Here is a 54,772-nt window from a genome sequence, read left to right as displayed (position 1 = left end):
GCTGTAATGGCCGGTTCGGGTCTGGCGCAGGGTTTTTTGCTTTAAGCCCGATGCTGCTGTGGGTCATGTTCCTGTTGTCAAAAACCCCGATGCCGATGCTTTCCGTCAGTTCCGCCAGGCCCGGAACACCTTCGGAGGTGTTCATGTGCGCGCTCCCCACTAACGCGACCCACTTTTCGGTGCCCGAGTTTGCCTGGATGGTTTCCGCAGCGTAGTAGTTGAATTCCTTGAGCCGCTTTTCAGAGTTGACGCCAGTCCGGGTGCGATCACGGGATTTGTCGTGTCTATGTCGCGTCAGATAATAGTGATCGAGGGGTAAAAGCTCTATTCCATTGTCTTCAAATTTTTTCTTGAGTTGCTCCAGTGTTGGATTCGTGCGGCGAGTGTTGCTGTTTCCGAGCATTCCGATTCCATCATCAACGGGGCCACCGATGTAGTCGATATACCCTTCGAAGTAGACTTTTTTTACACCCTGGTTTTTTAGCGTATCGACGTTGTCGAACAGCATTTTAAAGCTGGCCATCTGCGAGTGAGACTCTCCAAACACCACGCCGTTTGATGCTTTCAATGCCTTTGTGATCAGATCGGCTGCGGGGATCGGTACGGGAACATCGGGGATTGTAGGGCGCGGCGGAAGGCCTCCGTCTTTTATCGCATCGTAATAATCCTCCATTTCCACCCGAAACTTATCCAGCGTTGCCTGGCGTGTGTCGGATTTGAAATGGGATGATTCGAGCCTGCCTTTCAAACTTTCCACGTATTGGCCCTCGGGTAACGGCTTCCTGATTGGAGGTGGGCGGTTGACGGTGTTTATCGGGTTAAACCGGTGAGTGCTCTTGCTCGAAGAGGCATAGGCGTTGGGGGAGGGCTCCAGCGTATCAGCGCTACTGAGCGCTTGCAGGGGGCTGCCGTATGGCTGGTGCTTTTGTGCGTCGAAAGCGTACCACTTGCCCTTGATCTGCACCGCGCTGCCCTCGACCGTCTGCTCGCCCATCTGGAATGAGCCGGTAGCGGCTGCGTCATATCGAGTGCCGGCGGCGGCAAGCTCCCTGTTGCTCGCTGTACCCTTGAGCGTTTTCAAGCCCTGGGTGGCTGCGTTTGCGCCGTCGATGGCGAGTTTTCCCGCGCCGACTACCAGGTCGCCAAGTCCGCTCAGCGGATTGAGTTCCGAGAGTGCGGTAACCCCGAAAATCTTGCTCAGCTTGAGGGCTTTGCTGGCCGCGCTGCTGGCAGTGCTCAGGGTTTTTCCGACCTTCGCGGCGACGCCTGCACCTGCCGTGAGAAAGCCGAACACATCAAATGCCAGGTCAGAGAACCCATCTTTATAGTTGCCATTACTGAAGTTGACGATGGCCGACCTGAGCGGAACAAGGTCGAGAAAAAAGTTGCCGATGGTGCTGGCGACCGTCCTTCTATGCTCATCCGGCGTACTTCCGGCCGCTTGTTGCCTGAAGGTTTCCAGATCGAGCCCCTCGACGATTGAATCCGCAAGGTACTCCGCCCGGAAATTCCTGAACAGGTTGGGATTGGATCCCTCGAGCGGGTTCTCTTGCTTTATATAGTCGCGCTTGGCATCGAAGGTGGAGAACTCTTCTATTCGGGTTACTTCGTTGGCGATCTTCTGGTCCTGGCGAGTGATAATTGCGTTGCTGACTTTCCTGATGCTGCCTTTTTCGGTATCGAACTCATAGGTGGACGGCTTGTTCTGGTGTTTTGTGGTGACCAGTATTTTTTTGCTTGTATGGAAGAGGGTTTCTCCCGCGAATGGTGTCCAGCTGACTCTGTAGGATTTTTCTTTGTAGAAGTTCAGCTTTCCTAACCGCAAGTTTTCTTTGTCCTCCGGTGGAAGGTTGGCGAGGGCATTCAAGATGGAATATTTCTTGACGGTTTTATAGTCGCTTATGGTCTGGCTAATGGCTTTGTCAAAGGTGTCGGGGACTTTAAAGCCGGGGCCATGGGTAAAGGCGGCGAAGGCATCAAGATCGACGCCATGCGTTCCAGGTTTGAGCTCCCAGTCTGATGCCGTTATTTTCTCGCCTTGCATGGTCAGGTCCAGCATGGAATAAGGGCCGCGAGTGGGGATCGTCTTGTTGGCGGTTTTGTTGGGCTTGAGCAACACCTTCTCTTCAAAGGGGACGCCTTCGCCAAATTTTTCCTTGAGCAGGTCCAGCGCCATCTGCTTGCGGCTGGGCATCGGGGTGTCAAGCAAGCCGGAGGCGTGTTTCAGCTTGCCCAATTGATAGTTGAACGCGTCCATGGCGGTATCAATGTCTGGTTTTTCGTAAAGCGTGTCGTCTTTCGCCTCAAGCACCCCATTGACCACGGCCCAGTCCAACAATGCCGCAGTTTGGGCAGCTTCGGGCGCGGGCCCACTTGAGTCGGCGGCGATCATCACTTCGGCAAAACTCATGTTCGCTACGCTGCCAGGGGACCTGGCTTCGATGGCGGCCGCCGCGATGCACAGGTTGGCCCAGGCCAGGCTGCCGTAGACCACGCTGTCGGGAATATCCTTGATCAGCAACTGCGGCGCCGCCCGCATCAACAGCAGATGCGTACCCAGCGAGGCGTTGGCAGGTGAGGTTTTGCCGGTATCACTCAAGTGCTCGCGCAGGCCGGCGACGATCGCCGAGGTGGGTTTGCCCCAATATTGTTTATGTGACAGGTCGAATCCGGCCACTTTGTTGCGATGCGGTTGGGTGATGGATTCCTGATCCAGATCGAGGTTGATGGCCGCCAGTACGTGATCATTCACACTGCTATCAGTCGCAATGCTCTCCAGGTTGGTCTGCAAGGCCTCTCCCAGCGCCTGGCCTCGGGGGGAACGGATGAGGGCTTCCAGCGTTTTGGCCGGATCGCTCGAGGCGTCGCTGGAGAGCGGCAGGTTACCGTTCAGAAACTCCAGGAGCCCCCGCTGCTGGCTTGCTTGCTGAACATCCGGAGGGCCAGCGGCATGTTCTCTGGCGGCGGTGAGCAGTTCGTTCTGCTGAGGTGTGCTCAAGGGCAGGGGCCAGGACAAGGCGCCGCCCAGATTTCCCCATGGATGGGGGTGGGAACGTGTCAGCGATGTGCGCGCCAGGGTCAGCAGCTCATCATGGGTGGTTGGCTCGGGCAGGCCCATAGCCTTGAGAAAGTTTGCAAGACTCACGGCGTTAGCACTATTTGGGGGGTAAGAAGAGTTGGGCGCGAGGTCCATCAGCGTGCTTCCCAGCGCAGATCGCACCACCAGAAACGGCGCGTTCGGTCCTGCCAACGTGGCGACATGAGTGAGCTGCTGCGCCAGTGCCTGCCAGTTTTTTCGGTCAGCCAGCGCGGTCTCCAAGGCTTTCGGGCCATTGGGGGGCGGTGTGTCAGCCGCGGGGTCCGGAATGTCCGTTGCGCTTTGCAATATTTCATCGGGGTATGACGGTATATCGGGGAGTGGTATCGGAGGAGGGGGCGGTGGTGGGTATGCAGTGGAGGAAGGAACCGAGTTGCTGACTATCATCGTGAACACCTTTAGGCACGCTCATTCAGGAATGCGCCTTTCAGGAAAACCTCCCTGCTTCCTGGACGCTCTTGCTGAGTGTCGGAAGCAGGGGGAATGGCTCCGCCTGTAAAGTGTTCAAGATGTCAGAAAATGTACGGATGACCGATCAGCGATGGTAATACCCCGGTCCGCCTTCGCTGTAGCGATGGTCATGCCAACCGCCGCCGCCGTGGGGGAAAATAATGCAGCCGCTCATGCTCAACATGATCAGCAAGGGAATCAGCAGTGTGATTCGACGAAGCATTTCAAAATCCTCTAGGGTGCTCTCAGGTTCAATCAGGCGTTGGGCAAGCCAAAGTTTTTCATCGCCTGTAACATAAGACCCCGCCGACCCCAATCCATCCCCGCTAACAGGTATGTGCTTGGTGTGGTAGTCGATACAAAGTGGACACAATTTTTTAGCTTCAGGAACCCGTCATGACCCAAAAGCAACGTTTGAAATACTCGATTCTGATCTCCCTGCTGGTGCTGGGGACGATGTTTGGCCTGTCCTACTTGCAGAACAACGGGGTCATCAGCGAAAAGACGTTCCAGTACATCGCGATTGCGGTAGCGGTAACCGTGGTGGTGATCAACGGTGTGATGCGTCGCAAGGTCAAGCCTAACCTTTGAGTCAGGCCCGGCCTTCCAGGACTTTGGCAGCCTGCTCGTGCAGGCTGTAGCTCTTGTCGGCGTTCAGGGTGATCACGCCTTCGGTGCACAGGCGCTTGAGCACCTCACGCACGCTGAGAAACGACAACGGGATGCCCAGCTCCAGCAAATGGCTGTGCACGCCGCGCACGCCGAGGGTGCGCTGGTTGTCGGCGGCGGTCAGCAGGGCGTCGATGACCTTCAGCCGGATCAGGCTGGTGCGCAGGCCAAAGCATTTGAGCAAATGACGAATACGCTGGTTGCCATGTTCCGGCGCCTTGCCGAACGCCTGGTTGCCGGTGGCAAAACCTCCGTCATGCATGGGTGAGTGTCCTTCCGTGGGCAGTTGCGAGTTGTACATGCAGAAACTCCTTATCAGAGCCTGATCAGGAAAATGATGGCGCTCTTAGTTAATAAGACGTACGAGCTGCACAAATCATGAAGCGGGGGATGTAGAAATTTTGTCGGTAACATCCTGGAGACATACCGACCTGTCCGAATAAACGCCTGCGGCTGCTAAAATTATTCCCGGTATTTACGTCTTAACTGAGGTGTTGGCGAAGCTGTCCCTCGTCGCGGTGTTTAATTTGGCTGTGGAGTCTGCGTGATTATTTCCAACGGGTTGTTCAGGGTGTGTGTGGCAGGGGCGTTGCTGGGGCTGAGTCTTTCGGCCGCGGCGCGGGTGCAGGAGCAACAGGCCACCGCCGAGATCCGTCGCACCAGCTTTGGTGTCCCGCATATCCGGGCCAACGATGAGCGTGGGCTGGGTTTCGGCATCGGTTATGCCTATGCCCAGGACAACCTGTGCCTGCTGGCCAATGAAGTGGTGACGGTCAATGGCGAGCGTGCCAGGTACTTTGGTCCCGAACAGGCGACCCTGGAAGGGCGTAACAACCTTGCCAACGACGTGTTCTTCACCTGGCTGAACACCCCCCAGGCCGTTGCGGCATTCTGGAAAGCCCAGCCCCCGGCGATGCAGCAGCGCATTGAAGGGTATGTTGCCGGTTACAACCACTACCTCAAGGAGCGCACTGCCCAGGGTTTGCCGGCGCAGTGCCAGGCGGCCTGGGTACGGCCGATCACGGCCGAAGACCTGGTCAAGCTGACCCGCCGGCTGCTGGTGGAAGGTGGCGTCGGGCAATTTGCCGAGGCCCTGGTGGGGGCCACGCCGCCCAACACCGTCGCCCAGGTGGACAGCAAGGCGTTTGAGGTCGCGGCGGCCAACCAGCAACGTTTCGCCCTGGACCGTGGCAGCAACGCGGTGGCGGTGGGGCGTGACCGTTCGTTCAACGGCCGCGGCATGCTGCTGGCCAACCCGCATTTTCCGTGGGTGGGCGGCATGCGTTTCTACGAGATGCACCTGACCATCCCCGGCCAGCTGGATGTGATGGGCGCTGCGTTGCCGGGCCTGCCGGTGATCAATATCGGCTTCAACCAGCACGTTGCGTGGACGCACACCGTTGATACGTCCAAGCACTTTACCCTGTATCGCCTGACTCTGGACCCCAAGGACCCGACTCGCTATTTGCTGGACGGCAAGTCCGTGCCCATGGATAAAAACACGATCAAGGTAGCGGTAAAAACTGCCGACGGCGGTACCCGGGAACAGTCCCGCACGGTCTACAGCTCGCAGTTCGGCCCCATCGTGCAATGGCCGGGCAAACTCGACTGGGACGCCAAATATGCCTTCAGCCTGCGGGATGCCAACCTGGGCAACGACCGTGTGCTGCAACAGTGGTACGCGATGAACCGCGCGGCGAACCTCAAGGAACTGCAAACCTCGGTACACACCCTGCAAGGTATCCCGTGGGTCAACACGGTGGCAGCGGATGACCAGGGTCAAAGCCTGTACATGAACCTGTCGGTGGTGCCGAACGTCAGCGCGAAAAAGCTCGCACAGTGCAGTGACCCACGGGTCGGGCTGCAATTCATCATGCTCGACGGCTCTCGCAGCGCCTGCGCCTGGGACGTGGACCCGCGTGCCGCCCAGGCCGGGATCTTCCCCGCCGAGCAACTGCCGCAACTGGAGCGCACCGACTACGTGCAGCACTCCAATGACTCGGCCTGGCTGGTCAACCCCAAGGCACCCTTGACCGGGTTCTCGCCCGTTATCAGCCAGGACAAGATCGGCTTGGGCCCGCGTGCGCGCTTTGCCTTGCAACGCTTGCAGGAGCTCGACAAGCAACCGATCAAGGTCGCCGACCTGCAGAATATGGTCATGGACAACCAGGTGTATCTTGCCAGCCAGGTGATGCCGGACTTGCTGAAGTTCTGCGCGGGTGCCGATGCCAGCGTGAAATCGGTGTGCGACAGCCTGAAAAACTGGGACCAGCGCGCCAACCTCGACAGCGGCCTGGGCCTGGTGCACTTCATCAACCTGGCGGAGCAACTGGCGCAAGCGCCGGACGCGTGGAAGGTGGGTTTCGATCCGGCACAACCCCTGACCACACCACGTGGGCTGGCGGTCGATCGGGCAAACGTGGCCAAGGCGCTGCATGAAGCGATGCTCGCATCAGCTGCCGACGTGGCCAAGCGCGGGCTGACGGCGGACAGCCGCTGGGGTGATATTCAGGTCTCGGGCCAGACACCGATCCACGGCGGCCCGCAAGAGCTGGGCGTTTATAACGCCATGCAAAGCGTGCCTCGGGCCGATGGCAAGCGCGAGGTAGTCAGCGGCAGCAGCTACTTGCAGATCGTGACGTTCGACGAGAAGGGGCCCAATGCCGAAGGTGTGCTGGCATTCTCCTTGTCCAGCGACCCCGCGTCGAAATACTTCAAGGACCAGACCCAGGCGTTTTCCGAGAAAAAACTCAGCCCGCTGCCGTTTACCGAACAGCAGATCAAGGCGGACCCGCAGTACCAATTGCAGGTTATCCGTGACAAGGAAGAAGCCGGGCGGTAGGGTAGCCCACCAGGAATACCTGCCCCTTGAGAGAATATTTTTTGAAATCAAGGGGTTGCAAGCCCTGGCAAATGAGTACATAATTGCGCCCATCGAACGCACTGAAGCATTAAAAACTTCAATGTTTTCAATGAGATAGAGTAGAGGCAGGCTTCACATAGCCCACTCAAGTTTGTATGCGGTGAATGTCGGTTGTAAGGCATTGATCGTTTGAGGCCGAGTAGCAAAATGGTTATGCAGCGGATTGCAAATCCGCCTACGCCGGTTCGATTCCGACCTCGGCCTCCACTCTTAAAGCCCCGTAGATCAATGGTCTACGGGGTTTTTTATTGCCTGCGATTTGAGAACGTTTCCGCAACTTTTACAATCGTTTTCGCAACCCCCTGCACTTTGGGAGGCGTTGAGGGGGGGAGTCGCAACTGGTGGGGAGAGTTTGTGACGCGTTATTTCGTGGGCTTTACGATCTCACCCACGCGCCGATAGACCCGCTTGGTCATCTCTTCGGTGCTGTGGCCGAGCAGGCGGCTGGCATGTGTAAGCTCGATCTCGCTAGCGGCCTTTGGGCGGATGTCCTTGAACTGGAACTGGCGGATCAGCACGGCCAATGCAGGGTCACCGTCGGCGCCGGCTTTGACGGCTGCTTTTTCGCGGGCTTCATCCCAGCGGTTGCGCAGCATCTGCTGGCTCATTCGCAGGCCGGATGCGTTGGTGATCAACGTCGATGTTTTAATACCGTTCAGGGCCCTGCGTTCTAGGAGGTCGCTGATAAAAGCGCTCAGCCCAGATTGCACTCCGTCGTCTTCCAATCGCAGTCGAAGCTTCTTATCGGTTTTGCCTTGTGTCACCCCTAGGAATCCGCTGTTCAAATCTGTGGTGGCCACCTTGAGCACGTCGGCGGGGCGTTGGCCACTCAGGTAGGCCAGGTCCATGGCGTCCTTTAGTTCTTGGGCTGCCTCGGTATACACGGCGTTTCACACGGTATCGCCGGCATAACACTCGGCCCACGATCGGGCGCCGGGCGCCGGTCAGAACAACCACGGCTGTCGCTGGATTCATCAGAATATCGACGGGCGCGGAGGTCATGGGTGGTCTTGACAATAACTCTGCTGTGACCCCTCTGACGCTCAAGAATAGACTAGATGCCCTTTGGGTTTCGGCAACGACTGCTGTGGCTGGGGTACTGAAACTGTCTACTCAGGCTCAAGTGAACGCGGGCATCGACAACTCTACAGCCGTTACGCCGCAAACTCTGGGTGTTCGGTTGGCAACACTGATTGTAGGCGCAACAGAGGGGGTCGCAGGTATTATTAAAGTTGCGACCAATGATGTGATGGTTGGGTTAACTAACAATTCAGACGCAGTTACCGTGGCGAAGTTAAGGCTAGGGTTCTCTTTGTTGGGAGCGGCCAATGGTTATATCGTACTCCCGGTTTGGATGGGAGGGCTCATTTTTCAATGGGGTGAGACTGCTCACACTGGCTCTGACACCAAAATTACGAGTCTACCTATGGCCTTCCCTAATGGTGTAATGAAAGCTATAGGGGGGACCTTTGCTAATGCGTCTGTCGGACCGCAAGGCATTATCAAAACTGTAAGTTTGAATCAGATTACAACGTATTCGTCGGGCGGGTATAACGTGTCTTGGTTTGTAATTGGCTGGTAATTTAGGAGGGGTGCATGTCAAGACTATATAGCAAGTCCACCGGGAATCTTTATCTAGCGGGTGTGAATAAAGATATTCCAATGATGCAATAGAAATATCCGATGAGTTGGTTTTGTTAGTAATTGGGAATCCCGCACCAGGGGAAGTTCGTGCTCATGATGAAAATGGACTTCCTTTTCTCGTGGACGCTCCGCCGCCTACGGTAGAGCAGCTCGCGTCTATCGAGCGTGCTTGGCGCGATGCGCAGTTATTGGTTACTGACGGAATTATCAATCGGCACCGAGATGAGGTGGAGAGCGGCGAAGAAACCACGTTAACGATGGAGCAATACAGGGCGCTTCAGGGTTGCCGGCAGGGGTTGCGCAGTTGGCCAGAGACGCCAATTTTTCCTGACAGTACCGGTCGCCCCGTCGCGCCCACCTGGTTGATTGAGCAACTCAGCGAGTAAGAGGCTTTTCGTTATGCAAATTACAGAGCAGCAGCTACTGCTGATCCTCCCGAACGCCGGGCGCCAAGCCGGCGTTTATCAGCAGGCAGGCTTCCCGGCCACGATTAAGTGGCCTGTTGCACCAAGTTGATCTTTTCAGAATGTCAGGCGGCCGCCATTGAGCGTAACTGGCGAGATGGCGGGCTTCCATTGAGTGATGGTGCGGTGGACCGGCACCCCGACCAGGTGGAAGCGGGCTCTACCACATATCTGACGGCAAGGCGCTCCAGGCCGAGGCGCTGCGTGATTGGCCAGAGAGCGCACCGTTCCCGGACAACATAAAGCGTCCTAACGCCCCAGACTGGTTTATCCCGCCGTCCAGCAAGCCAGCCGGTGCCGATAAGTACCGGAGCGCTTGTTTTGGCGTATGCTTCCTTCGCATCAAGAAATACCGGGTGCGGCGATCTGGTCTAGAATAAACCTGTTGCTGCAGGTTCTTATAGCTAAAGTGCATAGCTTTCGTATTTTAGGTTCCTGTTTTTTGATTTTTGGGAGGGTGTAACTCGTACCAATATATTAATGGCGCCGGAGATAATCTGACAGCTAAGGATGCACGAATTCACAAGGAGAGTTTTTTGATCATCACGCTAAGATCTAGAACATTTGAGTTTGTGTTGTTTTTGTCTGGATATTTTTTCTATAGGTTTCAATATGGAAGTGAAAATGAATACATATCGTTTAATCTGGGTGTTTTGCAAATCGCAGTTTCTATTTATGCCATAGTTAGATATCCGGTTAGGAGAAGGTCGCTAATTTTTGTATTGTTTTCATCTTTTTTCTTCTTTTCTTGCAAATTGCATACTACGCTAATTTTGTAATACCCTGGTCCGGATTGCCAGGGGATGGGGCTGAATATCTTTATGCCGCTATAAGGCTTTGGGTTTATTTGTTTTTTGTTTGTATTTATGCGCTGACTATTGCCAGGGATGATCTTTATAAGTTTTGTGATGTATTTATTTTTCTCTCAAGGTTTTCTGTGGTAATTGCGGTCGCCTCTCTGTTTGTTTTTTATACAGCAGGTGTCTCACTTCTTCTAAATACATATTTTGCAGAGCACTTGATTAGACCGCAAGCATTCTTGTCCGAGCCGTCCTCATTTGCTCCGATTGCTGCGGTATTAATGATTGTTGGGTGGTTAAGAAAATCAAAGATTGATATTGCACTTTCTCTGATCGCTCTAAGCATTACATTCTCTCCTATTTCTATCCTGACAACTTTATTGGCGATTTTTTTGTACTCCTGTTTGTACGGGATAAAAAGTACGTCAGCTAAGATATTTATATTTGTTGTTGCTGTTGTTTCTATGTCGACGCTATTCATGATGGATTGCGCGAATCTTGTTGTAAGCCTTAATGGGTTCGAAAGAACTACTGGCAGGGTTTCGTGCGGAGTTCAAGTTATTTTCGATAGCGGTCTTCGTGATCAGTTACAAGATTTATTTACAAATCAAAGACTTACATCTACATTTATGTCGATGGACCTTGCAAGGCAGTATGGCGGTATACTTCTTGGGTTTGGGCTTAATTCATCATCTATTTTTATGCCGGCTTTGGTTGGGGAGGTTAGAGAGAACTCCTTGTGGATTTCGATGTTTTTGTTCTATGGAATAATCGGAGTTTTAGTATTTCTCTCGCTTGTCGTTCTTGGAATGCTTAGGGCAAGAATGGTTAATAGGGAGTTTGTTGTTTTCTATTTGTCAGTACTTGTTGCCTCTACAATAAATTCTGCCGGTGGCTTTTATCTGTATTCGTTATTGTATTTCTCAGTAATAGTTATACTTTTCGGAAGGAAGTCAAGAGAGGTAGATGGATTTCATACCCAGCAAGAAGCGCATCAAGATGATTTGACTTCTTCTACAGAATAAAAAGCGAGAGGGATTTATGGTAGGTGAAAATAAAGAAAATTATCTCTCCTGGAAGGGCTGGGATTGTGATTCCTTTGGTTCGCATAGCAAGTGGCACAGATCCTTTTTTAATTCTGAACTTAAGAGGACGGGCGTTTCAAATATTGAAAGCGTTCTAGAGATTGGGTTTGGAAATGGAGAGTTCATGTCATTCGCTGTTGATTCCGGACTTGAAACTGTAGGGGTCGAGTTAAATGATGAGCTTGTGGGCATGGCTTCATCTATGGGGTATGAGTCATATTCTAGTTTGTCCGATATTCCAAGCGGTAAAAGATTTGATGTTGTCGCAATCTTCGATGTATTAGAGCATATCGATTAGGTTGAAATTCCTGGTTTTTTAGCCGAGGTAAAAAACAAGCTAAATCCTGGCGGTGCAATATTGGCTAGGTTCCCAAATGGCGATAGTCCTCTTGGCCGAATTCATCAGCACGGAGATGTTACGCATAAGACAACTATCGGTAGCGGGAAAATTAGATATTTTGCAGATTCTGTTGGTCTTAGTGTTAGATACTGCGGTGCTCCATCAATGCCAATATTTGGATCTCCTGCTAAATACGCGATTTACAATTTATTCGCGAGACCCATAAGGTGGGTCTTTGATAGATTCTTTGGTTTTTTATATCTTCAAAGAGTAGACGTGACATTCTCTCCGAATTTAACAGTTGTTCTTGCCTTGGATTGATATACATAACATGGATTTGATCTCACTCAGCTGGATATTCAATAATTGATTGCCACCAAATACAAGCCCGCCAATGAGCGGGCTTTTTTTCGCCTTGAGAAAACCATGCCGATTACGGCGCAGCAATTGCTGCAGATCCTCTCGAGCTCCGGCCGCCAAGCCGGCGTTTTTGTTCCTGTGCTGAATTCGGCCATGGCCAAGTATGGAATCGTCACTCGACTGCGCATTGCTGCGTTCATCGCCCAGGTCGGGCATGAGTCGGGGCCGTTCCGCTGGCTGAAAGAGTTGTGGGGCCCCACAGCGCAGCAGGCAGGCTACGAACGGCGCACCGATTTGGGTAATACGGTGAATGGTGATGGCTTTAAGTACCGTGGCCGCGGCCTGATCCAGATCACCGGGCGGGCCAACTACAAGTCGTGTGGCGATGCCCTGGGCTTGGACCTGATCAATCAGCCCGAACTGCTCGAGCAGCCGCAATACGCCACGATGTCGGCGGCGTGGTTCTGGTCGACGCGGGGCTTAATACCCTGGCGGATCAGGGCGACTTCGTGAAGATCACTCGCCGCATCAATGGCGGAATCAATGGACTGGAAGATCGCCAGGCGCTGTATGACAAAGCGCTGGAGGTGCTGGCATGACGACCATGCAGAAGCTGGCAGGCTTGGCGTCGCTGATCCTGCTGGCCATGGCCGTTAGCGTCGGCGCTGCCTGGAAGGTGCAGGACTGGCGGTTTGACGGGAAGCTGGCAAAGCAGGCGGGGCAATTCCAGACGGACCTTGACGCGATCGGCAATGCCGCTAGCGCCGAGGCCCGCGCCGAGCAGGACAAGCGCCTGGCCATCGAGCAGCAACTGGCCGCCTCCAACCAACAACACACCAAGGAATTATCCGATGCTCAGCGCAATCAGGCTTTGCTGCGTGACCGCCAGCTACGGCGCCCCTGGCGCTTTAAGGAAAACCACCGAGCATGACTGCACGCACCTTGCGTATCTGGTTTCTGGTCCACAAATGGACCAGCCTGATCGCTACCGTTTTCCTGTTGTTGCTGTGCCTGACGGGGCTGCCACTGATCTTTCATGAAGAGATTGAGCACTACTTCGAGCCGCCGCCGCCCCTGCGCCCGCTGACCGCCGATACACCACCAATCGACTACGACACCGTCATTGCCAGTGCATTGGTGGCGCAGCCGGGGGAGGTCGTGCGTTTTGTCGGTTTCGATCCGGAAAGTCCGCTCGGTACGGTGTACACGGCAACGAGCATTATGCCGCCACCGATCGAGGGGCATTCGCAGTCGTTCGATACACGCACTGGCGAGTTATTTCCTGCGGTGCCGCCAGACGAAGGGTTCATGAACCTGATGTTGCGCCTGCATACCGATTTATTCATGGGGTTGCCCGGTTATCTGTTTCTCGGTTTCATGGGGCTGCTGTTGGTCGCGGCGCTGGTGTCCGGCGTGGTGGTGTACACACCGTTCATGCGCAAGCTGGACTTCGCCACCGTGCGCAACGGGCGCAGTTCACGCTTGAAGTGGCTGGACCTGCATAACGTGCTCGGCATCGTCACCCTCGCCTGGGTGTTGGTGGTGGGGCTGACGGGCGTGATCAATACGCTGGCATTGCCCATTTTCGACTTTTGGCAGAGTGACCAGTTGGCGCAGATGACCGCGCCCTACAAGGATGCGCCGCCGCTGGAGCGCCTCGGGTCGTTGCAAAAAGCGCTGGATACCGCGCGTAAGGCGGCGCCAGGCATGGAGCCCAGCTTCATCGCCTTTCCCGGTACTCAGTTCAGCAGCCAGCACCATTACGCAGTGTTCATGCGCGGCACCACGCCGCTCACTGCGCGATTGCTCAAGCCGGCCCTGGTGGATGCGAGTACCGGCGAGCTGACCGACATGCGTGAGATGCCGTTGTACGTGAAAACCTTGCTGGTTTCGCAGCCGCTGCATTTTGGTGATTACGGTGGTGTGCCGCTGAAGATCATCTGGACGCTGCTCGATCTCATCAGCATCGTCATCCTCGGCAGTGGGCTCTACCTGTGGCTGAGCCGTCGCAAGGTACCGTTGCAAAAACGCTTGGATGAATTGCATGCCAGCGGGCCGGAAATGGGGGGCCGATCATGAGGCGCGGACTGTGGATGATCTTTCGCTGGCCGCTGTTGCTCTTTGTTCTAAGCCTGTTCGGATTGCTCTCGGCGCTGATCGGTGACGGCGTCTATGACCTGCTTTCATGGCTCAGCCTGGGGGTGCCGTTGGGGCTGGTCGGGGTGGTTTGGCTGCGTTTGCGTTCAGCCAAACGATGATTGGCGCGATCCTCAGCGCCGTCATCAACAGCGTCAGCTTCCACTCGGTTGCAGGTCGATTTTCTCCCCGCGGCAACTCACCCACGGAGTTCGCCAGGGCATTGCATGCTCAGCGCCGCGACGAAGTCGTGAATGCCGCTGTACTGGGAAAGTCTTCCGCACATGGCCAAGCCCTCAACCTGAAACCTGAGCTTAGACGATGGTTTTCGGGTGAGACATCAGTTCGTTCAGCACACTGCGCAGCCTCTCGGCCTCGCGCGTGCTGAGTCGATCTGAAGTGGTGAGGTTGGCGATCTGCTTCCTCATCGCTGCAGCTTCGGCACCGCGCAGCCTGAGGTATCCGGCAAACTCTTCGTTCTTTGCCTGTGCTTCTGTCAGCATCGCGACCAGGCCGAAGATATCCGCCCGGGCCTTGCGCAGTTGCAGGTTCAGTTCCTGGATCTCGTTCTCGAGCAGCCGGGCATGTTGTTTGTGCATTTCGAGAGGCGTGGGGATGCCAAGCCACCCGCAGGTGTCTTCGTCGATATTCATAGGAGGTATTTCGAGTGCTGTATGTGTATACAGTATTCGAGATTGAGTGAAGTGGAATGCTTGAGGCGACGAACTGCAGGGTTACCCGACGATCAGTCGGGCGCGGGCCTCCCACTCTTTACTATTTACCGGCGGTGATACGCGCCATGAACTGACGCGTCAGGCTGGCGATCTGCTCGGTTTTTTCATCGAGCGCGAAATGCCCCGCGTCCAGAATATGAACCTCGGCCCCCGGCACATCATCCTTGTAGCGCATCGCCCCCGGCACAATGAACGACGGGTCGTATTTTCCCCACATGACCAACATCGGCGGTTGGTTGTCTTTCAACCATTGCTGCCATTTTGGGTAAGAGGCCACGTTGTTCTGGTAGTCCAGCAACAACGCCGACTGTATCGCCCGCTGGCCCGGACGGGATAAGGCGGCAAACTCGTCCTCCCAGGCATCAGGGTTGTAACGCTCGGGATGAGGGCTGGTGCCCAGATGGCGCTGCTTCGTGCCCTCGTACCCCGTGAACCCATCGACTTGTTCGGGATGTTCGGCGGGAGCCTTCCAGTACTTGGCGATGTTCGCCCACTTGGCACCCAGGCCTTCGTCATACGCATTGGCGTTCTGGATGATGATGCCGTGCAGTTTTTGCGGCGCGTTGAGGATCATCCGAAAGCCTACCGGGCCGCCGTAGTCCTGCATAAACAGGGTGTATTCATGGATTTGCAATTGCGTGAGCAGCTTGCTCATGGTGTCGGCCAGATGGTCAAACGTGTAGGTGTAGGTCGCGGGCGAGGGCGCGTCGCTTCTGCCGAACCCGGGGTAGTCGGGTGCGATCACGTGATACCGGTCAGCAAGCAGCGGGATCAGCGAATCCCACATGCGCGAGGACGAAGGGTAGCCATGGAGCAGCACCAGGGTCGGCGCGTCCCTGGGGCCGGCCTCGCGATAGAAAACCCTCACGCCGTCCACGCTGGACCAATGATAGCCAGTGGACTCGGTGGTATAGGGGACGGACGGCACCGGTTCGCTGGCGTGTGCCGGTGCGGTCATCGAAAGAGTGGTCATAAGTGCTCCCAGCGTGCAAAAGGTGGCGATGTTCATTGAGGCCCTGAGCTCTGATTTGCGCATTTCCCGGTGAAATGCAGCTGCGATCAGAGTGAACGCATCCGGGAACTCACACCATTGGCCCAATGACCATTTTTCATTAGAATCGGGCCAATCTCGATCAGGCCCGCCCTATGAAAAGAAGTGTGAAAGTTGCAGTCATCGCCTTTAACGGCATCAGCCCCTTTCACCTTTCTGTGCCGTGCCTCGTATTTGGTAAAGATCGCCGAGTGGGGGATTTGCCCTGGTTCGAATTGGTGGTGTGTGCGGGTGAAGAGGGGGCGCTGGTTACCAACGCCGGTTTCGCGATCCACTGTGACCATGGTTTGGACCAGGTTGCAGGAGCTGACATCGTCATCATTCCCAGCTGGCGGGACGTCACCGAAAGGCCGCCGAGCGCACTCCTCGAAACGCTTCAGGCAGCCCATGAACGAGGCGCGCTGGTGGTCGGCCTGTGCCTGGGGGCGTTCGTGCTTGCCCATGCGGGCCTGCTGTGCGACAAGCGGGCAACCACGCACTGGGCGTGGGCGGCGCATCTGGCGCGAGATTTCCCACGCATTGAAGTGGACCCCAAAGTGCTCTATGTCGAGGCGCAGCAAATCCTGACCTCTGCAGGCGTGGCCGCAGGGCTCGATTGCTGTATTCATATCGTCAGGCGGATCTACGGGCGGGGGGTTGCCAACGCGTTGGCGCGTCAACTGCTGGTTTCCCCCCATCGCGACGGAGGCCAGGCCCAGTTCATCAGCCAGCCTGTTCCTCAAGGCGCAAGCGACCAGCGTCTCGGCCAGTTGCTGGACTGGCTTCGGGCAAACCTGGAACAACCGTTGTCAATCGATCAGGTGGCGACGAGGCTGGCGATGAGTCGACGCAGTTTCACCCGGCACTTCAAGCAACTGACCGGCTCGACGTTTGGCAAGTGGCTCACGAATGAGCGAATCAAGGCCGTCCAACTGCAACTTGAAACCACCGACCATAGCGTCGAGTCGATCGCTGACGCTTGCGGGTTTGGTACAAGCCTGTCGTTACGTCAGCACTTTTTCTCGATCGTGGGCGTGAGCCCCACAACCTACCGGAAGGCTTATCATCGATAGGGAGGTACCTGTAATTTCCGGGTTCCGATACCCGTTCGCTGACGTGCAGCGACGGAGCGAAAACTGGCCAGTGACTCCTGCGGGTACAAGGCCGAAAAGCTCTCCAGGCAACCGCCTGCAAGTGAAAGCGATTTGGCCTCGGGCTGGCAGTTTCCTCCTGACTGACTAACCTTCTACGCAACGGCCATCCTTGTACAAGTGTCAAGGGTCTACCTCAGGGACCTGAACCGGCGCGCTGGGTTGGCAAGTCATAAGGAGAGCTTCATGAATGGACTTATCTCAAGAGTCTTACTGGCGTTGACGACACTGGCCTGGGTGTCCGGCTCCCAGGCCGCGACCACTGTCACCGGTCAAATCAGTGCGTCGCTGATATTGATCAACAGTTGCCTGGTCAACGGCGTGGGAGGCACCACAGGCTTGAATTTCGGTGCGTTGAACTTTGGTACCGCCAACACCCTGTATACCGAGGCTGATGGGCAAGTGCTGGGCGGCGGCGGGGCGCCTTTGTCTATTCAATGCTCGGCGGGTACTTCGCCGGTATTGACCATCACGTCCGGCGCCAATGATGGCAAATCCACCGGTGGAACGCGTGCCCTGGCAGACGGTGCCGGCCACTTTGCGCCCTATGACATCTACACCGACGCCGCCCACACGCAAATTCTTGCCAACAACGGCACTATCAATCTGGCGGCCAGCACCGGGGTTGCGCAAACCGTGAATATTTACGGTAAATCCCCAGGCAAGGTGGGTTTGCCGGCCGGCACTTATACCGACACGATTGCGGTCACGCTGACGTTTTGAATATGAGGTATATCGCTTGCGGCAATCTTCGGATGCCAAGGGAAATAATTTATTTGCTGTTCCATTTTGAACTCCGTCTTCCATTTTTGAGCGGGAGACGGCATAGATTTATTGATTTTTAAATTGATCTCTACCTGTATCGCATTCACACCCCTAAAGACATCTACGGGATGACAGGAGTTGGATGATCAGGTGCATGCATCATGTTAATATCGCCACCCCTCGTGACCGAGGGGCCTCTGGCGGGCAGGCTGGTCGAGAGAAAATCCCCTTGTTTCCTGAGATTTATAGCTTGATGTGCCATTTTTAACGTCCATGGCATGATTTCGTGGGCGTTAATCAGCCGATATTCATTTTTCCATTTAAAGCTGCGCTTGCTATGGCAGCAGTTCAGAAACTATACGCCTCAAAAGGAAGAGTCATGGCCGTACCACGCATTATTTTCCCAATAGCCATTGCTGTTGTCGTGCTCGGAGCCGGCACGCTGATCTATCAGGGCCTCAGCGGCACAAGCAGCTCGCTGAGCTGCGCAGATGATTTCTCGCAAGCCACGGTTATCGAGGGTGTTAAAGGTACAGTTGCCGGCGACACTACACTAGCCACCAGCCAGGCTGGTGAGTCTGGACATATTCCTTTTGCCAAGCCTTACCATTCGGTCTGGTGCAAATGGACTTCGCCAGAAGATGCAAGCTTCACATTTGATACCACAGGCTCAAAATTCGACACCGTGCTTGCCGTTTATAAAAGCACGAGCCTGAATTCGATGCCGGTGGCCGGCACGAACAATAACCAGTCGGAAAATGATGTAACCAGTGCTGTGACTTTTTCAGCCAAGAAGGGTGAAACCTATTCGATTGCCGTCGATGGGTTTGAAGGTGCTTACGGTAAGTACATCCTCAACTGGGCCAAGAAATAAGCGAACATGGCAGCTGTCGGCGGCCATTGGCTAAGGTGAAGGGGGACGACAATCCTCCACACCAGAAAACCCCGTAGATTAACGTCTACGGGGTTTTTTATTGTCTGCCGGTAAGTACGATGGGCGAAAAAACCGCAATCGCGGGCCTTTTCGCAGGGCAGCCCGACTTACTTGAACAAACCGCCAATTGCGTTGATCGCATCCGCAGCCTTGTTCACGTTTTGCTGGCGTTGAGGGTTAGTGTCCACTTGTGCCTGAGTGTTGTAGGTACTGTTGCTGCAGCTCTTGTTGGTTTGTGTCAGTGCTGCCTGGAACGCGGTCGCGCGCAACGTATCGCCCTTGGCATTGGCCGCATTGATATTGGTCTGCAGGTCGCGGATCTGTTGCTGGCAGGAGGCACTGTTGGCGTTGACGGTGTTGTTGCTGTTGCCGGCACCCCCCAAGGCAGATGACAGGGCACCGGTGAGGGCAGACAGGTCGGCGGCGTGGGCGGGCAAAGTGAACAGGCTGAACAGGGCGGCGGCTGGGGCGAGTTTGGAAAGACGCATGGCAAACCTCAATGTTTTATTGCCTGCGCATCTCCGGGGGCCCGAGCAGGCGCAGAACAATATCCGTATAGAGGTGAGCGCTCGGGTGGGGCGAAATATATTTGGTCAAATTTTGACCTTCAACCGTGAAACTCCATAAATGTGAGTTGTTTCACGTTGTTTTCTGGCATTGACGACGTATCAAGGTGAGGGCACGAGCCCGAGTGATGCGCGATGCAAGCTGAAACGCCTGGGTGCTTCACTTGGCGCAACAAACACCCGATAGCTTCACCAGCAGTGTCAGCGCGACGATTGCCCAGCCAAAGTTGAGTGCGACAAACATCCATTCCGGCGGATTTGTACCCAGGAAAATCGTCGAGGTAACCGTCAAGAAAACCATCAAAAGACCAATTGGGAGCCAGAACCAGAGGTGTTTCTGGCGCTGGCACACCTCTATGTGCAGCGGGCTATCTTCCTGGAGCGTCATGTGTTGTCGGCCTCGGTAACCTGCTGCTTCCCTGCCGATGTTCAGCTCAAGAGCGCTATCCTGAGCAATGAGTCCAGGTGATGCAAGGCTCATTCGCCGTTAGTGTCCATCAATCAGGCGAAGTGCCAGTTCGGCACTGAAGGTGCCTGCCGCCGGGCCTTCATGACAATCGGTTTTCGTCGAAGACGCACCGTCCGAATTGCCCGGGAGTTTGATCCATAGGGCAACCAACCGTGGCGAAAGCACTTGCGGTGGCATGCCCAGTCTGCGCCCCACCGGGTTGCACCAGTCTCCAGGATTCGCACCATTGCCGTTGCGGCTGGTATCCACCGCCACGGCTTTTGTATAGGCGTATTCGCTTAACAACCTGGCATTGATGGCATCACCATAACTGCGCACCTGGGCGAGGGTGTAGAAGTTGGCGATATTCAGGGCAAACCCCCGGATCTGTTTCACCCCGGCTGCATTCAACGCATCGGCCATGGCGCCTGGGGATTTCCAGCCTGGATTGCCAGCGTCCAGATAAACATCGGCATGGCGTGCGCGCTGGTTGAACCCCGATACGGCGTAATTGATTAGCCCCAGCCGCTCGGCGCGCTTGTCCTTGTCCAGGCACTGCAGGTCTGCCAGTGCGTCCGGCTCCAAGATAACCAGCGCCGGCTGGTCTCCAATGCCTTTGATCAGTTGGTCTATCCAGCCCCGGTACTCCGCCGCTGCCGGTGCGCCACCCTTCGAGGCGCCACCGCTGCAGTCGCGGTGGGGCAGGTTATAGGCCACCAAAATCGGTGTTTTATCAGCGCTGGCGGCAGCGGTTACATAGCGATTGACGCGCTCGGCCAGCGTTCCTATGGCCTGGCTGGTGCCGGTCAGCCACAGGGCACTGGGCACCTCGGCAATGGTTGAGCGGATGCTTGCAGTGGCGGGCGTATCGGGGTGCTGCTGGACCCACTGTGCGGCGGTGGACTGCGGGTTGACGTAGAACCCATCACTCGCCTGGGCAGCAGGCAGCATCGACAAGCAGATAAAGCCGGCGGCAAGGGTGGCGATCTTTAGCACGCTCTACACCAGTAAGAGGGGCGGGTGGCCAAGGTAAGTCGGCTCGCCGCTGACGTCACGTGAAGCTGCATGAAGCTTGCCGGCTAGCCGCGTAGACCGTGCCCATGGCATGCTCCCACGCTCAGCATCCAGTCAAGGAAGAACGATGTCGACCTATGTAATCACCGTCCCTTGCTTTGCGCAGATGTTGCGCTCGCTCAAGGGGCTTTTGTCCAAAGGCGAGGCGCATGCCGGCGAGTTGGGCTATGACCCGCGAAACCTGCTGAGCGCGCGGCTGGCGCCCGACATGCACACCCTCGCAACGCAAATCCGGTTTGCGTGCACCCAGGCCCAGGAATCGGTCCAGCGTCTCACCCATCAACCGCTGCCGGTTCTGAGCACACCCGCAACCCTGAGCGAGGCGCGTGGGTTGATCGAGCAAACCCTGCAAGCCCTCGCCTCGGCAGATCGCGAACTCATCGACAGCAGCGAGCGCGCTATCTCGATAGAACTTCCCGACGGTACTATTTTCGACATGACTGCCTACGAATACGCGGTCAATTGGGCCATTCCACAGTTCTATTTTCACCTGATGACCGTCTATAACATCCTTCGCCATAACGGTGTGCCGCTCGGCAAGGCCGATTACGTGCCGCATATGTTCGCCTTCGTGCGCACGCAATAGGTAGCCACCCGAATGAATAGACCCCGCTCCTGCGCATAAGCGTATGGTGGGTGTTAAACACGTTTATTGAGGTACCCGCCATGGACGATAAACTCGGCATCCGCCTGAAAGAGGAACGCAAGATCCTGGGGCTCTCCCAACAGGAGTTTGGTGCGATTGGCGGTGTGGGTGCGAATGCTCAGGTGCACTACGAAAGTGGCGCGCGGGCGCCCAAGTCCGATTACCTGATTGCCATCCGGCATAAAGGCGTGGACGTGCTTTACGTGTTGACGGGGGAAAGGGCGGTTATCAACCAGGCCACCCTGAGTGACAAGGAGACGTTGATCATCAACCACTACCGCACGCTGGACGGGCTGGATCAGGATGCGATTGCGCAGATCACTTCCTCGTTGTCTGACAGCTAGCAACGAGGAAGTCCCGGATTTGCTTCGCGCCAGGCTAGAAGCTGTCGGTCGTCCTGAAGCTGCCGCCGCCTGTACTGCCTGACGTCGAAAAGCTGGCCGTGTTGTTATTGCTGCTTTCGACGGTGGCGACGCCAAGGACGACAGGGCTGATCGATGCGCTGACATAGCCTCGCGTCGCCCCTGCCGCTACCTGACTACGGCGCACGATTTTAAGGCCCCGGCTAAGCACATCCACAACCTGGCCAAGGGTTGCACCCTGGGTCATGTAGCTCTCTACCAGACGCTCGAAGTCAGTCGACAGGTCAAAATAAACATCGCGGCCGGTAAACGCATCGTTGCGAACTTTGCGCTCCAGGTCTTTGGCACGCTGGTAGCTGTTCTGGTGTACCACGGCCTCTTCCTGGGTATCCGCCAGTTGCTGTACCACCGCTTTCAAGCGCAGGTTCAGGGTTTGCAGTTGCTCGACGATCAGGTCGTCGGCGTCGTCCGGGGTGTGGCTGGCCAGGTCGATCAATTCGCCGATGCTGCGGGTTTTCAACTGGTCAGTGAGCAACTGGCGTGCGCGCTGGTACTGCGGGTCTTCGTTGCGTGAGTAGCTGCCGAGTTTTTCCTGGATGGCATTGGCCTGGCGCTTGGCGTTGTCGACTACGCGTTGCAGGGTGTCGAGCTCGGGTTGAATTGAGGCCTGTCCCAACTGGTCACGTGCCTGAGCCAGTTGCGCATCGACGCTGGCACTCAAGGTGCTGATCAGGGCGATGCGCTCGGCCTGCAAGGCCTCGTTTCGCTCACCAAGGGCGATCAGGCTCAGCTCGTTCTTGCGGTTGGCGAGGTAGTTCACCTTAGTCGCCAGCCAGTTGTCCATCCAGCGGTTCAGGCGGTTGCGCCGGTATTGGTCGGTGCCGAAGGCGTGTCCGCGCAAGTAGACGTAGACCAGGTTGGTATCAAAGGTCGGACGCTTCAGTGCGCATTCCTGGCGCAAGTCTTCATAACCGCTGACGTGTTCTCGGTGGGCGGCCTGGGCCAGGTCCAGTTGCTCGACCTGGCGGGCGTAGTCGGGGTTTTGTTCCAGGGATTGCCGGGCTTGCTGGTCGAGGGTTTCGGCTCGCGCTTGCAGTTTTTGCTTGCCCGCCAGCGCCTGGGCCACGGTCTGCTCAGCGTCGCGCAGTTGCTGGTGGAGCAGATCCTGGGACTGTTGGCGCAGGTTCAGGGCGGCGGCGACTTGCTCGTTCTGCGTGTTGCCCTGGTCCAGGTGCAGGGCCGCGATTTTACCCAGGCGCTGGGTAATGTCCTGCTCCAGCGCCAGTTGCTCGCCGAGCAGTTCAGACAGGTGTTGCTCGGCCGTGCGAATCCTCAGCTCGGCGTTGCGGGAGTTACGTTCGGTGATGCCGATCAGGGTGTCAGGCGTCATGTCTTCACCACTCCAATATCGTTTCGAGCGGGTCGGTGGTCCGTTGGCTCAAGTAGGTGACTTCCATCCTGCCGGCTGGCTTGCGGCCGACTACACGGTTGGTCAGGTGGCCGTCGTCGAGTTTGTCGGCCTTGACCTTCAGGTATTCGGCCTGCGGTACCCGCACAGCGAACTGGCTGGCCCACGCGCCGGTGCCGGTCTCACTGCTGACGGTGGGCAGTAGAACCGGTCTGTCCGACAGGTCGACGGCTTCGACAACCAAATACCAGCTCTTGCCCTGGGTCGAACCAGGATTGGAATTACACAGCGCCTTGTCGTAGCAGCGCTCGACACCGGACGGCGTGCCGGGCCGGTCGACAACCCGAATGGTCACCTCCTTGGGGATCAGTTCGGTGTTGGCACGCAGGGCCCTGAGTTGGCCGCCGGCTTTTTCGATCTCGAATTTCCCGATGAGGTCTTTGATCATGACCAGTTCGGCCTGCATGCCCCGCGTCGCTTTACTGTCGGCGGCGGGCAGGTGAATGTCGGCGACTTTGCGGGTCAACTCGTTGAGCTGGTCGGTCATCGGCTGGACTGCCTTGACCTTGGCTAAAAACGCCTCCAGCACGCCGATCTGCTCACTGGCGTAATCGACCCCGGAGGTATCGACCATGGCCAGGGCATGTTCGGCCTTGGTATTCAGGCGGGGCAGGGCACTGAACAGGTCGCCGCCCTCAATATAGGCCGGGTCCTGCTGCACGGCGCTCAGGCGAGCCTTCAGGTGGGCGATGTCTGATTGTTTTTGTGCCGCGTTCGTCTCGACGGCGATGGCCGCTCTTTGAGCCTCTTGGATTTCGTGTCTGGCGACCATCACCCGGCTGCATTGCACCACCAGCAAGGTGACCGCGATGAGTTGGATGACGAGTATGCCGCGATGCCGCCTGAGCAGTACTTTGCTCCAGAAGCGGTCAAGCGCACTCAGTTCCGGGGCCTCGAACACCAGGCGTTTGGAAAAGAATTCGCGCACGCCCTGATCGATCTGCGCTTCGGTAAATTGAATGCCGTTGTTCTGGTAATACTCGCGGATGCGCGCCGCCACTTCTGCGCGGCGTTGGGGCAGGCTCAAGTCCTTTTCCACCGCCATCTGCTGGTGGCGCAGTTGATCCACCAGCGCCATCGCGCCGAGTTGCTCGGAGAGAAGAATGTCGCTCATCAAGCGGCCTTGGTCAGCAATGCGGCGAACTTGCGTTTGGCCTCTTCGACGGCTTCGGCGATGTCACGGGACGCGTTGCTGGATTCAGCGCGGTAGGTTTGCGTCAGGCCGTGCATGTCAGTCTGGAAGCTCAGGGTGGCGTCGGCCAAGGCGCGCACCGAGTCGACCTTGATGGTGGAGCCATAGCTGGCCTTGACCGCCGCTTCCAATTGGGTGTTGCCGGTGCTGCCCAGGGCTTCAAGGCCCTTGCTGATGCCCTCGGTGGTGGCGTTCAGCGTGTTGGTGGCTTCGGCCAGTCCACTGTTGCTGGTGAACGACACCGCGAGGCCGGTCAACACCACTTCGTTGGTAGAGAAGAACGAGACCATGCGCTGGTACTGGCGCTCCTTGATCACATGCACCTGGTTGATCCGGGCGAAGACCATTTCGGCCGTGTTGTAGCCGACCTTCAGGTCATCGGCGATGTCCTTGACGATCTGGTAGCGCTTGTCTTCGTCCTGCAGCGCGCGTACGGCTTCGTCACGGCGCAATTCCAAGGCCGCGCGTTCGGCCGGCGCCAGGGTTTCGGCAGCCGTGACTTGGGCGTTGGCCTCGTTTAACGCCTGGGTACGCTGCTCCAGGACCTGGCCGGCCAGGGCGAGCACCTGTTGGGCATCGACCTCGGCCGCTTTCATGGCCATGCGAAAATCCAGGTAGGCTTCCAGAATCACCGTTTCCCGGGAGATCTGGTCATTGGCCGCCTTGCACACCTGCAGGTAGTTTTCACGGATCTCGCTGAAGCGGCTGGGGATCGAGCCACGACGCAGGTTCATCCAGCTCAGCTTGAGCTTCTCCAGCGTATCCAGGCGCCCATCATCCATCCAGCCCGCCATGGCCGCAGCGTCTTCGCGAATCGAGGTGAAGCTCTGGGTGATGTCCATGAAGCGCGTGGAGATATCCATGCCGGCGATCTGCTCGCGAACCACGCTGTTAAAGGTGGTCGACTGTTGCAGCACGGCAGCGATAGCGGTGACTTTGGCGGTGTCGTACTGGGCCACGCGGTCCAGCAATACCAGTACCGGTGCGTCTGGAACCGGCTGCAGAAGATTGATGCCCAGGGTCCGCAGGCCCGTCAGCGCGCGGTCGAGGTAGTTGCTCATCGAGTGTCCTTTCAGGATGTGTTCAGCACAGGGTGCAGAGAAGGGCGCAAGTATACCGATCAATGAAGGCAAACCAATGGCAGTTTGGTTGGAGGGCGCTTGTTGGCAGGCCTGGCGAAGTGTATGACCGTATCTACCCGTAGCTGTACGGGGCGCAGGCTGGCGCAACGTTCTACTGTCACGGCCACAGTACTCGTTCGGATGTCGCGCCATGCTCATGTCTTCAAGCCTGCTTTCAGCTTTCGCGCTGTTCGCCTTTGTGTCCTCAATCACCCCAGGTCCCAATAACACCATGTTGCTGGCGTCCGGGGTGAACTTCGGTTTTATTCGCTCGATCCCCCATGCACTGGGCATCAGCATTGGCTTCATGTTGTTGGTGATCGCCGTGGGCCTGGGCCTGGGAGAAGTGTTCAAGGCGTTGCCGTGGGCCTACACCGTATTGCGTTATGTGGGGGCGGCGTATTTGCTGTACCTCGCCTGGAAGATTGCAACCTCCAGTGCGATGTCCGATGACACCGATGACAAGCGCAAACCCATGACGTTTCTTGGCGCGGCGGCCTTCCAGTGGGTCAACCCCAAGGCCTGGGTCATGGCGCTGGGCGCGATCACCACCTACACGCCTGCCGAGGGTTATGTCACCAACGTGCTGTTGATTGCCGCCGTGTTTGCCTTGGTAAACCTGCCCAGCGTTTGCGTATGGGCCGGCTGTGGCAGCGGCTTGCGCAATGTACTGCGCGAGCCACGCTGGTTGCGGGTGTTCAACTGGTCGATGGCGGGGCTGTTGGTGCTGTCGTTGTATCCGATGTTTTTTGCCGGCTGACACGCCCTCTGACCTCCAGCGGGTTGCGTCAGCAGGCCATGGATCCTAGACCGGTGAGATGGTGGCCAGCAGACCAATTGCGATGGTCAGCGCAAGAAAACCGAACAGGAAAAATGCCATCTTAGCCATAAGGCCTCCGAAATGAACGGGCCGGCAGGACGGTTCCTGCCGGGCTCCACGGGCGTGTCGGGAGTGGGAGTATTGTCAGGGCAGGGCGGTTTTCGATACAGGGGCAGATGCAGAAGAAAAAAGCGTATCAGATGGGCCGGGGCGCCGCAGGAGCAGGAAAGCCGGGGATGATCATTTTGGGGTATCAGGGAATAAACCGCGGCTCAGTAACTTGTGGGCGGGACTGCTGAAGGAACTAACCTTTTGCGGGGAGTATCGTATCCACGATTTTCGTGGGAGGTTGAAGGCGAACTGCGTCGTGCGTGGCTATTCTCAAGCGGCGCTGGGAGGGTTCCTTGAAGTGATTTCATCGGGGCGAGTAGGCAAATGGGCAAGACATTGGCTGCGCTGTCGTTTTTGATGACCCTGGTTTGGGTTTCAGTGGTTATTGCGGTAATGACTTATTTTTCCTGATGCACGTGGGGCACGGGTGCGGCACCTGGTGAAGCGGTCGGTATCGCCATTGCCCACTCCCGCCTGAAAAATCTGTAGATGACTGATCTGGCGAGCTTTTTTGTTTGCCAGGGCGCCGCTTGATTGTTTGAAAAAGCCCGCACCCGACCTTGCATCGAGGGGGCTGGATCTATATATTCCCTAGCCTGCTGCAACGCTCAAGGGCTTTTAACGCTGCTTGGCCTGCTGCATAGCGCTACCGCCCGAATGGCGAAACTGGTAGACGCATGGGACTTAAAATCCCCCGCTCGTAAGGGCGTGCCGGTTCGATTCCGGCTTCGGGCACCATCTAAAACCAAGGGTTTGCGGGCGAAAGCTGATGCAAGCCCTTGTTTGTTTCCGGTCGGCAATTGTTCAACAGGTCCGCAATCCACTTCGTTTGCGAGGCTTCCTTGCCTTCTGCGTTGCAGATGCACCGCCCGGTCATCGCAACAGTACTGCGCTACCTCAACCTCAGTTCTTCGCGCGGTTCAATAGAAATTCGTACCGGCGCTTATCGATAAAGATCGAATAACGTAATCCTCCGTCGCCGCTCGGCTGAAGAATGCTGTGGGTCTTGGATTTATGGAAAGGGTGGCTGTAAAGAGAGGGAAGGTCTGAATAGGCATAGCTTTCAAAATGCAGTTCGTCGCCTACCCAATGCACCTCGTTGTACAGGAAGTGCCAGTTTTTGCTGGAAGCCATGTAGAGGTAGGCACTGCCGTTGGGACCCATGATGACTTCTACCTCCAGCTCACCTTTGTCATTTGCCCACTTGCCAATATATCGCTCCATACCGGAGTGGGCAGGTATCCCGGGATCCGCTACAAAATCACTGGCCTTGAAAGGGGTTTTGCGCGCAGCTTCAGCGGCGGCGTTTGGATAAAGGGCACACAGCGGTGCGACGTTACTGACTTTTACGTAGTTGAAGGTCAGGCTCGTATCCGAAACATCCATGCTCAGCGTCATGGTCTGCGGGTCGAATGCCAGGACCTTCAGGTCGAAGTTGTCTGAAGGTGATTTGAGATGGATGACCTTTCCATCGTCGGACACCTTGAAGTCGCTCACTTCCTTTTCCTGGTGCTTCCCGGGTTCAGCGCAGTTGAATGGATGCAATGTGGCTTTGGCATCAGCGCTGTATTCGACCACGTTGGCAATTCCGTTGCGCAGAGGAACCATGGCCCAGATGCCAACTACGTTATCTTGAGTCGCCAGCGCGTGCGTCGAAGGCTTGGCGCCATGGTTGGCACACCCGGTCATCATCAAGGTGGCCAGGGAAATTGTCAGAACGTTGATCCGCATCGGGCTTATCCATAAGAGTGTTCGCATTGATCCATCTGTCGCGGTTGGCGACCTTCTGGCAGGCAAGCATCATAAGGGATCGTTACGCCACAGTGCAGACCCAGAGGTGATTCTGCCGATAGGGCGCGCGGGTGAAGTGAACATCTGAAACCAGATGCATGCCTCGCTCTTGCAGGGCTTCGGTCAGTTGTACGAGTGTCTCTGCCTGGATAGTCATTGCTGTTACCTCGTCAGATTTACTGCGTTCATAATTCTTGACCGGCGGGGCAACTGGCTAATTCAAATTTTCTACAACGTTGATTGACGTGTGGTTGCTTCAGTTCTTTTGCTCCCGATCCCAGGATAAGCGCGACCTGAAAATATGCGGGCAGTGGTGCTCATTCACCCGAGGTGACCTACAGTGAGACATCGCGCCGGAATGACATGAGGAGATCCTATGTCCACTTTCAAGCTGACTTCGCGCATCTTCAGTACGCCCCGTCACACAACGCATTATCTGGAATCGGGACCTGCCGATGGGGCATTGATGATGTTCCTGCATGGCTGGCCCGAACTCGGTTTGATCTGGCGTGCACAGATGGAAGCGTTCGCTGCCCAAGGCTGGCACTGCGTCGCACCCGATATGCGCGGCTATGGCGGCTCTTCGGCGCCGGCCGCGATCAATGCGTACACGATTGAAAACATCGTGGCAGACATGACGGAGCTGCATGACCATCTCGGTGGAACGCCCGCCATCTGGGTGGGCCACGATTGGGGCAGCGTCGTGGCCGGTGAACTGGTCGCCCATGAACCTTGGCGCAGCCGCGGCGTTGTGCTGGTTTCGGTTCCGTACTTTCCTTCCACGAACGCGCTGGCGACGCTCATACCGCTGGTTGACCGAGGGATTTACCCGGTCGACCAGTATCCAGACGGCCAATGGGACTATTACCGCTACTACAACACGCATTTTGCGTCCGCCGTGGCTGATCTTGACGCGGACAAAGCAGCATCGCTGGCGTCGATTTATCGAAGAGGCGACCCTGCAAGCATCGCCAGGGTCGCCTCCAATGCCGAAGTGACCCGCAAAGGCGGGCGGTTTGGCGAAGCGCACCGGGCTCCCCCGACCCCACCAGACCCGGCGCTCTGGCCCGAGACGGACTTCGCGGCACTGGTACGCACGTTCGAGGAGCATGGTTTCCGCACGCCCTGCGCGTGGTATCTGAACGACGATGCCAACATCGAATACGCCCATCGCGCACCCAATGGCGGCCGCCTGTCCATGCCCGTCCTGTTTGTGAACGGTGATTACGACCCGATGAATACCATCAACGGCAATCAGTTGGGCGATCCAATGCGCGCGGCCTGCGCAGACCTCACAGTGACGAGCCTGCCTGGCGGGCATTGGCTGCCGGTGGAGTGCAAGACCGAACTCGTTGCGGCCATAAGTCGCTGGCTGATGCTCGCGAAATTCGTGGCCCATCAGTAAGCCCGGATCACACCTTGGGATGGGTGAGTCGGGTACCGGCACGCGTGCCGATAGTCTGCGTCGTGGCTTGTGATCAACTGCGTTTTGGCTTCTTTCTTGACCGGGTTTGCCGTGATGAGATCTCGATCCACGTCGGCGCATGATCACTGGCATGCTCTTCACCCCGTACCCATGCATCTACGCCGACGTTTTTCAGGTACGGGGCGAGTACCGGGTTGAGCAGCAGATGGTCGATGCGCAGCCCGGAATTCTTCTGCCAATGCTGACGGAAATAATCCCAAAACGTGTACACCCGCTCTTCCGGGTACAGCTGCCTCAGCGAGTCGATCCAGCCCTGGGAAAGCAGCCTTTGAAAGCACTCACGGCTTTCTGGCTGGAGGAGGGCATCCTTGAGCCATGAGCGGGTGTTGTAGATGTCCAGGTCGGTGGGCACCACGTTGTAGTCACCCGCGAGGACCACTGGATGTTCGCTGGCCTGCAGTGTTGCGGCGTGGGAGATCAGGTGTTCGAACCACGCGAGCTTGTAATCAAATTTTGGCCCGGGTTGCGGGTTTCCGTTGGGCAGGTACAGGCATCCGACAATCACGCCATGGACAGCCGCTTCCAGGTATCGAGACTGCGAGTCGTCCTTGGCTCCCGGCAGGCCCTTATGGATCAAAAGGGGTTCGGAATCCCGCGCGAGAATTGCCACTCCGTTCCAGGAAGCCTGGCCATGGTGCAATGAGCCATAGCCCGCCGCCTCAAGTTCTCCAGCGGGGAACGCGTTGTCTTGCGCCTTCAGTTCCTGCAGGCAGACGATGTCCGGGCGCTCCTTTTCCAGCCACTGCAGAAGGTTGGGCAGTCGCGTCTTTATGCCGTTGACATTGAATGTCGCGATCTTGAGGTTCTGCATGGCGTCGGTCCTTCAATGTGCCGGGTGCGCCGGGTGTTCGGCCACCGTGGGGGTAGGGGGACTACCCTTGCTCATTTGGCGATGTCCCCTATACCGGTGTAGTCGCAAAGCCTCTTTTCGACTACAGCAAGCCTGCTTTTGCTCACTGACATTACGACCGGAACCTGTTTTTGAAACGACCATTGGTGTCATTTTCCGGTTGTGCCCCCGACTGGTTCAACGCTCACTGATCCAGCACAAGCACTTCGCGGCAGACCGAGAGGGGGCAGGTTGTTCAGGCGGGCTGTCGGAACGTATGATCGCAGCGAGCGCCCTTTTCCGGGCGCTGAGACTCACCCTTTGAAGGACATGAGCATGGAAAAGCACTTCGGTAATTCAGGCCTGTTCAAGGCTGCTTCGTATCACTGCAACACGCTCCTGGGCAGCGGCATTGCTCGCTGGGAGCTGAAAAATATTGCGTTGAATACGAAGGAGTTTTTGATATGTCCAAAGAACTACTCGGAGTTTCTGCTCTAGGGTTGATGGTGGTGGGGGAGTTTTGTGCAATCTACAGCGAGGTGGTAACCGCCAGGCTTGCCCAGACAGGGCATGGTTCATGGGAGGCGTTCGTCCTTCCCGTTGTGCTGATGTGTTTTGCCGGGCTTTGCCTGTTGGGTGCGTATTGGCTGGGGTACGTGGCGGTCGGTGATATCTGGGTCGTCACCGTGGTCTCAGTCACCTCCCTGTTGCTGCTTGAGCCCGTGGTGGTCTGGGCGCTGTTCCATGAAGCACCAGGGCGTGGCGCACTCATCGGGTTTGTCCTCGGCGCCTTGGGCATGCTTGCTACTGTATTGCTTTGACTCCGCCCTCTGGCCCGGCAATCAAACGCCGGGCCAGCTCGCCTCAAATGGTCACAGCTTCATCTTGAAGCCTGTGTGGGTTGGCAAGAACCCCAGGGACTCATAAAACCTATGAGCATCTGGCCGCGTACGATCACAGGTAAGCTGGATCAGTTGGCAGTGGCGCTGACGTGCTTGCTCAAACGACCATTCGAAGAATTGCCGGCCCAATCCGCTCCCACGCATTCGCTCGTGCACGCGGACGGCTTCGATTTGAGCTCGCCATGCGCCCCGATGAGAAATATTCGGAATGAAAGAAAGTTGGAGAGTACCGACCACCTCTTCACCAGCCACAGCGACGGCAAGAAACTGGTTCGGGTCTGCGTCGATGGCCTCAAACGCTCGTGTGTAGGAACTCTGAAGCGGAAGACTGCTATCTTCTCGAACAGCCCCCAGGGAGTCATTTGCCAGCAGCAAAACAATGAAAGGCAAGTCGTCGATACTGGCGCGTCGTATGGTCAGATTCGTCACAACGGTTTCCTGAGGTGCGGTGGTATAGAGGAACCCAGCCGATGGGGGCATTCGCATCCAAACATAACATTCATCTACGGAGCAACGAGCCCATGTCAAATACCGCTGGCATGTTCATCCGTCAGTTCTTTCACGGTACCCGGGCCGACCTGGAGCCGGGCGATCTGATCCGCGTCGGCTACCCGTCCAACTTTACAGAAGGTAAAGCACTGTCCTGGGTTTACTTTGCGGGCACGCTGGATGCCGCCATCTGGGGGGCTGAGCTGGCGCTCGGCAGTGGGCGGGAACGGATTTATGTTGTGGAGCCAACGGGGGCAATCATGGATGACCCCAACGTGACGGATAAGAAGTTTCCCGGCAATCCCACGCTTTCCTATCGCTCCACTGACCCTTTGCGCGTCGTGGCGGAGGTCACGAAATGGCACGGGCATCCGCCTGAACGGTTGCAGCAGATGAAGGACAATCTCGCGCGCTTGAAGGCCGAGGGTCGCGACGTGATCATTGACTGATATCATCGGGCACAAGCCGGCGTCACCCGATCGTCAAGTGGCTTTCCTTAACTGTTCCAGCAGGTGCTCCCATGCAGAATTCCCCTCCTGAAGGCCTACCTACCTATCGGATCCTGACAGGCAAGGACGATGCCTCCTTCTGTCACCGGGTCTCTGAAGCGCTTGCGCTGGGTTACCAGCTTTACGGCTCGCCAGCGGCAACCTTCAATGGCGAGTACGTGGTGGTGGCACAGGCTGTGGTTTGGAACGCCGATAACAACACTACTGTCAGGAACTGACGCGGGCTTGAATTAAGGTGAGTTCTCTCACTCCTGTCAGGTCAAATGATGAAATTCTCGTCTGTTCGTCTCGTTACCAACCACTTTGAACGGCTCGTTCAGTTCTATCACAACCTCTCGACTGTCGAGCCAAGGCACCTGGCTGACGGGTTCGCTGAAATTCACCTCGACGGCGTCGTCTTGGCCATAGCCGATGAGCGCCTGGTCCGCCTTCACAACGATGGACTGGCAGTCGCCGCCAGCAACCGTTCGGCGATCCTGGAGTTTCAAGTGGACGATGTGGAGGCCGTCCTGCTGCGTATCGGTCGGGCTGACGTGGTGATGCCGGTGACGGTCATGCCATGGGGCAACACTTCGGTATTGCTGCGTGATCCGGATGGAAGCCTGGTCAACGTCTTTTCGAGACCTTGCCGCTGAATCGGTCCGCTGTTGTCGCCAGGTTCGGTAGGGTCGATAACGGGTTAAAGTAATCAGCTTAAGCGCCGATCAATTAACATCGATACCGGAATTGGATATTTGACATGATCACTAACGTCAGCAGTCTCGCTTCAGTACCCGCCAACCCAAGCCCGGCCAGCGTCAGCGATAGCTCCAAGACCGAAGACTCTGGAACCCTGAGTCTCAACCCGGACACGGGTGCCAAAAGTGCGCCCGCTGCAGGTGGCGGCCAGGCGGCATCCACGTCGCAGGAGTCCGACACCGTCAAGGCGCTGAAAAAGCAGATTGCGGAGTTGCAAAAGCAGCTTCAAGAGCAGCAGCAAAACATGCAAAAGGCCCAAGCCAGCAATCAAAGCGCAGACGCCAAAGCGGCCGCCGTGGCTGCCGCCCAGGCGCAGATTGCCGCAACGGCAGCTGCATTGCAGTCTGCGTCTTCGGCGTTGTTGCAGGCACTGACTTCCGACGGTGGAAGCGGTACCGGTTCCATCGTCAGTACCACCGCCTGAGAGGCAGATTTGGTTTTCCACAAGAAGCATTCGTGTACCCACGGGCCATTCTGTTCGACCTGGATAACACGCTGACGCACCGAGCCTTGATTAGCCTCACCTTGCACACCAAACGTCAACGGAACTGCGTTTATGAAATACAGCTGGATCGCACTTGTCTTACTGCTTTGTGCCTGCACGAGCGGCCCCACCCGGGAACAACTGGCAGAACAACGCTTATGGGAATACCAGTTGCTCACTCACCTCAATCACTTCAAGTCGTACCCCGAAGAAGCTCGCCTGCAAGGATTGACCGGCCTGGTCAGGGTTGAATTCGTGGTCGACGCCAAAGGCAACCTGATACGCCACAAAGTCATCAGCCATACAGGTTCGGATCTGTTCGTCAGCGCCGTGGAGAGATTCGTTCCGGCGGCGTCGCCAGTGCCTGCGCCTCCACCCTCAATGCTGCTCAAAGGCGAAATTCAAGTGGTAGCCCCGTTTGTATTCTGCCTGGAGGGCGTGGCCTGCGCCGGCTCACCGCCACGCCGGCTGTAGATGACCTGCGGATAAATTCCGGGCAAAGAAAAGCCCGCGATGGGGAGCGCGGGCTTAAAGGTTTTCACCAGGAGCTGAGATGACCATAGGCGCCCGACTGTGAAAGGGTTGTGAAAGGGCGCCAGCGCTGCACTCAACTCAGTAGGCGCCCGCGGCCGCCTTTGCGCCGCTGACGATGGCGATCCCGGAGCTGCTGCCCAGGCGCGTAGCACCGGCTTCGATCATCGCCTGGGCCGTCGCCAGGTCGCGCACGCCGCCCGACGCTTTCACGCCTATCTGCGCCCCCACCACGCCGCGCATCAGGCGCACATCCGCCAATGTCGCGCCGCCATGGCCGAAACCGGTGGAGGTCTTGACGAACGCCACGTTCAGCTCGCGGCACAGGCTGCAGGCATGGGTTTTCTGCTGGTCATCGAGCAGGCCGGTCTCGAGGATGACTTTCAGCGGTACCGCGCCGCAGGCCGCCAGCACCTGGGCAATATCGTCGCGTACCTGGTCCAGCAGGCCATCCTTCAGCCAGCCGATGTTCAGCACCATGTCGATCTCGCCTGCACCGGCCTCGATCGCAAGCTTTGCCTCATAAGCCTTGGCCGCACTCAAGCCCGCACCCAGGGGGAAGCCGACGACGGCACAGACCAACGGCGCGGCGTCGCGCAGGCATTCGGCGGCCAGCGGCACGTTGGCGCTGTTGACGCACACGGACTTGAAGCCATGCTCGCGGGCCTCGGCGCACAGTTGGCGAATGCTCGCCTGGGAAGCATCGGCGGCCAGCAGGGTGTGGTCGATATAGGCCGCGAGCGGCAACGGGTCAGTCGGCATGGCAAGTGTCCTGTAAGGATGAGGTGCTGGGAAAAGGCGGTTTGTGTTAAGTTGGATGCATTAAATGTGAAATAAATAACATTGTAAATGGAATTTGTGACTGCCCTGATCAAGGGCACGCATTCAACGAGGGTTGGAACGCAGTGGATTCAAAGAAAAGCGAAAGATTTCGGGCCATGCACAAGGCCTTGCAGGGCGAGTCGGCGATTCACTTGCGTGACATGGCCGCATTGCTGGGCGTATCGGAAATGACCCTGCGCCGCGACCTGGCAGACAGCCCCCAGGGCCTGCGCCTGTTGGGCGGGCACGTAACCCGCAGCGGGCCGCCGGAGCCCGATTACCAGGTCGCCGAACAGGACCAGCGCCACGTCGCCGAGAAGCGTCAGATCGGCGTGCTGGCCGCCAGCCTGGTGCGCCCCGGCGACACGGTGTTTATCGATTGCGGCACCACCACGCCGTTCATTATCGAGGCGTTGCCGGATGACCTGGAGTTCACCGCGCTGTGCAATTCCCTCAACGTATTGCTCAAGCTCCAGCAAAAGCCCCACTGCACCATCATCCTCTGCGGTGGCACCTTTCATCGGCGCAACATGGTCTTCGAGAGCCATGCCGAGGCGGGCATCCTGGATGGCATCCGTGTGGCGTGGGCGTTCATTTCCGCGGCCGGCGTCAGCGCCGCCCACGGTGTGACCTGCTACAACCTCAACGAAGTGGAGGTCAAGCGCCGGGTCATGGCGCGGGCGCAGACCTGCGTGCTGGTGGCCGACCACAGCAAGTTCGACGAAGTACGTGCGGCACACTTTGCCGAGCTATCGGACTTCCAGCGGGTGATCAGCGACCCCGGGCTCGAGGCGGCACAGCAGCAGGTGATCAGGGACAGCGGGGCGATCCTGCTGATCTGACTCAAACAGCATTGTGATTTTTATTTCATTTGTTCGGAATTTAACAAATTGGCCTTGACACTCTCGGGAGCAAGGCATAGTTTTTCAAATGTGATCGCGGTTCACATTTGTGAGCACGGCCTCCCTGAAGGCCGTGCCCGAATCCTGACAACAATAAAAATAGGAATCACCATGCTCCAGATAGCCCGTAAACCTGTTCATGTGCTGGCCCTTGCACTGGCTGTCGCGGCCTCGGCGCTGGCGCTGAACGCCCAGGCCAAGGATCTGAAGATCGGTTTCAGCCAGGTCACCCTGCAATCTCCCTTCTACGTACAACTGCGCGACGGCGCCAAGGCTGCAGCGGCCAAGGGCGGCGACGAGCTGATCTTCCTCGACGCCAACGGCGATATCAGCAAGCAGAACAACGATATCCAGGACCTGCTGACCCGCAAGGTCGACATCCTCATCATCAATGCTGTGAACCCCGATGCCGTGGGCGCGGCCCTCGACGCCGCCAAACGCGCCAAGGTGCCGGTGATTGCCGTCGACCGCGCAATCAATGCCCCGGTCGCCACCACCATTGGCCGTAACAATGCCGAGATGGGCGAGCTGTCCGGCAAGGCGCTGCTCGCCGCGCTCAAGCAGCGCGGCGTGACCAAGGGCAAGATCATCGAGATTCAGGGCGACGCCGGCGGTACGGTGATGAAAGAACGCCGCAAGGGCTTCCACACCGCTTTGGCCGGCACCGACTTCAAGATCATCGACGGCCCCTACAGCGAGTACATGCGCGCCAACGCAGTCACGGCAATGCAGGATTTGCTGCAAGCGCACCCGGACCTCAAGGCGGTGATCGCGCATAACGACGACATGGCCATGGGCGCGCTGCAAGTGCTCACCGAAAGCGGCAAGAAAGACGTCCTCGTGGCCGGGATCGACGGCTTGTCTGAGGCCTTGAATGCCATCCAGAGCGGCGATCAATACGTGGCCACCGCCCTCAACGACCCACGCTACCTGGGCGAGGTCGCCATCGAGGCGGCGCGGGCCCTGGCGGCCGGCAAGTCGGTGCCGAACTTTGTCGACGCCGGCACCCAGGTGGTGACCAAGGCCAACGTGGCCGAGGTCAAGCATGACTCTACCTTCGGCGAATACCGCCCCGGCGCGCTCTGACGGATCTGCGCCGCCACGCTATGGATTTTTGCGGGCACCTCTTGCGGGAGGTGCCTGTTCGAACGCACTCGTCACTCAACAGAGGAATTCACTGTGAAAGCTGCCGTCATGTACCAACCGGGCGATATCCGGGTCGAAGATGTTCCAAAACCTGCGGTCAAGGCCGGCCACGCGCTGGTTCGGGTCGCCGCCTGCGGCGTGTGCGGCTCGGATATCCCGCGCATGCTGAGCAAGGGCGCCCATGTGATGCCGCTGATTTGCGGCCATGAATTCGCAGGCTTTATCGAAGAGATCGGCAGCGGTGTCGAAGGCTATGCCATCGGCGAACTGGTGACAGTGCCGCCGATGATCCCGGACGTCAGCAGCGACCAATATGCCCGAGGCTTTCCGTCCCGCTCGGAGCGCTACGATTACTTCGGCAGCCGCCGCGACGGCGCGTATGCCGAGTACGTCAATGTGCCCCTGAGCAACCTGATCAAGGTGCCCCAAGGCATGGACCCGATTGCCGCGTCCCTGGTGGACCCGGCGGCGATTGCCCTGCATGCGATCTGGAAAGCCGACTTCAAGGCCGGGCAGAGCGGGGCAGTGGTAGGCTGCGGGCCGATCGGCCTGTTTGCGATCCAGTGGCTGCGGATCATGGGGGCCAAGGACATCGTCGCCATCGACATCGCCGAAGAGAAACTCGCCATGGCCCGCGAAGCCGGCGCCACCCACACCCTGCTCAGCGGCGCGGCGGATGCCGAGTTGCCCCGTTGCCAACTGGTGATTGAAGCGGCAGGCCATCCCAGCTCGATCAACCAGGCCGTGCAACTGACCAAGGCTGGCGGGCATGTGGTGTTTATCGGCATTCCCACCAGTGACGTGGCCCTCAGCACTGCGACGTTCTCGCACTTCCTGCGCCAGGAAATCTCCCTGCACGGCGCCTGGAACTCGTTCTCGGCACCGTTCCCGGGCGATGAGTGGACGGCCTCCATCGACAAGCTGGCTTCCGGTGAATTGCAGTGGCAGTTCATGATTACCCACGACTTGCCGCTGGATGAATTGCCGGCGATGTTCAAGCGCTATGCCGATCGCAGCGAAGTCGCGGCCAAGGTAATTTTCCGTCCCTGAGCCGCGTCAGCTGTGTGTCGCCAAGCCCGACGACGCTGTGCGTTGCCGGGCTTAAAACAAAAAGCGTTGTTACAAGACGCAGGAGAACTACCGATGACCTTGTTGTTGGGACTGGATTTCGGAACAGGTGGGGTGCGGGCTGGTTTGTATGACCTGCACAGCCACAAACTGGTACACGTCGCCGAGGCGCCGTATGCCACGCAATACCCGCAGTTGGGTTGGGCCGAGCAGGCGCCGGCGGACTGGTGGTCGGCGCTGGGCAAGGCCTGCCGGCAGTTGATGGCCCAGGCCGGGCACCCGCAGGTGGCGGCGGTGTGCGTCGCCACCACAGCCTCCACCGTGGTGGTTGCCCAGGCGGACGGCCAACCCCTGGCCCCGGCGTTGTTATGGATGGATTGCCGCGCCGCTGCCGAGTCGGCGCGCACCGCCCACGTCAGCCACCCGATGATGACCCAGGGCGGTGACGCGGTGGAATGGCTGGTGCCCAAGGCCATGTGGCTGGCCGAGCACGAGCCTCAGGTTTACCAGCGCGCCGAGCGTATTTGCGAGGCCGTGGACTGGATCAACTTTCAGTTGACCGGGCGCTGGGTCGCCTCCCAATTGAATGCCAGTTGCAAGTGGAATTACGACACCTTGCAGCAGCGTTTTCCGGTGGAATTGTACGCCGAACTGGGCGTGCCTGAACTGGCGCAAAAACTCCCTCAGGAAGTGATCAAGGTTGGTGGCCGGATCGGCCCATTGAGCGCCGATGCCGCCAATCATCTGGGCCTGAGCCGCGACACGCTGGTGGCCCAGGGCGGAATCGACGCCCACATGGCAATGCTCAGTGCCGGCACCACTGGCGCCGGCGAGCTGTTGTTTATCGGTGGTACCTCGGTGGTGCAACTGATGCACACCCCGCAACGCATCGACGTACCGGGCATCTGGGGCCCGTACCCCGGCGCCTTGCTCGACGGCCAATGGTTGATGGAAGGCGGGCAAGTCTCCGCCGGTTCGATCCTCAACTGGCTGGCGCAAAAGATGTTCGGCCTCGACGATGCCGGGCACCAGCGCCTGATCCGCCAGGCCGCAGAACTGCAGCCCGGCTCCACCGGCTTGCTGGTGCTCGATTACTGGATGGGCAACCGTACACCGTACCGCTCACCGGACATGCGCGGCGCGATCATGGGCCTGTCGCTGAACCATGACCGGCATGACCTGTACCGCGCCTCGGTGGAAGCGATTGCCCTGGGCTCGGCGAACATCTTTCACACCTGGCGCTCCGAGGGCATCGAGATCACCCGGGTGGTCGCCGCCGGTGGTTTCCAGAAGAACCCGTTATGGTTGCAGGCCACGGTGGATGCCACCGGTGTGCCGTTCGAAATGGTGCCCCACGACAACCTCACCCTGATCGGCACCGCCGCCGCTGCCGCCTGCGCCCTCGGCGAGTTCGGCACCTTGCAGGAAGCCGCTACCGACTTCACCACCATCGGCCGGCTGATCGAGCCCGACCCTTACGCCCACGAGCAATACATCGAGCTGTTGGGCCGCTACCGCGCCGCCACCGACAGCGTCGCGCCCATCAGTTGCAAGCCACCGGCGAACCGCACGCTCGGCGTAAGGCCGGCAGCATGAGCGCCCATCCTGAAGAAACGTTTGCCACGCGGTTGTCGGCCGATTCCCAGCGTGATGACTTGATGGTCCAGGTGGCCAAGCTGTATTACGACCTGGAAAAGACCCAAAGCGATATCTCCCGGGAGACCGGCCTGACCCGCTGGCAAGTCAGCCGCTTGCTGCGCGAGGCGCGGGATTGCGGGGTGGTGCGCATCGATATCGTCGCCCGCTCGGCGCGCTTGCCGCAGCTGGAAGTGGCTTTGCAACGGCGTTTCGGCCTGCGTGAAGCATTGGTGCTGGATGTGGAAGATGCCGACACCGCGCTGAACGTGGTGACCCAGGCCGCCGCCCGTTACCTGTGCAACTTGCAGCCGATGCCGGCGCTGATCGGCGTGTCGTGGGGCCGCACCCTGACCAAAATGGCCCAGTGGCTGGTGCCGCGCTGGAACGAGGGGGTCAACGTGGTGCTGCTGAACGGCGCGATCAATACCCGTTCGATGGGCGAGTCCAGCCATAACGTCGCCGAGCGCTTCGCCCAGGCTGCCCGTGGCCAGGCCACGTTGCTGCCGGTGCCGGCGATTCTCGGGCATGCGCATACCCGCGAGGCGCTGGAGCAGGACCCGGTGATCGCCCAGGTATTGCGCCTCGGGCAACAGGCGCCGGTGGCGTGTTTCAGCCTGGGGGAGTTGTCTGATCATTCGGTGTTGATGGAGTCGGGTTACATCGACCGGCCATTGCTCGAAGAGCTGGAACGCCTGGGCGCCGTCGGCGACATCATGGGCCGCTTTATCGGCATGGACGGTGAACCGGTGATGCTCGAACTCGACGCCCGCACCCTGGGCCTGCCGTTGGCCGCCTTGCGCGACAAGGCCTGGTCCATTGCCGTGTGCGTCGGCGCGCAGAAGCACCGCATCGTCCACGCCAGCGTCAAGGCCGGCTATGTCAATGTGCTGGCCACCGACGCGGCCACCGCCCGCTATTTGCTGGAGCAGGATCATGAGTGAGTTGGCCCTGGATATCCGTCATGTCAGCAAGCGTTTTCCGCCCAATGTGGTGGCGCTGACCGATGCCTCCCTCGACGTTCGGCCCGGTGAGGTGCATTGCCTGCTGGGTGCCAATGGCGCGGGCAAAAGTACCCTGTTGAAAATCGTCGCCGGCGCCCATCGCCCGGATGGCGGCGAGATGTCGGTGGCGGGCCGGCGGGTGGAACTGAAGAATCCGCAACAGGCGCGCCAGGCCGGGATCGCGATGATCTATCAGGAGCTCGACCTGATCCCGCAGATGACCGTCGAAGAGAACCTGATGCTCGGCTATGCGCCCCAGCGCTTCGGGATTATTTCCCGGGGCAAGCGCAGTGCGTTGGCCAAGGCCGCACTGTTGCGGGTCGGGGCCAACTTCTCGAGTTCCGACCGGGTGGGCAGCCTGTCGATTGCCAACCAGCAATTGGCGGCCATCGCCCGGGCACTGACCTGTGAGGCCCGGCTGGTGGTGATGGATGAGCCTTCGGCGGCGCTGAACGAGACCGAACTCAAGCGGGTGTTCCAGGTGATTCGCGAGATCACTGCGGCGGGTGTGGCGGTGCTGTATGTCAGCCACCGCTTGAATGAAATTCGCGAGATCGGCGACCGGGTCACGGTGCTGCGTGCCGGGCGAACCCTGCAAACCCACGAGCTGGCGCAGATCGACGACCAGGCGCTGATCGCCGCCGTGGTCGGCGAGCACCGCGACCTGCTGGAACGCAGCCCGCGTCAGGCGCCGCGGGACAACCTGGCGCTGAATATTCGCCGGCTGCAAGGCGAGCAGGGCCTGGACGTGCAGGGGCTGGAAGTGCGTCAAGGCGAAATTGTCGGGCTTGCCGGGCTTAACGGGGCAGGGCGCAGCACGTTGCTCAAAGCCTTGTTTGGCGTGGGGCGCAACGACAGCGATGTTGAACTGTTTGGCCAGCCTTATCAGCCGCAAACCTCGCGCCAGGCGATCCGCCAGGGCGTCGGGTTGGTGCCGGAAAACCGCAAGACCGAAGGCCTGCTGCTGGATGCGCCGATCTACCGCAATGCCTGCCTGGTGCACACCCGGCACTTGAACTGGTTTTCCCATCGCCAGGCCAAGGACCGCGCCGGCCCGGTGCTGCAGCGCTTGCAGACCAAGCTCGACAACCTTGAGCAACCGGTACGCCAGCTCTCCGGCGGCAATCAACAGAAGGTGGTCATGGCCAAGTGGGTGATCGACGGCGCGCGCCTGTTGCTGCTGGACGAGCCCAGTCGTGGCCTGGATGTCGGCGCCAAGGCCGACCTGTATGCCCTGGCCCGCAGCCTGGCGCAGGAAGGGGCGGCGGTGCTGGTCGCCAGCAGCGAGCTGGACGAGTTGTACGTCAATTGCGACCGCATCTGGGTGATGCATGAGGGGCGCAACGCGCTGTGTTTCGACCCCTTGACTGCCAGTCGCGACCAGATCGACCAGGCCATCCTTATCGGTAGAACGAGTGTAGAACCATGACTATTGCAAGCAACCCAAGCCCGGTTTTCGATAAGCCCGTCACCCTCACCAGCCGCCGTCGCAGTGCGGTGCTGGAGTGGGTGATGCGCTACAACTTCGTGTTCATTTTCCTGTTTGCGGTGGTGGTAGCGACGTTCCTGTCGGACGACTTCCTGACCTTCGGCAACATCGCCAACCTGTTCCAGCAGGGGGCGATTGTCGGGATCATCGCCATCGGCATGACCTTCGTTATCCTTACGGCCAATATCGACCTGTCGGTGGGCAGCCTGTGTGCCTTCGGCGGGATCCTGGTGGCGGTGCTCCTGCAGCAGCAGGTCAGCGGCTGGCTGGCGGTGCCGGCCACGTTGCTGGTGGGACTGGCCATCGGCACCTTGATGGGCAGCCTCACGGTGTTTGGCAAGGTGCCGAGTTTTATCATCACCCTGGCCGGGCTGGTGTCGCTGCGCGGGGCCACCTTCCTGGCATCCGACGGTGCGCCGATTGGCGGATTGCCGGCCAGCTTCACCTCGTTCGGCTCGGCCATGATCGACATCTGGCCCAGCGCTGGCATTGCGTTTCCGGTGCTGGGGCTGATCTTTATCCTGATCACCGTCATCGCCTGGCTGGTGCTGCGCTACACGGTGTTTGGCGAGTATGTGCTGGCCACCGGCGGCAACCTGGAGGCTGCGCGGCTGTCCGGCGTGCCGGTGCGGGCGGTGACGATTGCGGTGTTCGCCATCTGCGGCGGCCTGGCAGCATTCGCCGGCTTGTTGATGACCTCACGCCTGCACGTCGGCCAACCGACCGCTGCCCAGGGCCTGGAACTGGATGCAATTGCCGCCGTGGTGCTGGGGGGCACCAGCCTGTTCGGCGGGCGCGGCAGCGTGGTAGGCACGGCGGTGGCGGTGATGCTGCTGCAGGTGTTGCGCAATATCTTCAACCTGCTGGGGCTGGGCTCGTTCTACCAGATGGCGATCACCGGGGTGATCATCGTGCTGGCGATTTTGCTCAACCGCTTGATCGACCATTACGCCGGGCGCACCTGAGGACACCGTGATGAATGCACCGCTACCCGCGCCGATCAAGGCCGTGATCTTCGACATGGACGGCCTGCTGCTCGACACCGAAGGCATCTACACCGAAGTCACCCAGCTGATTGCCGACCGCTACGGCCGCACCTTTGACTGGAGCATGAAGCAGAACACCATCGGCCTGGGGGCTTATGAACTGGCCAGCTATATCGTGCAGGCCGTGGGCCTGCCGATGAGCCCCGAGACGTTCTTGCAGGAACGCACACCATTGATGAATGCGCGGTTCCCCCAGGCGGCGGCCATGGCCGGGGCCCAGGCGCTGGTGCGGCATTTGTCGGCCCACGGTGTGCCGATTGCGGTGGGTACCAGTTCGTCGCGGCACTATTTCGAACTGAAAACCACCTTGCACCGCGACTGGTTCTGCTTGTTCGATGCCATCGTCACCGCCGATGACCCTCAGGTAGGCGCTGCCAAGCCGGCGCCGGATATCTTCCTGGTGGCCGCCCAGCGACTGGGAGTGACGCCCGCTGAATGCCTGGTGTTCGAGGATTCGCCATTCGGTATCACTGCGGCCAAGGCGGCCGGCATGTACGCCGTGGCCATCCCGGACCCGGCGATGCCGCAGGAGAAGTTCCTGCATGCGGATGGAAGACTGCTGAGCCTGGAGGCGTTTGACCTCGCGCGATGGGGGTTGCCAGCCTACCGCTGACTCGACGTCCGGTAGGCTGCCTCGTCGTCAGCGGGTGTATGGTAGACCGGGCAAACACCTGGATTATCTCTGGAGAGAGAGGTGACTATGAGCACTCCCATGCTGAACAAGCTGCATCTCAACGGTTATGACATCGTGCAGGTCAACAGCGGCCCGTGGCGCGTCTGTACCAAGGCTGATCGCCTGGCATCCTTCGGTTCCCGTGAGCAGGCGCTGGCGTATGCCGCTGCGCTGCCGGGGTACAAGGCCAGGTCGAGGCCGGTGGCCAATGATGCATGAGCCCTCAACAGCCTCGGTCAATCCGGGGCTTTTTATTGGGTCTCGCTTGAGCAATACATAAACGGTGGCGAGGGAACTTGCTCCCGCTGGAGTGCGAAGCGCTCCCAGGATTTTGGGGCCGCTACGCAGCCCAACGGGAGCAAGCTCCCTCGCCACACAGAGGATATGGTGGGATGATTCGCAGCTGATCAGCCCGTAGGAACCTGTCATGTCCCTGGCAACCTTATTTCTGTTCGTCATGATGAGCGCCGCGATTATCGCGATACCTGGCCCGACGGTTCTGTTGGCCCTGCAAAATGGTTCGCGTCATGGTTTGCAGGCGGCGTTCTGGGGCATGGCCGGGGCGGTGTTGGCCGACGCTTTGCTGGTGACGGCGGTGGCGTGTGGCCTGGGATTGCTGCTCGCGGCCAGCGAAGGGTTGTTTCAGGCGCTGAAATGGATCGGTTCGGCGTACCTCATCTGGATCGGCTGGCAGATGTTGCGATCACCCCAGGCGGCGTTGCCATCGGTGGGCGAAGGTGAGGACGGCGGCACCCGCTCGGCGAGTATTTTCACCCGCAGTTTCCTGGTGGCGATTTCCAATCCCAAGGCGTTGTTGTTCATGTCGGCATTCCTGCCGCAATTCGTCGACAGCACCCAGGCGCAACTGCCGCAGTACGCGTGCCTGTTGCTGGCGCTGTGCGTGCTCAATGTCAGCATCATGATGTTCTACGCGGTATGCGGGGCACGCTTGCTCAGTCGCTTGCGGCCCGCACATTTGCAGCATTTCAATCGCGGGGCGGGTGGGTTGTTGATGACGATGGGCGTGCTGTTGGCCGCTTACCGTCGTGCCCCGGCTGCGTAACTTAAACGAATGGCTGGCCGTGGAACCCGCGTGGCAGGCGCTGACGGCCTGGCAGGTCGGTCAGGCGCTGGGTCCAGGCACTGCGCCAGTCACCGGCGGCATGGGCGGTTTTGGACTTGCGCGCGGCACGCCGAGCGGCGTTGCGTTGGGTGCGGCGGGCTTCCTTGAAGACTTCGGTGTTACGGCAGGTACGGCACTTGACCCGATTCAGCTCGGTGCTGGAAGGGAGGTTGTTGCCGTGATGACCGCAGGCAAGATGCCCGGCGACCTTGAAGTGAATGACCATGTAAGCGTCTCCTTCTTGGGGGATGCGTCGCATCGGTAATCTGCTGATGCGCGCGGGCAGGGCGGGGCAGCCATTGGCTGATGTTCACCGCTCTGTCTTTTATGACAGTTCGCTGCCCCATGCGTTCGTTTGAGGGTATTGCGCCTCCGTCGACACCCGTAGCGCCTGCTGGTAATGCAACGGCGAGCGGCCGATCTCACGTTTGAAGGCATGGCTGAATGCGCTCTGGGAGTTGTAGCCCAGCGAGAGCGCGAGCTCGATCAACGAGCGTTTGCCCTCAGCCAGCGCCCGCGCTGCCAGACGCATGCGCCACTGGGTGAGGTAGGCCATCGGCGAGACCCCGGCGACGTCCTTGAAGTAGGCCGCAAAGCTGGCTCGCGACATTGCACACGCCTTGGCCAGTACCTCCAACGGCCTGGTTTCGCCCGGCTCGCCATGGATAAGGCGCAGCGCCGGCGCCAGGCGTTTGTCGGTCATGGCGCGCAGCCAACTGCCGGACAGCGGCGGTGCGGTTTCGAAATGCAAACGCAGAATTTCGATGAACATTAGGTGCGCCAGTTGCGATGAGGCCACTGCTGCACCCGGACGATCATGCTCCCGTTCACGCACCAGTTGATTGAGCAACCAATGCAGTGTTTCGAGCGCATGGGTCCTGGCATTCAAATGGATGAAGGGCGCCAGTGCTGCACGTAGCAGGTGTTCGGAGTCAGGGCTGAGTTCCACCTTGCCGCCAATCATGAAGAACTCATCCCCATCGCCGTGATACGCCAGGGCACCCACTCGCTTGTCGAGGATCTGTTGCAAATCCACCGGTGTTGCACTCAGGTCACTGGCCATGACATGGGGCCTTTCGGCCGACAGTAGAAACACATCGCCTTCGTTTACCGCAATGGGCGTGCTTTCGCCTTTGATCTTCAGCCAGCACGTCCCTCGCAACACGCCCCAGAACTTCAATTGGGTAGCCGGTGGAAAGGCGATCGCCCAGCGTCCGCCCGCCACCAGGCCGCCGGACATCACGGAGCGGGCTTGCATGAAGGTGAGCAACTCGGAAAATGGATCAGTCATGATTTAGACGATTGCTTATAAAAATTGGAGTCTAGCGCATTCATCGTCTAGGTCGGATGGATATGCTGGGGTCTCCAACGTCACTACAGAGGGTTTGATCATGACATCACGCACTTGGTTGATCACCGGAGCCAACAGTGGCTTTGGACGCGAGATGACCGAGCAATTATTGGCACGGGGGGAGCGCGTTGCGGGCACGGTCCGGGATTTGGCGAGCATGGCGGACCTGCGAGCGCTTCATGGCGAAAGGCTGTGGCTGGCCGAGTTGGATCTGACTGATACCCCGGCGATTCGCCGGGTGGTCGATCAGGCATTCAAGGCGCTGGGGTCCATTGAGGTGGTGGTCAGTAACGCAGGCTACGGCCTTTTCGGCGCCGCAGAAGAGATGACCGATCAGCAGATCGAGCATCAATTGGGTACCAACCTGCTGGGTTCCATTCAATTGTTGCGCGCCGCGCTGCCCCACCTCAGGGCCCAGGGTGGCGGGCGGATCCTGCAACTGTCCACCATGGGCGGGCAGGCCGTTTTCCCGGGTGGTTCGCTGTACCATGCGAGCAAGTGGGGAATTGAAGGCTTTGTCGACGCCTTGGGCGAGGAAGTGGCTTGTTTCAACATCGGCTGCACCCTCATCGAACCCGGTAGCGCCCGCACCGGTTTTCGCTACCGCAGCGCGCAACTGGCGCCACGCCTGGAAGACTACGACCGTTCTCCTTCCAGCCACGCACGGCGGATGATCGAAGGCGGCACGACGGTGTCGTCGGGTGACCCGGCCAAGATGGTTGCGATCATGCTTGCCAGCGTCGACCAGCACCCTGCGCCCAAGCGCATTGCCTTGGGGCCAGACGCCTACACCGTGATGCACAAGCAGCTCAGCGACCGTCTGGCAGCACTGGAAGCGCAAAAGGACCTGGCATTTTCGACGGACTTCTTTGTGCCGTAACGAAACCGGCATTGCTGTTCGCGACGCACCCGCTCGTTTATCCTCCGGTCACACACACAATGTGACTGGAGTGGAAGATGAGCAATCAAGAGTCCCAGGAAGGCGGCTGCCGTTGTGACCGGGTGCGTTTTACCGTGACCGAAAAACCATTGATCACCATGGCGTGCCACTGCACCGGGTGCCAGAAGATGTCATCCAGCGCGTTCTCGCTGAGCGCGCTGATCCCCAGCCACGGATTCACCATCACCCAGGGCAACCCGGTGATCGGCGGGTTGCATGGCGTAGACCGCCACTACTGCTGCCCCCACTGCATGAGTTGGATGTTTTCCCGCCCCAATGGCGTGGAAGATCTGATCAACCTGCGCCCCACCATGCTGGATGACGCCAGCGGCTATGTGCCATTCATTGAAACCTGGACCAGTGAAAAGCTGCCGTGGGCGACTACCCCGGCGCAGCACAGCTTTGCGCAGCTCCCGGAGAGGGAGAATTTCCCCGCGCTGATACAGGCGTACGCCGAGTACAGCGGCGGTTGAACTAGTCCATCAGCGCCAGCAGGTCGGTGTCGCCCACGTCGCGCCCGGCCTGGGTCAGCAGCGTTGTCACCTGGCCCCGGTGGTGGGTCTGGTGATTGAAGAAGTGTACGAGCAGTGCATGAAAATTCTTGTTCATGGGCGTGCCCGCCATGTTGTGGTACTGCAGGGGCTGATCCAGGTCCGGCTCACTGATCGACTGCACCCAGTCGATGATGAGCTGGTCGAGCCAGGCGCGGTGGGCCGACAGTTCACGGATATCGGCGAAGGCCAGTTGATTCAGGCGTGGCGGCAACCCCAACGCGTCTAACGGTACCAGCGCGGCAAAGCCTGCTGGATGCTCGGCGAAACGCTTGAGCCAGACGCGATCACCCAGGGCGAGGTGGTTCAGCGTGCCAAGGATCGACCCGAAGAACGCGCCACGGTCGGCAATCAAGTCTTCGTCGCTCAGGCCGCCGGCCGCTCCATACACCTTGCGGTTCATCCACTGGTTATAGGTCGCCATCAAGGCAATCTGCTCGGTACGGGTCACGTGAGGTTCCTCGATGGGGGGCGCGTCGCCATGATAATGCGAGCCTGCCGGGCGGTCATGGTGTTCTCGCGCAGCGCAGCTATTGTTGTTGATCTGGAACTCTGCGCCCTGGGAGGGTGACACCATGAATACCGGCGATCTACTGGAACAATTGCTGCGGGCGGGCCAGGCCTCGTCCAGCCAGCAGGGCGGCGCTGCACCCGGGTCTCAGGGCGGGCTCGGTGGTTTGGGCGGCTTGCTTGGCGGTTTGCTGGGCGGCAGCGGTGCTTCGGCTTCCGGCGGTGGCGGCCTTGGTGGCTTGCTCGGTGGCCTGGGCGGCATGCTCGGCGGAACCCGTGCGGCGCCTCAGGGGCGCACCGGCGGCACCAACTACGCGGCGCTGGCGTCGTTGGGGATGATGGCGTTCCAGGCGTATCAGGCCTGGCAGCGGCAACAGGCGTCGGCGCCGCAGCAGGCGTTGCAGACGGTTGACCAGTTGTCTGGCGCGCAGGTCGAAGAACACAGCCACGCCGTGCTGCGTGCATTGATCGCGGCAGCCAAGGCGGATGGCGAGATTGATGAGCGGGAGCAGCAGATGATCTCGGCCGAGATCGGCAAGCACACCGATGATCCGCAATTGCAGGCGTGGCTGGATGCCGAGGTGGCCAAGCCGCTGAATGCGGCGGATTTTGCCGAGTTTGCCGGCGACCCGGCGGTGGCGTCGGAGGTGTACCTGGTCAGTGTGCTGCTGGTGGATGACCAGCGGGACGCGGAGCGCAATTATCTGGATGAGCTGGCGGCGCAGTTGAAGATTGATCCTGCGTTGCAGGTGCATCTGGAGCAGCAGGCCAAGGGGCAGGTTTAAATCGCTATTTACGGTCATACCAAACCTGTGGCGAGGGAGCTTGCTGTGGCGAGGGAGCTTGCTCCCGCTGGGCTGCGTAGCGGCCCCGGAATCTTTGGGAGCGCTTCGCACTCCAGCGGGAGCAAGCTCCCTCGCCACAGCAAGCTCCCTCGCCACTGGGATCATCGTCTGCGGGTTAGAACCGCAGTGTGGCCCCCGTCGTGAGCCATTGATGCTGATCCCCGATCAAACTGCGTCCTACCACCAGGTCCACGTCCACATTCTTGCCGATATGCACCCTCGGCCCGGCTTGCCAGGCCTGGTCACCGCCTTGTTGGCCGTAGCGTTCGGCGATCAGTGTCAGTGAGTCCATCAGGCTGTATTCAAACCCGGAGCCCCAGGTCGGCCGATGGGTCTGGTCGCCGTCGTTATAGGCATGGCTCCAGCCGGCGTTGAAGTTAAGCCGCAGGGCCTCCATGGGCTGCCAGGTAAACGGCACATTCAAGTCCGCGCCATCAAACGAGTGCTGGCGGTTCAGCGCGTAATGTACGCCGGCAGACGCGGCCAGTTCCAGGCCCAGGTCTTCCCGGGCCCACAACTGCGCCTTGAGCTGCGGATTCACTTGGGTTTCGCCGTCGCCATCATGGTTGGCCCGGGACACGGCGGCAGTCCACTGCAACCAAGGAATGGCAGCGGAGGTGCAGGCCGGCGCCAGGGTTTCACTGTGGGTTGAGCCCGCGTGCCGGTTGGCGGTGAACCAGGCGTCGACATTGCATTCGCCTGGGGCGTTGATTGCGCCGTCGTCGACCACGTAGGAGCCGCCTGCCGCATGGGCATTCGACATCAGGCTGAGCACCAGCACGATGCCCGCGGTCACGCCGACGAAAATCAGGTTGCGCCGCACTGCCCGAAGCTTGGAGGCGGGCAGGGGATGGAAGGTAACGTGGGTGGTGCGGTTGCGGTATTTGGCGAAACCGTCAGGGGTGTGTTTCTTGTACATGGTGAACCTCGATCAACAGCCGGTGGCGCGCCCCGACCGGACTTGGCAGGGACGCGCCGTGTTTCAAATAGAAAAAAGTGTGCAACGGGGTACCGCTACAACGGGGTTCTTCGTTCATGCCTGGATACTCCAATAAGGGTTGATTCAGCTGTCTACAGTCAGCACATGGATGCCACTGGCCCTGGCCTGGCTCACCAGTTCCGAGGTGTCGTCGCCACCGGGCAGCGCGATGATCACGTCGGGCCGGCTGTCGGTGAGCATGAACTGGTTGCGATGGCGTTCGGCCTGCTTGCCATGGCGTTGCCAGTTGGGTGGGTAACGCACCACATCCACTCCGGTTTCCCGGGCCCAGTCTTCCACGTCGCTGCCCAGGAACTGGCTGCCACCGTGGATCAACACCTGCACCGGGCGCAGGCGGTGGTAGGCGTCCAGCACCTGGCGGGACATTTTTGTATCGGCGTAATGACGACCTGCACAGATCAAGACGCGCATGGTGATCTTTCCTTGTAGTGCGTATTGCCATTTATCGACGCGGGCGCAGCAAGCGGATGCAGGTGCTGTTCAAGCTGCTGGAAAAACCCAGCATGAAGCGCATTTCCACGGCGCTGAGCACGTTGCGCACGTACAGCCGTACGCCCAGCACCATCACCGCCTTGGCCGCCTGGGCGAGGCCGAACACCAGCAGCGCGCGAGCAGCGTTGTCGAGGTAGCTCATAAGTGTGTTCATTGTCTGTCTCCGCGTGCGCTGGCTATCTACCGATAGCCAGCGCTTTCAGGGGCGGTTGATCAGTACCACTGCTTGAAGCGGCGGATGTAGAGGGTTTTCATCAGTTGTGCCACGCAGCAGTAGGCGACCAGGGTGCCCACCAGCCATGGGAAGTACGCAAGTGGCAGCGGCTCCAGGCCAACCATCGCGCCCAGCGGCGAGAACGGTACGTAGATGCCCAGCCCGATCACGATGCAGGTCATCATCATCACCGGCCATGCGGCGTTGCTCTGGAAGAACGGGATCTTGCGGGTGCGCAGCATGTGCACCACCAGGGTTTGCGAGAGCAGCCCCTCGATGAACCAGCCAGACTGGAACAGGGTCTGCATTTCCACGCTGTTGGCCGAGAACACGTACCACATCAGGGCAAAGGTGGTCATGTCGAAGATCGACGAGGTCGGCCCGATCCAGATCATGAAGCGGCCAATGTTTTTCGCGTCCCACTTGCGTGGCTTGGCCAGGTATTCCTTGTCCATCTTGTCCCACGGCAAGGCCAGCTGGGAGATGTCGTACATCAGGTTTTGCAGCAGCAGGTGGATCGACAGCATTGGCAGGAACGGGATGAACGCACTGGCCACCAGCACCGAGAACACGTTGCCGAAGTTGGAACTGGCGGTCATGTTCAGGTACTTCATGATATTGCCGAAGGTCTCGCGGCCTTTCAGCACGCCTTCTTCCAGCACCATCAGGCTCTTTTCCAGCAGGATGATGTCGGCGGATTCCTTGGCAATGTCCGTCGCGCTGTCCACCGAGATGCCCACGTCGGCATCCCGCAAGGCCGGAGCGTCGTTGATGCCGTCGCCGAGGAAGCCCACGGTATGGCCGTTGGACTGCAAGGTCTTGAGCACCCGCGACTTCTGCAGCGGCGTCAGCTTGGCGAACACCGTGCGCTCCTCGACCCGCAGCTTGAGGGTGGCGTCGTCCATCGCTTCGATTTCCGTCCCCAGCAACGGTACGCCTGGCTCCAGGCCGACCTGGCGGCAGATCTTGCTGGTGACGATGGCGTTGTCGCCGGTGAGCACTTTGACCGCCACGCCAATTTCGCGCAGGGCAGCGATCGCCGGGCCAGCGGTTTCCTTTGGTGGATCAAGGAAGGTCAGGAAGCCACGGATCACCAGGTTGCGCTCATCGGCCGTGGTGTACTGCTTGCGGGCGAGTGCCTGGGGAATGTTGCGGGTGGCCAGCACCAGCACCCGGAAGCCGTCCTCGTTGTAGTCCTGGGCAATCGACAGCAACTCGTTGCGACGCCGATCATCCAGCTCGACGGCCACGTCGCCTTCCATCACGTGGGTGGAAATGCTCAGCATCTCCTCGACCGCACCCTTGCACACCAGCAGGTGATCGTTTTGCGCGTCCTTGACCACGATCGACAGGCGACGGCGAATAAAGTCGAACGGCAACTCATCCACCTTGCTGTAGGCAAACGGCACCTGGAACTTCGGATTCTGCTCGGAGAACTGTACGACCGCCTGGTCCATCAGGTTCTTCATGCCGCTCTGATGATGGCTGTTGAGCCAGGCGAGGGTCAGCACCGAATCATCACGGTTGCCAAAGGCGTTGACGTGGTGCTCGAGGATGATCTTGTCCTGGGTCAGGGTGCCGGTCTTGTCGGTGCACAGCACGTCCATCGAACCGAAGTTCTGGATCGCGTTGAGGCGCTTGACCACCACCTTGCGCTTGGCCATGGCGGTTGCACCCTTGGCCAGGTTGGCGCTGACGATCATCGGCAGCATTTCCGGGGTGAGGCCTACCGCCACTGCCAGGGCGAACAGCAACGCGTCGCTCCAGTCACCCTTGGAGAAGCCGTTGAGGAAGAACACGATCGGCGTCATTACCAGCATGAAGCGGATCAACAGCCAGCTGACGCTGTTCACCCCGCGGTCAAATGCGGTTTGCACCCGGGAGCCGACAATCGCCTTGGCCAACGAGCCAAAGTAGGTACGCGGGCCGGTGGCAACCACCACGGCTTTCGCCCGGCCGCTGACCACGTTGGTGCCCATGAAACAGATGTTCGGCAGGTCCAGCAGGTTGCCCTGGTCGGCCGCCGTGGACGTGGCGGATTTTTGCGTCACATCCCCGAGGGTGTCGTACTTCTCTACCGGCAAGGCTTCGCCGGTCAGCACGGCCTGGCTGATGAACAGGTCACGGGACTCGATCAGGCGGATGTCGGCCGGGATCATGTCGCCGGCAGACAGTTGCACGATATCGCCGGCCACCAGGTCGCGCATCGGCACTTCCCGCAGGGTCGGCTTGGAGCCCACTTGCTCGCGGCGCAACACCGTGGCGGTGGTACGCACCATGGCCTTCAAGGCCTCGGCGGACTTGGCCGAACGATGCTCCTGCCAGAAGCGCAGTAGGCTGCTGAGCATGACCATGGTCATGATAATGATGACCTTGGTCAGGTCGGCTTCTTCACCGGCCTGCAGTGGCAGCCAGTAGTCAGTGAAGAAACTGATGGCGCCGAGGGTCAGCAGCACATAGATGAACGGGTTGTTCAGGGCCTGGAGGAATTGCACGATGGCGTGAGGCGGCTTGTCGTGGGCCACCTCGTTGTAGCCTTCACGTTGCAGGCGAGCAGAGGCATCCAGTTCGGTCAGGCCATCCTTGGTTGCCCGGACATTGGCGAGGGTTGCCGAGAGGCCGTTCTGGGCTTCGCGGGCGGCACGCATCGACAGCTTGGTGTCGGTATCCGTGCCGTTTTTCTTGTGCAGTTTCGGGTTTTTTACTGCGCTCATTGTGTGTACTCCTGTCGCCAATTTTTCGACAAAACATACCCGGTACTTACCTGATGACAGGCGAGCGAAAGCATGCCGAGTCGCTGACTTCGCGATCGGTTTAAATAAGGTGTTGGGTAACTTTCTATGGGCCCGCTAACAGCGCGTTAGTTAACTAGCGCGCAGCGGGCTACTACTGGCTTCGTCCATAGAGAACTCCAGCTAATCAATTAACGGATAATCAGGAAGTTGCTGTTTCCAGCTGGCTTATGCCGCGCGAGCGTCCACGTAGAGGCTCAGCATCAGGCTCGCTTGCGCGACCAGGCTGGAAACGTCCCGTCTCTGTGGGTCTTGAGGGTCGGCGTGATCCCATTGCTGGACCAGGTGGCCGGTGGTGGGGCAGATACGCCAGTGTGCCCGGGGAGTCGGGCACACGCGGGGGGATGAGGTCACAAAGGTGCTGCGGGTAGGGGAAAAGCCTACGGGCTCGCGGCACAATTTGGCGCGCAGGGCGTTAGCCAGCGTACGTAGATCAGGTAAAACAATCAGTTGAAAGGTCATAACACACCTCGGGACCGGACTGGCATCCGGTGAGGCAGTTACGTTGGAGCGTCAGGCTCTAGCGCAGCTTACTCGGCCGGAAAGGCGAGTCCCGTCATTTTTTCTGGGTTTGGCGCCCGATTCGCCGCATTCACGGTGATCGGACAACGACTAGATACTGTGTCCATTGGCTTCTTTTGTGAGGTTGAAAAATGGCCCTGAGTTGCAGGCACGGGGAATTTACTCAGGCAGTTGCCGGATGTCAACGTTTAATGACTTAAATTGTTACTGGTTCAGAGTTTGTTCAGATAGAAGGTTGGGGAAGTTGCAACATCAAGTGTGCTTATTGATAAGTGGCCGGTGTGTGGAAGGTAGGTGAAGTAACAATAGCCGGATAACTTATGCGGGGTTCCGAAGCCTGCGTTCGGCCAGCGTGGTTTAACGGGGCGCCCAAGATCAACAGCAAGAGCACAGCGGCCTACCGGCCGGCTTGAGTGTTGTAGAGCAAAAGCCAAATCAAAAGCTAAAGCGGGCACGGTCCAAATGTGGGAGCGGGCTTGCTCGCGAAGGTCGTTAACG

General features: G+C 58.8%; 60 protein-coding genes, 2 tRNA genes and 3 pseudogenes (1 of these 65 cut by a window edge). 39 read left to right on the top strand and 26 right to left on the bottom strand.

Annotated features, from left to right (window positions below; translation table 11 throughout):
* Together A462_RS16630 and A462_RS34625 are read right to left on the bottom strand one after the other, a co-directional pair.
* Positions 1-3,319, bottom strand: partial view of a membrane-targeted effector domain-containing toxin gene (locus tag A462_RS16630; RefSeq protein ID WP_238544236.1) — the 5' portion only. It extends 44 nt beyond the left edge of the window; only the first 3,319 of its 3,363 coding nucleotides appear in the window; its start codon is at positions 3,317-3,319; its stop codon lies off the left edge, out of view.
* Positions 3,320-3,632: 313 nt separating this feature from the next.
* Positions 3,633-3,770 (bottom strand): hypothetical protein, encoded by a 138-nt coding sequence (locus A462_RS34625; RefSeq protein WP_003207572.1) that lies wholly within the window; start codon positions 3,768-3,770, stop codon positions 3,633-3,635.
* Positions 3,771-3,943: 173 nt separating this feature from the next.
* Here A462_RS34625 and A462_RS16635 point away from each other — a divergent pair, with 173 nt between their 5' ends.
* On the top strand, positions 3,944-4,138 hold the full coding sequence (locus tag A462_RS16635; RefSeq protein ID WP_003207574.1) for a hypothetical protein: 195 nt from the start codon (positions 3,944-3,946) through the stop codon (positions 4,136-4,138).
* 1 nt (position 4,139) lies between these two features.
* Here the strand turns inward: A462_RS16635 and A462_RS16640 are convergent, their stop codons facing one another.
* Positions 4,140-4,517, bottom strand: a complete 378-nt coding sequence (locus A462_RS16640) for a hypothetical protein (RefSeq protein WP_032899365.1) — start codon at positions 4,515-4,517, stop codon at positions 4,140-4,142.
* 243 nt (positions 4,518-4,760) lie between these two features.
* Between A462_RS16640 and pvdQ the strand changes: the two genes are divergently transcribed.
* Positions 4,761-7,058 carry a bifunctional acylase PvdQ gene (pvdQ, locus tag A462_RS16645; RefSeq protein WP_008435101.1) on the top strand — a complete coding sequence of 766 codons (2,298 nt, stop codon included), beginning with the start codon at positions 4,761-4,763 and terminating at the stop codon, positions 7,056-7,058.
* 214 nt (positions 7,059-7,272) lie between these two features.
* Positions 7,273-7,346: transfer RNA gene (locus A462_RS16650), tRNA-Cys, on the top strand.
* A 155-nt stretch (positions 7,347-7,501) separates the two neighbouring features.
* On the opposite strand, the gene A462_RS16655 is transcribed toward A462_RS16650, so the two are convergent.
* The gene (locus A462_RS16655; protein WP_371318391.1) at positions 7,502-8,023 is read right to left on the bottom strand and encodes a tyrosine-type recombinase/integrase; all 522 of its coding nucleotides are present in this window, start codon (positions 8,021-8,023) and stop codon (positions 7,502-7,504) included.
* 116 nt (positions 8,024-8,139) lie between these two features.
* On the opposite strand from A462_RS16655, the gene A462_RS16660 reads away from it, so the two are divergent.
* The 8 genes and pseudogenes from A462_RS16660 (at position 8,140) to A462_RS0132465 (ending at position 14,090) form a co-directional block, all read left to right on the top strand.
* Positions 8,140-8,721, top strand: a complete 582-nt coding sequence (locus tag A462_RS16660; RefSeq protein ID WP_008435096.1) for a gp53-like domain-containing protein — start codon at positions 8,140-8,142, stop codon at positions 8,719-8,721.
* A gap of 181 nt (positions 8,722-8,902) precedes the next feature.
* Positions 8,903-9,169 carry a phage tail assembly chaperone gene (locus A462_RS34890; RefSeq protein WP_008435093.1) on the top strand — a complete coding sequence of 89 codons (267 nt, stop codon included), beginning with the start codon at positions 8,903-8,905 and terminating at the stop codon, positions 9,167-9,169.
* Between the two features lie 826 nt (positions 9,170-9,995).
* A complete protein-coding gene (locus A462_RS34260; RefSeq protein ID WP_157222840.1) occupies positions 9,996-11,072 on the top strand; it encodes a hypothetical protein in 1,077 nt (358 codons plus the stop codon).
* A 16-nt stretch (positions 11,073-11,088) separates the two neighbouring features.
* Positions 11,089-11,430 (top strand): class I SAM-dependent methyltransferase, encoded by a 342-nt coding sequence (locus tag A462_RS33395; protein WP_083853210.1) that lies wholly within the window; start codon positions 11,089-11,091, stop codon positions 11,428-11,430.
* 468 nt (positions 11,431-11,898) lie between these two features.
* A pseudogene (locus A462_RS0132470) lies at positions 11,899-12,431 on the top strand (glycoside hydrolase family 19 protein).
* Positions 12,428-12,718, top strand: a pseudogene (locus A462_RS16670) (lysis protein); the annotation flags it as partial. The pseudogenes A462_RS0132470 and A462_RS16670, both read left to right, overlap by 4 nt.
* Before the next feature lie 41 nt (positions 12,719-12,759).
* Positions 12,760-13,911: a PepSY-associated TM helix domain-containing protein gene (locus A462_RS16675; RefSeq protein ID WP_003207680.1), complete on the top strand. Its 1,152-nt coding sequence runs from the start codon at positions 12,760-12,762 to the stop codon at positions 13,909-13,911.
* Complete coding sequence (locus A462_RS0132465) at positions 13,908-14,090, top strand: hypothetical protein (protein WP_023658797.1); 183 nt, start codon at positions 13,908-13,910, stop codon at positions 14,088-14,090. The genes A462_RS16675 and A462_RS0132465 overlap by 4 nt, the downstream gene beginning before the upstream one ends.
* A 69-nt stretch (positions 14,091-14,159) precedes the next feature.
* On the opposite strand, the pseudogene A462_RS34885 reads toward A462_RS0132465, so the two are convergent.
* The 3 genes and pseudogenes from A462_RS34885 to A462_RS16685 form a co-directional block, all read right to left on the bottom strand.
* Positions 14,160-14,254, bottom strand: a pseudogene (locus A462_RS34885) (DUF159 family protein); the annotation flags it as partial.
* A gap of 28 nt (positions 14,255-14,282) precedes the next feature.
* Positions 14,283-14,621: a hypothetical protein gene (locus A462_RS16680; RefSeq protein ID WP_008435088.1), complete on the bottom strand. Its 339-nt coding sequence runs from the start codon at positions 14,619-14,621 to the stop codon at positions 14,283-14,285.
* Between the two features lie 121 nt (positions 14,622-14,742).
* Positions 14,743-15,711: an alpha/beta fold hydrolase gene (locus A462_RS16685; protein ID WP_238544235.1), complete on the bottom strand. Its 969-nt coding sequence runs from the start codon at positions 15,709-15,711 to the stop codon at positions 14,743-14,745.
* Between the two features lie 137 nt (positions 15,712-15,848).
* Here A462_RS16685 and A462_RS16690 point away from each other — a divergent pair, with 137 nt between their 5' ends.
* The 3 genes from A462_RS16690 (at position 15,849) to A462_RS16700 (ending at position 18,522) form a co-directional block, all read left to right on the top strand.
* Positions 15,849-16,805: a GlxA family transcriptional regulator gene (locus A462_RS16690; RefSeq protein WP_050550309.1), complete on the top strand. Its 957-nt coding sequence runs from the start codon at positions 15,849-15,851 to the stop codon at positions 16,803-16,805.
* A gap of 264 nt (positions 16,806-17,069) precedes the next feature.
* A complete protein-coding gene (locus tag A462_RS16695; protein ID WP_032899364.1) occupies positions 17,070-17,606 on the top strand; it encodes a Csu type fimbrial protein in 537 nt (178 codons plus the stop codon).
* A gap of 421 nt (positions 17,607-18,027) precedes the next feature.
* A complete protein-coding gene (locus A462_RS16700) occupies positions 18,028-18,522 on the top strand; it encodes a hypothetical protein (RefSeq protein ID WP_008435080.1) in 495 nt (164 codons plus the stop codon).
* A gap of 167 nt (positions 18,523-18,689) precedes the next feature.
* Here the strand turns inward: A462_RS16700 and A462_RS16705 are convergent, their stop codons facing one another.
* The 3 genes from A462_RS16705 to A462_RS16715 form a co-directional block, all read right to left on the bottom strand.
* Positions 18,690-19,070 (bottom strand): DUF1090 family protein, encoded by a 381-nt coding sequence (locus A462_RS16705; RefSeq protein ID WP_003207691.1) that lies wholly within the window; start codon positions 19,068-19,070, stop codon positions 18,690-18,692.
* Positions 19,071-19,308: 238 nt separating this feature from the next.
* Positions 19,309-19,629 (bottom strand): hypothetical protein, encoded by a 321-nt coding sequence (locus A462_RS16710; RefSeq protein WP_008435076.1) that lies wholly within the window; start codon positions 19,627-19,629, stop codon positions 19,309-19,311.
* 6 nt (positions 19,630-19,635) lie between these two features.
* Positions 19,636-20,592 carry a glycoside hydrolase family 6 protein gene (locus tag A462_RS16715; RefSeq protein ID WP_008435075.1) on the bottom strand — a complete coding sequence of 319 codons (957 nt, stop codon included), beginning with the start codon at positions 20,590-20,592 and terminating at the stop codon, positions 19,636-19,638.
* A 145-nt stretch (positions 20,593-20,737) separates the two neighbouring features.
* Here A462_RS16715 and A462_RS16720 point away from each other — a divergent pair, with 145 nt between their 5' ends.
* Both A462_RS16720 and A462_RS16725 read left to right on the top strand, forming a co-directional pair.
* Positions 20,738-21,256 (top strand): DUF1993 domain-containing protein, encoded by a 519-nt coding sequence (locus tag A462_RS16720; protein ID WP_003207698.1) that lies wholly within the window; start codon positions 20,738-20,740, stop codon positions 21,254-21,256.
* Positions 21,257-21,336: 80 nt separating this feature from the next.
* On the top strand, positions 21,337-21,660 hold the full coding sequence (locus A462_RS16725; protein ID WP_003207700.1) for a helix-turn-helix domain-containing protein: 324 nt from the start codon (positions 21,337-21,339) through the stop codon (positions 21,658-21,660).
* A 34-nt stretch (positions 21,661-21,694) separates the two neighbouring features.
* On the opposite strand, the gene A462_RS16730 is transcribed toward A462_RS16725, so the two are convergent.
* From A462_RS16730 to A462_RS16740, 3 genes are read right to left on the bottom strand one after another with little or no spacing between them, the layout of a single operon-like run.
* Complete coding sequence (locus tag A462_RS16730) at positions 21,695-23,068, bottom strand: hypothetical protein (protein ID WP_008435074.1); 1,374 nt, start codon at positions 23,066-23,068, stop codon at positions 21,695-21,697.
* A 4-nt stretch (positions 23,069-23,072) separates the two neighbouring features.
* Positions 23,073-24,260, bottom strand: a complete 1,188-nt coding sequence (locus A462_RS16735) for a DUF6384 family protein (RefSeq protein WP_008435073.1) — start codon at positions 24,258-24,260, stop codon at positions 23,073-23,075.
* Positions 24,260-25,399, bottom strand: coding sequence for a hypothetical protein (locus tag A462_RS16740; protein ID WP_008435072.1), 1,140 nt, complete (start codon positions 25,397-25,399; stop codon positions 24,260-24,262). Before A462_RS16740 ends, A462_RS16735 begins: the two co-directional genes overlap by 1 nt.
* Positions 25,400-25,610: 211 nt before the next feature.
* Here A462_RS16740 and A462_RS16745 point away from each other — a divergent pair, with 211 nt between their 5' ends.
* Together A462_RS16745 and A462_RS16750 are read left to right on the top strand one after the other, a co-directional pair.
* Positions 25,611-26,219: a LysE family translocator gene (locus tag A462_RS16745; RefSeq protein WP_032899362.1), complete on the top strand. Its 609-nt coding sequence runs from the start codon at positions 25,611-25,613 to the stop codon at positions 26,217-26,219.
* 822 nt (positions 26,220-27,041) lie between these two features.
* Positions 27,042-27,128 (top strand) — tRNA-Leu (locus tag A462_RS16750).
* A 165-nt stretch (positions 27,129-27,293) separates the two neighbouring features.
* Here A462_RS16750 and A462_RS16755 read toward each other — a convergent pair.
* Positions 27,294-28,121 carry a hypothetical protein gene (locus A462_RS16755; protein ID WP_008435070.1) on the bottom strand — a complete coding sequence of 276 codons (828 nt, stop codon included), beginning with the start codon at positions 28,119-28,121 and terminating at the stop codon, positions 27,294-27,296.
* A gap of 436 nt (positions 28,122-28,557) precedes the next feature.
* On the opposite strand from A462_RS16755, the gene A462_RS16760 reads away from it, so the two are divergent.
* The gene (locus A462_RS16760; RefSeq protein ID WP_008435069.1) at positions 28,558-29,586 is read left to right on the top strand and encodes an alpha/beta fold hydrolase; all 1,029 of its coding nucleotides are present in this window, start codon (positions 28,558-28,560) and stop codon (positions 29,584-29,586) included.
* Positions 29,587-29,659: 73 nt separating this feature from the next.
* On the opposite strand, the gene xth is transcribed toward A462_RS16760, so the two are convergent.
* Positions 29,660-30,478 carry an exodeoxyribonuclease III gene (gene xth / locus A462_RS16765; protein WP_003207724.1) on the bottom strand — a complete coding sequence of 273 codons (819 nt, stop codon included), beginning with the start codon at positions 30,476-30,478 and terminating at the stop codon, positions 29,660-29,662.
* A 354-nt stretch (positions 30,479-30,832) separates the two neighbouring features.
* Here xth and A462_RS34620 point away from each other — a divergent pair, with 354 nt between their 5' ends.
* Positions 30,833-30,994 (top strand): hypothetical protein, encoded by a 162-nt coding sequence (locus A462_RS34620; protein ID WP_166742167.1) that lies wholly within the window; start codon positions 30,833-30,835, stop codon positions 30,992-30,994.
* A 5-nt stretch (positions 30,995-30,999) separates the two neighbouring features.
* Positions 31,000-31,317, top strand: a complete 318-nt coding sequence (locus tag A462_RS16770; protein WP_032899360.1) for a hypothetical protein — start codon at positions 31,000-31,002, stop codon at positions 31,315-31,317.
* A 51-nt stretch (positions 31,318-31,368) separates the two neighbouring features.
* On the opposite strand, the gene A462_RS16775 is transcribed toward A462_RS16770, so the two are convergent.
* Positions 31,369-31,827, bottom strand: coding sequence for a GNAT family N-acetyltransferase (locus A462_RS16775; RefSeq protein WP_008435066.1), 459 nt, complete (start codon positions 31,825-31,827; stop codon positions 31,369-31,371).
* A gap of 92 nt (positions 31,828-31,919) precedes the next feature.
* Between A462_RS16775 and arr the strand changes: the two genes are divergently transcribed.
* The 5 genes from arr to A462_RS16800 all read left to right on the top strand — a co-directional run bounded on the left by arr (position 31,920) and on the right by A462_RS16800 (position 34,092).
* Positions 31,920-32,336: an NAD(+)--rifampin ADP-ribosyltransferase gene (arr, locus tag A462_RS16780; RefSeq protein ID WP_023658807.1), complete on the top strand. Its 417-nt coding sequence runs from the start codon at positions 31,920-31,922 to the stop codon at positions 32,334-32,336.
* A 71-nt stretch (positions 32,337-32,407) separates the two neighbouring features.
* Positions 32,408-32,614 carry a DUF1737 domain-containing protein gene (locus tag A462_RS16785; RefSeq protein WP_008435062.1) on the top strand — a complete coding sequence of 69 codons (207 nt, stop codon included), beginning with the start codon at positions 32,408-32,410 and terminating at the stop codon, positions 32,612-32,614.
* Between the two features lie 48 nt (positions 32,615-32,662).
* A complete protein-coding gene (locus A462_RS16790) occupies positions 32,663-33,031 on the top strand; it encodes a VOC family protein (protein WP_008435061.1) in 369 nt (122 codons plus the stop codon).
* A gap of 104 nt (positions 33,032-33,135) precedes the next feature.
* Complete coding sequence (locus tag A462_RS16795) at positions 33,136-33,558, top strand: hypothetical protein (protein ID WP_003207738.1); 423 nt, start codon at positions 33,136-33,138, stop codon at positions 33,556-33,558.
* Positions 33,559-33,690: 132 nt separating this feature from the next.
* Positions 33,691-34,092, top strand: coding sequence for a TonB family protein (locus tag A462_RS16800; protein ID WP_003207740.1), 402 nt, complete (start codon positions 33,691-33,693; stop codon positions 34,090-34,092).
* A gap of 138 nt (positions 34,093-34,230) precedes the next feature.
* On the opposite strand, the gene deoC is transcribed toward A462_RS16800, so the two are convergent.
* Positions 34,231-34,911: a deoxyribose-phosphate aldolase gene (gene deoC, locus A462_RS16805; protein WP_003207741.1), complete on the bottom strand. Its 681-nt coding sequence runs from the start codon at positions 34,909-34,911 to the stop codon at positions 34,231-34,233.
* Positions 34,912-35,054: 143 nt separating this feature from the next.
* Between deoC and deoR the strand changes: the two genes are divergently transcribed.
* The 10 genes from deoR to A462_RS16855 all read left to right on the top strand — a co-directional run bounded on the left by deoR (position 35,055) and on the right by A462_RS16855 (position 44,997).
* Positions 35,055-35,813, top strand: coding sequence for a DNA-binding transcriptional repressor DeoR (gene deoR / locus A462_RS16810; protein WP_008435058.1), 759 nt, complete (start codon positions 35,055-35,057; stop codon positions 35,811-35,813).
* A 171-nt stretch (positions 35,814-35,984) separates the two neighbouring features.
* Positions 35,985-36,959, top strand: coding sequence for a substrate-binding domain-containing protein (locus tag A462_RS16815; protein ID WP_003207745.1), 975 nt, complete (start codon positions 35,985-35,987; stop codon positions 36,957-36,959).
* 93 nt (positions 36,960-37,052) lie between these two features.
* Positions 37,053-38,069 carry a galactitol-1-phosphate 5-dehydrogenase gene (locus tag A462_RS16820; protein ID WP_023658808.1) on the top strand — a complete coding sequence of 339 codons (1,017 nt, stop codon included), beginning with the start codon at positions 37,053-37,055 and terminating at the stop codon, positions 38,067-38,069.
* 93 nt (positions 38,070-38,162) lie between these two features.
* Positions 38,163-39,683, top strand: a complete 1,521-nt coding sequence (locus A462_RS16825) for an FGGY-family carbohydrate kinase (protein ID WP_008435055.1) — start codon at positions 38,163-38,165, stop codon at positions 39,681-39,683.
* Positions 39,680-40,666, top strand: a complete 987-nt coding sequence (locus A462_RS16830; protein WP_008435053.1) for a sugar-binding transcriptional regulator — start codon at positions 39,680-39,682, stop codon at positions 40,664-40,666. The genes A462_RS16825 and A462_RS16830 overlap by 4 nt, the downstream gene beginning before the upstream one ends.
* A complete protein-coding gene (locus tag A462_RS16835; RefSeq protein WP_003207752.1) occupies positions 40,659-42,155 on the top strand; it encodes a sugar ABC transporter ATP-binding protein in 1,497 nt (498 codons plus the stop codon). The genes A462_RS16830 and A462_RS16835 overlap by 8 nt, the downstream gene beginning before the upstream one ends.
* The gene (locus A462_RS16840) at positions 42,152-43,180 is read left to right on the top strand and encodes an ABC transporter permease (RefSeq protein ID WP_003207754.1); all 1,029 of its coding nucleotides are present in this window, start codon (positions 42,152-42,154) and stop codon (positions 43,178-43,180) included. The genes A462_RS16835 and A462_RS16840 overlap by 4 nt, the downstream gene beginning before the upstream one ends.
* 10 nt (positions 43,181-43,190) lie before the next feature.
* On the top strand, positions 43,191-43,874 hold the full coding sequence (locus A462_RS16845) for an HAD-IA family hydrolase (protein ID WP_008435051.1): 684 nt from the start codon (positions 43,191-43,193) through the stop codon (positions 43,872-43,874).
* Between the two features lie 87 nt (positions 43,875-43,961).
* On the top strand, positions 43,962-44,153 hold the full coding sequence (locus A462_RS16850; protein ID WP_023658809.1) for a hypothetical protein: 192 nt from the start codon (positions 43,962-43,964) through the stop codon (positions 44,151-44,153).
* Between the two features lie 208 nt (positions 44,154-44,361).
* Positions 44,362-44,997 carry a LysE family translocator gene (locus tag A462_RS16855; RefSeq protein WP_008435048.1) on the top strand — a complete coding sequence of 212 codons (636 nt, stop codon included), beginning with the start codon at positions 44,362-44,364 and terminating at the stop codon, positions 44,995-44,997.
* Between the two features lies 1 nt (position 44,998).
* Here A462_RS16855 and A462_RS16860 read toward each other — a convergent pair whose 3' ends face one another.
* Together A462_RS16860 and A462_RS16865 are read right to left on the bottom strand one after the other, a co-directional pair.
* Positions 44,999-45,283 carry a hypothetical protein gene (locus A462_RS16860; protein ID WP_003207761.1) on the bottom strand — a complete coding sequence of 95 codons (285 nt, stop codon included), beginning with the start codon at positions 45,281-45,283 and terminating at the stop codon, positions 44,999-45,001.
* Positions 45,284-45,382: 99 nt separating this feature from the next.
* Positions 45,383-46,348, bottom strand: a complete 966-nt coding sequence (locus A462_RS16865) for an AraC family transcriptional regulator (protein WP_008435046.1) — start codon at positions 46,346-46,348, stop codon at positions 45,383-45,385.
* Between the two features lie 100 nt (positions 46,349-46,448).
* Here A462_RS16865 and A462_RS16870 point away from each other — a divergent pair, with 100 nt between their 5' ends.
* On the top strand, positions 46,449-47,288 hold the full coding sequence (locus A462_RS16870; RefSeq protein WP_032899357.1) for an SDR family oxidoreductase: 840 nt from the start codon (positions 46,449-46,451) through the stop codon (positions 47,286-47,288).
* A gap of 77 nt (positions 47,289-47,365) precedes the next feature.
* On the top strand, positions 47,366-47,821 hold the full coding sequence (locus tag A462_RS16875; protein WP_003207766.1) for a GFA family protein: 456 nt from the start codon (positions 47,366-47,368) through the stop codon (positions 47,819-47,821).
* Position 47,822: 1 nt separating this feature from the next.
* Here the strand turns inward: A462_RS16875 and A462_RS16880 are convergent, their stop codons facing one another.
* A complete protein-coding gene (locus tag A462_RS16880) occupies positions 47,823-48,350 on the bottom strand; it encodes a DinB family protein (protein WP_008435043.1) in 528 nt (175 codons plus the stop codon).
* Between the two features lie 124 nt (positions 48,351-48,474).
* Between A462_RS16880 and A462_RS16885 the strand changes: the two genes are divergently transcribed.
* Complete coding sequence (locus tag A462_RS16885; protein WP_008435042.1) at positions 48,475-49,194, top strand: tellurite resistance TerB family protein; 720 nt, start codon at positions 48,475-48,477, stop codon at positions 49,192-49,194.
* A 175-nt stretch (positions 49,195-49,369) separates the two neighbouring features.
* On the opposite strand, the gene A462_RS16890 is transcribed toward A462_RS16885, so the two are convergent.
* From A462_RS16890 to A462_RS34880, 6 genes are all read right to left on the bottom strand, one after another.
* The gene (locus tag A462_RS16890; RefSeq protein WP_008435041.1) at positions 49,370-50,173 is read right to left on the bottom strand and encodes a hypothetical protein; all 804 of its coding nucleotides are present in this window, start codon (positions 50,171-50,173) and stop codon (positions 49,370-49,372) included.
* Positions 50,174-50,317: 144 nt separating this feature from the next.
* Positions 50,318-50,665 carry a DUF2493 domain-containing protein gene (locus A462_RS16895; protein WP_003217865.1) on the bottom strand — a complete coding sequence of 116 codons (348 nt, stop codon included), beginning with the start codon at positions 50,663-50,665 and terminating at the stop codon, positions 50,318-50,320.
* Between the two features lie 31 nt (positions 50,666-50,696).
* On the bottom strand, positions 50,697-50,900 hold the full coding sequence (locus A462_RS16900; protein ID WP_238544234.1) for a hypothetical protein: 204 nt from the start codon (positions 50,898-50,900) through the stop codon (positions 50,697-50,699).
* A gap of 59 nt (positions 50,901-50,959) precedes the next feature.
* On the bottom strand, positions 50,960-53,674 hold the full coding sequence (gene mgtA / locus A462_RS16905) for a magnesium-translocating P-type ATPase (RefSeq protein ID WP_008435039.1): 2,715 nt from the start codon (positions 53,672-53,674) through the stop codon (positions 50,960-50,962).
* Positions 53,675-53,920: 246 nt separating this feature from the next.
* Positions 53,921-54,214 carry a hypothetical protein gene (locus A462_RS33385; RefSeq protein ID WP_003219143.1) on the bottom strand — a complete coding sequence of 98 codons (294 nt, stop codon included), beginning with the start codon at positions 54,212-54,214 and terminating at the stop codon, positions 53,921-53,923.
* A 272-nt stretch (positions 54,215-54,486) separates the two neighbouring features.
* Positions 54,487-54,772, bottom strand: a 286-nt coding sequence (locus A462_RS34880; RefSeq protein ID WP_238544233.1) for a hypothetical protein, incomplete at its 5' end; no start/stop codon positions are given.

Source organism: Pseudomonas sp. Ag1 (genome assembly GCF_000278565.1).
GTDB lineage: Bacteria > Pseudomonadota > Gammaproteobacteria > Pseudomonadales > Pseudomonadaceae > Aquipseudomonas.
Note: the sequence above shows the minus strand (reverse complement) of the source record. Positions and strands in the feature narration are given on the sequence as shown.

What these genes read in the sequence shown, in the direction of transcription:
- A462_RS16890 (WP_008435041.1), bottom strand. Translation starts at nt 50,173, where the DNA reads ATGTACAAGAAACACACCCCTGACGGTTTCGCCAAATACCGCAACCGC.
- A462_RS16640 (WP_032899365.1), bottom strand. Translation starts at nt 4,517, where the DNA reads ATGTACAACTCGCAACTGCCCACGGAAGGACACTCACCCATGCATGAC.
- A462_RS16835 (WP_003207752.1), top strand. Translation starts at nt 40,659, where the DNA reads ATGAGTGAGTTGGCCCTGGATATCCGTCATGTCAGCAAGCGTTTTCCG.
- A462_RS16770 (WP_032899360.1), top strand. Translation starts at nt 31,000, where the DNA reads ATGGTGGTGGGGGAGTTTTGTGCAATCTACAGCGAGGTGGTAACCGCC.
- A462_RS16795 (WP_003207738.1), top strand. Translation starts at nt 33,136, where the DNA reads ATGATCACTAACGTCAGCAGTCTCGCTTCAGTACCCGCCAACCCAAGC.
- A462_RS16725 (WP_003207700.1), top strand. Translation starts at nt 21,337, where the DNA reads ATGGACGATAAACTCGGCATCCGCCTGAAAGAGGAACGCAAGATCCTG.
- A462_RS16690 (WP_050550309.1), top strand. Translation starts at nt 15,849, where the DNA reads ATGAAAAGAAGTGTGAAAGTTGCAGTCATCGCCTTTAACGGCATCAGC.
- A462_RS16680 (WP_008435088.1), bottom strand. Translation starts at nt 14,621, where the DNA reads ATGAATATCGACGAAGACACCTGCGGGTGGCTTGGCATCCCCACGCCT.
- A462_RS0132465 (WP_023658797.1), top strand. Translation starts at nt 13,908, where the DNA reads ATGAGGCGCGGACTGTGGATGATCTTTCGCTGGCCGCTGTTGCTCTTT.
- A462_RS16840 (WP_003207754.1), top strand. Translation starts at nt 42,152, where the DNA reads ATGACTATTGCAAGCAACCCAAGCCCGGTTTTCGATAAGCCCGTCACC.
- A462_RS16865 (WP_008435046.1), bottom strand. Translation starts at nt 46,348, where the DNA reads ATGACTGATCCATTTTCCGAGTTGCTCACCTTCATGCAAGCCCGCTCC.
- mgtA (WP_008435039.1), bottom strand. Translation starts at nt 53,674, where the DNA reads ATGAGCGCAGTAAAAAACCCGAAACTGCACAAGAAAAACGGCACGGAT.
- A462_RS16735 (WP_008435073.1), bottom strand. Translation starts at nt 24,260, where the DNA reads ATGAGCGACATTCTTCTCTCCGAGCAACTCGGCGCGATGGCGCTGGTG.
- A462_RS16830 (WP_008435053.1), top strand. Translation starts at nt 39,680, where the DNA reads ATGAGCGCCCATCCTGAAGAAACGTTTGCCACGCGGTTGTCGGCCGAT.
- A462_RS16875 (WP_003207766.1), top strand. Translation starts at nt 47,366, where the DNA reads ATGAGCAATCAAGAGTCCCAGGAAGGCGGCTGCCGTTGTGACCGGGTG.
- A462_RS34620 (WP_166742167.1), top strand. Translation starts at nt 30,833, where the DNA reads ATGGAAAAGCACTTCGGTAATTCAGGCCTGTTCAAGGCTGCTTCGTAT.
- A462_RS16760 (WP_008435069.1), top strand. Translation starts at nt 28,558, where the DNA reads ATGTCCACTTTCAAGCTGACTTCGCGCATCTTCAGTACGCCCCGTCAC.
- A462_RS16800 (WP_003207740.1), top strand. Translation starts at nt 33,691, where the DNA reads ATGAAATACAGCTGGATCGCACTTGTCTTACTGCTTTGTGCCTGCACG.
- A462_RS16895 (WP_003217865.1), bottom strand. Translation starts at nt 50,665, where the DNA reads ATGCGCGTCTTGATCTGTGCAGGTCGTCATTACGCCGATACAAAAATG.
- A462_RS33395 (WP_083853210.1), top strand. Translation starts at nt 11,089, where the DNA reads ATGGTAGGTGAAAATAAAGAAAATTATCTCTCCTGGAAGGGCTGGGAT.
- A462_RS16745 (WP_032899362.1), top strand. Translation starts at nt 25,611, where the DNA reads ATGCTCATGTCTTCAAGCCTGCTTTCAGCTTTCGCGCTGTTCGCCTTT.
- A462_RS16900 (WP_238544234.1), bottom strand. Translation starts at nt 50,900, where the DNA reads ATGAACACACTTATGAGCTACCTCGACAACGCTGCTCGCGCGCTGCTG.
- A462_RS16700 (WP_008435080.1), top strand. Translation starts at nt 18,028, where the DNA reads ATGGCCGTACCACGCATTATTTTCCCAATAGCCATTGCTGTTGTCGTG.
- A462_RS16705 (WP_003207691.1), bottom strand. Translation starts at nt 19,070, where the DNA reads ATGCGTCTTTCCAAACTCGCCCCAGCCGCCGCCCTGTTCAGCCTGTTC.
- A462_RS16785 (WP_008435062.1), top strand. Translation starts at nt 32,408, where the DNA reads ATGCAGAATTCCCCTCCTGAAGGCCTACCTACCTATCGGATCCTGACA.
- A462_RS16740 (WP_008435072.1), bottom strand. Translation starts at nt 25,399, where the DNA reads ATGAGCAACTACCTCGACCGCGCGCTGACGGGCCTGCGGACCCTGGGC.
- A462_RS34625 (WP_003207572.1), bottom strand. Translation starts at nt 3,770, where the DNA reads ATGCTTCGTCGAATCACACTGCTGATTCCCTTGCTGATCATGTTGAGC.
- A462_RS16755 (WP_008435070.1), bottom strand. Translation starts at nt 28,121, where the DNA reads ATGCGGATCAACGTTCTGACAATTTCCCTGGCCACCTTGATGATGACC.
- A462_RS16730 (WP_008435074.1), bottom strand. Translation starts at nt 23,068, where the DNA reads ATGACGCCTGACACCCTGATCGGCATCACCGAACGTAACTCCCGCAAC.
- A462_RS16635 (WP_003207574.1), top strand. Translation starts at nt 3,944, where the DNA reads ATGACCCAAAAGCAACGTTTGAAATACTCGATTCTGATCTCCCTGCTG.
- A462_RS16695 (WP_032899364.1), top strand. Translation starts at nt 17,070, where the DNA reads ATGAATGGACTTATCTCAAGAGTCTTACTGGCGTTGACGACACTGGCC.
- xth (WP_003207724.1), bottom strand. Translation starts at nt 30,478, where the DNA reads ATGCAGAACCTCAAGATCGCGACATTCAATGTCAACGGCATAAAGACG.
- A462_RS16845 (WP_008435051.1), top strand. Translation starts at nt 43,191, where the DNA reads ATGAATGCACCGCTACCCGCGCCGATCAAGGCCGTGATCTTCGACATG.
- A462_RS16815 (WP_003207745.1), top strand. Translation starts at nt 35,985, where the DNA reads ATGCTCCAGATAGCCCGTAAACCTGTTCATGTGCTGGCCCTTGCACTG.
- A462_RS16685 (WP_238544235.1), bottom strand. Translation starts at nt 15,711, where the DNA reads ATGAACATCGCCACCTTTTGCACGCTGGGAGCACTTATGACCACTCTT.
- A462_RS16710 (WP_008435076.1), bottom strand. Translation starts at nt 19,629, where the DNA reads ATGAGCCTTGCATCACCTGGACTCATTGCTCAGGATAGCGCTCTTGAG.
- A462_RS16870 (WP_032899357.1), top strand. Translation starts at nt 46,449, where the DNA reads ATGACATCACGCACTTGGTTGATCACCGGAGCCAACAGTGGCTTTGGA.
- arr (WP_023658807.1), top strand. Translation starts at nt 31,920, where the DNA reads ATGTCAAATACCGCTGGCATGTTCATCCGTCAGTTCTTTCACGGTACC.
- A462_RS16660 (WP_008435096.1), top strand. Translation starts at nt 8,140, where the DNA reads ATGGGTGGTCTTGACAATAACTCTGCTGTGACCCCTCTGACGCTCAAG.
- A462_RS33385 (WP_003219143.1), bottom strand. Translation starts at nt 54,214, where the DNA reads ATGACCTTTCAACTGATTGTTTTACCTGATCTACGTACGCTGGCTAAC.
- A462_RS16720 (WP_003207698.1), top strand. Translation starts at nt 20,738, where the DNA reads ATGTCGACCTATGTAATCACCGTCCCTTGCTTTGCGCAGATGTTGCGC.
- A462_RS16860 (WP_003207761.1), bottom strand. Translation starts at nt 45,283, where the DNA reads ATGGTCATTCACTTCAAGGTCGCCGGGCATCTTGCCTGCGGTCATCAC.
- A462_RS16850 (WP_023658809.1), top strand. Translation starts at nt 43,962, where the DNA reads ATGAGCACTCCCATGCTGAACAAGCTGCATCTCAACGGTTATGACATC.
- A462_RS16675 (WP_003207680.1), top strand. Translation starts at nt 12,760, where the DNA reads ATGACTGCACGCACCTTGCGTATCTGGTTTCTGGTCCACAAATGGACC.
- deoC (WP_003207741.1), bottom strand. Translation starts at nt 34,911, where the DNA reads ATGCCGACTGACCCGTTGCCGCTCGCGGCCTATATCGACCACACCCTG.
- A462_RS16825 (WP_008435055.1), top strand. Translation starts at nt 38,163, where the DNA reads ATGACCTTGTTGTTGGGACTGGATTTCGGAACAGGTGGGGTGCGGGCT.
- A462_RS16885 (WP_008435042.1), top strand. Translation starts at nt 48,475, where the DNA reads ATGAATACCGGCGATCTACTGGAACAATTGCTGCGGGCGGGCCAGGCC.
- A462_RS16855 (WP_008435048.1), top strand. Translation starts at nt 44,362, where the DNA reads ATGTCCCTGGCAACCTTATTTCTGTTCGTCATGATGAGCGCCGCGATT.
- A462_RS16790 (WP_008435061.1), top strand. Translation starts at nt 32,663, where the DNA reads ATGAAATTCTCGTCTGTTCGTCTCGTTACCAACCACTTTGAACGGCTC.